Raw genomic sequence first — 57,671 nt, 5'->3', positions numbered from 1 at the left:
ATAGAGTTTATTTCATGATCGATAAAAAGCTTATTCCCTTTTTTATCCCGAGTAAATCCTCGCACTCTGTAATCCATGGTCATAATGTCTGTATCAAAGGAATGAATTAAATAGTGCAATGCTTTTAACGGTGATATTTCACCACAAGTGGACACATCAATATCCGCCCTAAAGGTACTAATCCCTTCATATGGATGATATTCTGGGTACGTATGAACCGTAATATGACTTTTATCAAGTTGTGTAACAACAGAATTGGGTAAAGGACCTGGGGTTTCTTCAAAGGACTCTGTCGGGACTTCTACTACTGGGCCTTCTGAAACCAATAACGTCACACTAGCACCTTGAGGTACATAATCCTGTTTTGCGATATTAAGCACATGTGCACCAATAAGATCGGATACATTATTTAATATTTCTGTTAAGCGATCTGCATTATATTGTTCGTCAATATATTCTATGTATGCCTCCCGCTCCTCTTTTGTTTTCGTATAACAAATATCATACATATTAAAGCTCAAGGTTTTGGTAAGATTATTGAAGTTGTGTAATTCAATCCGTTCTTTATTCGAAAGGTTCATTACGATGCCCCCCAAAAGTTTAAGTCAAACTTATGTATTCTCATTGATATTAACTTAACCGACCAGCCTTCATTTTATTACTTTTACTATTTTCAGAAAATTTTGGTATAATTTACTAAAAGCTAATGTAGAAGTAAGGGGGTAATGATGGATAAAAAATTAAACGTAACGTTTTATACCATTGCAAGCTTAGCTCTAGTCGTATTTGTCTTTTTTATTTTTGAAGGAGTAAATCAGTATGATGAGCGCACTAAAGGAGACTTAAAGGAAGAAAAACCGAATGTGGAAGAGGCAGCGTCAGAAACGCATTTACCCAAACTTGAGTCATTTGAAGCTACTTCAGTTCCACCAGGTTCGAACGGCATATATGAAATAACCTATGAATTAAACGCGGAAGATTGGTTTACTGTTCATGCCTCTATTGATGTTGAAAACCTCTCCGAAGATGAATGGGATAACATTGCTTTCTATTTAGTTCCAAATGCTTTCACGGAAGAAAACAAACCGAAAAAGATGCTTTTAGAATCATTAAAATTAGAGATAAACGATATCACTGTGAATGGAGAAAAAGCGGAATACGATTTAGAAAATAATAATCTTTTCGTCCAATTAGAAGAAAAACTTGCACCTCAAAAATCTGTCAATGTCGACATTTCCTATAAGATGAAAATCCCGGCTAGTAGCGTTCGGTTAAGAAAGAACGGTGGCGGCTATTATTTAGTATACAGCTATCCAATGCTTGCCACATATCAAGATAATGACTGGAATATTGAGCATTTCAACCCGAATGGAGAGTCCTATCATACAGGTTATGGAGATTTCACCGTACACTATAAATTACCCGAGGATTATTATGTTGTAAGCTCAGGAATTGATGGCAAACCTGTACCTCACTCTTCTGGGACAATAACCATAAAAGCGATTAAAGATTTTTACATTGCCTTTTTAGACCCTGCAAATTGGGAAGTAGAAACGGAAGAATCGGATAGCAATGTGACATTTAGATCTTTTGTAAGACATACCGATACGCAACTATTACATCCTAGTTTAGGATATATGAAAGAAGCTCTTCACTTCTATGAACAAAATATAGGAGCATTTCCTGGTAAAGAGCTCGATTTGATTTCAAATGAAGGAGCAATGGAATATCCTTTTGTTATCGAAGGTTATAGTGGTAGGTTTGATCAACAGTCGATAGAAAATGTAATTGCACATGAAATGGCACACCAATATTTTTATCATTCTGTTTCAAACGATCCTTTTAAAGAGGCGTGGTTAGATGAGGGATTGACTGAATTTGTAGTTACTCTTTACTTATATGAACGCTACAAATCCGAGACCTTGGCCATGTATCGTCCAAATGCTTTCACGAAAAACTTTGATTCTATTCTTGTGAACCACTCTATTGAAGAATATGACAATAACAACTATGGCGCAGGTGTTTATGGCATGCCTGCTTATCGATTATGGCATTACTTTCATAAGGAACAAACGATTGAGGATGCATTGGATTTCTTATCCGCTTATTATGAAACGTATTTTCATAAACAAGTAACTACAGAAGAATTTATTCGCTTTTTTGAAGCTTATCATGGTAAGCATGAGCACGAATTCTTTAATAAGTGGATAGATATTGATTGGTCAACAGTTCATTAATTTATTTTGTTTGTAAAGCCATCCTAATTCTCCTTATGAGTAAACCCTTTCATTACTCTTTAAATTAAGTAGAAATATAAAGACTGCTATAAACTATTTACAGCAGTCTTTATATTTATCCAATGTTTTTTCCGTTAATTTATTTAGTTCATCCACACTTTGTCCTCTTACTTTCTCATCTGTTACTCGATATTTATCTTTTACTTGAAGGATTCTCTCTACACTTTCATTAATGCTCTCTTCTGATATTTCACCTTTGTGCACTGCTTTTTCTATAGCATTCATTACCGCGACTACCTTTTGATCATCATGAGCAACCATAATAATATCGCTTCCTGCTTTGACAGATTCTACCGCTGCCTGATCAATTAAATAATTATCTGTAATTGCCTCCATCGTCATATCGTCCGTAATGACTACTCCATTAAAATCAAGCTCTTTACGCAACATTTGTGTAATCACTTTTTTCGACATCGATGAGGGATACGTATCATCAATTTTTGGTAATAAAATATGCGCAATCATCACCATATCTGCACCTTCATTTATTGCAGCTTCAAAGGGAATCAATTCTAATTCCTTTAGCTCTTTAAGGCTTTTATTTACAGTTGGTAGCTCTAAATGCGAATCAACGGACGTATCCCCATGACCTGGAAAATGCTTGATCACTGGAATAATCTTTTCTGCTTCTATGCCTTTCATTGTTTCGATCCCAAGCTCTTGTACAATTTCTACTTTATCCCCAAACGCTCTATCGCCGATAATCGGATTGTTGGGATTACTATTCACATCTAGTACAGGGGCAAAATTGACATTAAAGCCAAAAGCCTTTACCTGTTTACCTAAAAGCGTTCCAACCTCATAAGCATATTCTATACTATTCATCTCCCCTATTGCTTGATTGCTAGGTAAAGGAACAAGATTACCTGGTAACCTCGTTATCCGCCCACCCTCTTGATCCACCCCAATAAAAAGAGGGGCTTTGTTATCTTGATTAAGTTCCTTGATTTCATTAATAAGCTGAATTGCTTGCTCTGGACTCGTTAAATTTTCCTTGAATAAAATAACTCCTCCAACATGATTGTTTCTTATTAAAGTTTTTTCTGCTTCTGTTAAGGATTTCCCAGATACTCCAACAAAAAGCATTTGACCAATTTTTTCATGTAAATGCATTTCTTCTACACTGATTTGACTTGGAGGTTCTTCCTGTTCCGTTGCAATAGGATTATTGACTTCAACTGCCTCGTCTTTTTTAGATTGCTCGTTTTCGAATATGAAAAAAGTAGTACTTATAAGGATACTAACAAATACGAATAAATAGGATAGCTTTCTAAACATACATACACCCCAGTCTAATTGTGTTCGACTACCCCTCTAAATTTCCACTATTTCTAAATAATATGCTTCATACCTCATCGAATTGGACGTTCATCATGGCATTTTGCTACATGTTTCTCGATAAAAATTAAGGAAATACTAAATAAGGAAAAGCTTTGGTCGTTACATGTCAAGCCTCACCTCTGCAAGATTATAGGATTTGGCGTAAAATAAAAAGTAGATAGAATATACTTATCGGAGATGAAAATGGTGTTTAAAGATATATCTTTAGAAGAATTATTTACGAAGCAAAAAAATGGAGTAACTGTGGTCGATGTACGTTCTCCTTCTGAACATAAGGATGCAAAAATACCTTGGAGTATAAATATTCCTGTGTTTGACGATAGGGAAAGAGCTGAGGTTGGAACACTTTATAAACAGGCTGGACCTGAAGCTGCAAAGGAACGTGGGATTGAAATTATCTCTAGAAAACTACCAAGCTTTGTAAAGCAATGTGAAGCCATAAAAGGAGAAAAGGTTGTTTACTGCTGGCGTGGTGGTATGCGTAGTAAGATTGCAGCTACTATGATTGACCTTGCTGGAACAACAGCACACCGACTGTCTGGTGGATTTCGCACCTATCGAAATTGGGTAGTGGACACTCTTAACAATATGGATTTCAAACCTACATTTTATGTATTAAATGGATTTACTGGCATCGGAAAAACAAAGATATTGCAGCAGCTAAAGGATGAGGATTATCCTGTTATCGATTTAGAAAAAATGGCCCAACACCGAGGGTCCATCTTTGGACAAATTGGGTTGGAGCCAAATAATCAAAAAACCTTTGATTCTCTTTTAGTCCATGAACTAATTCGTTACCAGGATGCTCCTTTTGTTCTAATAGAGGGAGAAAGCAAACGAATCGGTAAAGTCCTTCTTCCTGATTTTCTACTACAGAAAAAGAATGAAGGGATACAGTTATATATTGAGCTCCCGATTGAAGAGCGAGTGAAGCAAATATTAGAGGATTACAGCCCAGATGAACACCGGGAAGAATGTTTAAGTGCATTTCAGCGGATCAAAAAAAGAATACACACACCAATAGCAAAGGAAATAGAAGAAGACCTGCTTAATGGCTCTTTCGATGTCGCAGTTCGCCTTCTTTTGGAATATTACTACGACCCACGCTATAAACATTCCATAAGCCAATACGCCGACGAAAAAACCATCATCATCAAAGCCAGAAACAAACATGAAGCTGTCGAAAAAGTTAAGAGTGCCTGTCACTCCCCGAGTTTTGGCGAATAATGTCGAAAATCGAAGGAATACATGATTCCTTCGATTTTTCTATTTGAACGGAAGGAACGTATTAAGAATAACCGTGACACCCTATACATATTGTGGTAGTATTTTACTCTTACATAACGAAAATTTAGGAACGGAGTTTTAGGATGGGTGCAAAGAAAAGGGTTGTCGGTTTAGCGTTATTAACTGCATTAGCCATTATGGGGGATTCCATGCTTCTTATTGTACTACCAATTCAGTGGGAGGAATTTGGTTTAACAGCTGTTTGGCAAATTGGGGTTATCTTTTCCATTAATCGGTTTATTCGACTTCCAATTAATCCTCTAATCGGCCTTTTTTATAAAAAGTTTCAACTGCGTACGGGATTACTTATCGCGATCGCTCTTGCTGCTATATCTACTTTTTCTTATGGAATGAGTCAAACATTCTGGTTTCTCGTTATCATGAGGGCTGTTTGGGGAATAGCCTGGTCACTCCTTAGATTAGGTGGTTATTTAACCGTAATTGATGTTTCCACTAAAGCGACACGCGGAAAATACATGGGTCTGTACAATGGATTGTGGGGTCTAGGTGGATTAGTAGGGATGCTTGGCGGAGGTATATTAGCGGATCAAACTTCTATTGTGTTTGTAACGAGCCTATTTGCAATGTTTGCTCTCTTTGGCTTCCCTATGATTCTTGCATTTGTTCCTAGTAAACCGAAAGAAGAAGTAGAAACAACATCACCGCAATCACCAACTAGCAAAACGTTTACACCTTACATTTGGAGGGTGTTATTTACAGGCTTCACATTAGGCTTTATTGTTTTTGGGTTATTCGCTACTACGTTAAGCCCACTAGTAGAAAGAAGCTATACAGAAGCGTGGTCACTATTTGGTTTATCTATCGGAGCCGCAACTCTAGCAGGAATTATCCAGGCAATTAAATGGGGTACAGATCCCCTTATTGCTTCCTATACAGGTAAACGACTGGATGCGTCAACCAATCAAATTAAGATATTAGTTCTTACCGTGATAGCAGGTGGCATTTTGTTACTTATACTTGGCTTCTTACCAATGATGAGTCTATTAATCGTATTTATTTTCGTCTTCCAAATCATTTTGACTATGTTTTTAACTGCTACGGATACACTAGCTACCAACGCGGCAGCACAGACAGGCAACTCGATTAAAGTCATTACTGCACATACCATCGTTGTGGATGTGGGAGCAGCAATGGGACCGTTTCTCTCGTATCTTGTCATTGAATTTTTCAATATTACCGCTGTGTATGTCATTTCTAGTATTTTTATGTTTGGATTGGCAGCTATGTGGTACGTATTTGAAAAAGGCCTTAAGGTAAATCGTAAACAGGTAGGTTCAACACCATCTATATAAGCAAAAAAAGTTGATGAATTGGAATAAAAGTATTATTATTTTTATGTAGTTTTAGTAAAGACACTTTTATTCGATGCTGGTGTAGCACAGCTGGTAGTGCACTTCACTCGTAATGAAGGGGTCGCAGGTTCGAATCCTGTCACCAGCATTACCTAGAGGCATAATAATTATTTAGATTCTTAAAGGCAGAAGCAATCGTCCCACCTCCAACAAAGATTTTTACAAAGTTTCGCAATACAATGCTCCTTTCTTTTATTAAAAAAGACCCCTGAACGGAGTCTAATTTCAAATGTTCTACTAAACTATCAATTTAAAAGGTAATACATAAATAAATCGATTAACCCGTACTTGTATTGGGCATAAAATAAGTAGGCTAAATATAATAGGAAGCCTATACTCCAAATAATAGTCCTTGATTTCCTGTCGTTGAAATATCCACTCAAAAAACTTAGTACTGTTGTAACCGTTATGCTTATGATGACTAGTTGTAGCATGTCCTTTCTCCTCTCTTTCACCTATTTAATTATCGGCAAAGGTCTCACTCTCGTTTAGGAAAAGGTAGCAAAGAAGTCGGTATATATAGAGGATGTCTTGTGGGAGATGATTGATGGTTAATAGAAAAACCCCTACCAATTATGGTTAGGGGTTCAGTTTTTCAATAAAAATTTTATTATCCAAGTATTAGTCAATTAAATTTTTGATTTAGCTATTGCGCCCATCCCCTCAAGTATTGACACTGCATCCTTATTTAAAAAAGAAAAAATATCCTTTTTAAAAAATAATTTTGGATTATCTTTCAAGGTATACTTGATACCACTTAAATTAAATGAGGATGCATAGGAGTTAATAGCTTTAACAGTTGCCATTTCCTCTCTAGTAAGGTTAACTTCACCAAATTTTATTCTTTCTTGTACAAAATTCAGTATTTGTCTTGCATTACTATTCAAGAGATTCTTGTGCCTTTCTAAAATATCAATATTTTGTTCAATAAATGTTCTAGAGGAAACAAAATCAAGTTCCTCAGCACTACTATTAATTTTATTTATTAGTTCTTCTATATTCATACCCTGATCCTCTCCTATTTTTTTAAATATACGCTAATTTTATTTATCGGATACTTTTAAAAAAATTAAAGAGCAGGTGATAAACATAATGTATTAAAACAAAGATAACCATACAAAAAGCAATAAGCCACAAAATGTGTTTATTGCCTTTTATCGTAACCCCTATTTTACATTTGTAAAACCACCATCAATACGAATCACTTCACCGTTAATGTATTCTGCCTTGGAGGTTAATAGGAATGTAACGAGTTCTGCTACCTCTTCTGGTGTACCTAAGCGTTTTTGCGGTATTCCACCAGTTGCATTTGCTTTCATTTCTGGATTTGCTTCATAAAACGCTTTTACCATTGGTGTTTCTGTTGGACCTGGGGCGATTGCATTTACACGCAAGCCATCTTTTGCATATTCTGCGACCATACTCTTTGTGATTCCTACAATTCCATGCTTTGTTGCAGAATACGTCACAACGGAGTCCTGTCCGATAACTCCTGCACTGGAAGCCGTATTCACGATTGCCCCTCCACCATTCTTCAACATAACCTCTGCTACATAGCGAACACCATATAGAGCGCCTAAGAGGTTAATCCCTACAATCTGCTCAATTTCTTCAATTGTAGTTTCTAAATAAAATTTACCACTACCAGATATTCCAGCGTTGTTAAAGAAATAATCGATGGTTCCGAACTGCTCAACGGTTTTATCCACATAGTTCTTAACTTGTTCTGATTTAGATACATCTGCCTTAATGAAAACGGCATCAGCACCTGCATTCTTTACCATTTCAACCGTTTCATTTCCACCTTTTTCATTCACATCCACAACCGCAATATTAACTCCTTCTTGTGCCAATCGAACAGCAGTAGCTTGTCCTAAGCCACTGCCTGCACCAGTTATAATTGCTACTTTGCTCATATGTAAAACCTCCATTTTCTTGACAAATATTGGGGTAGGACAAAATCCTTCATTTAAGAAAATTGTCACTACAACTTATATTGTGTAGCACGATAAAAAAGATGTATTGAGTATTCTCTAGATACATCCTTAGATCAAATTTTTGGTGCAGGCACTTGTTTTTAGGAGCCAGGCACTTGTCGAATTTTCTTATGATTTCGCAAGTGCCTGATACCCATTTTTTCACAACCTTAGTTTCTATTTCTTTGTTCCCGTAAATACATAAATCGCATCTCTCAAAAACGCCGCAGTTCCTGGCTTCAATTTATTATCGTAATAAGCTGTAAAACGCTCATCATCTACATACATTTGCGCAAGCCCTGCGTGTGCTTCTTTACTATATTCCGACCAGTAGAACATTAGCCATTTCTTGTGTAATTCCGCAGCCTTTTGAGCTAATTCACTTGCAGGATCACTTACTTTCATGGCTTCCTCTAATGTTGCGAAAATTTCTGCTGATATTCTTTCTGCTTCAGCATGCTCTTCTTGTGTCATATTCACGAACTTGTTATTCGATTGTTCAACTACATCTTCTCCATAATTTTCACGGATTTCCTTTCCATATTTTTGTTCATTTTCCGCTAGTGCTTTCTTTTTAAAGCCTTCAAATTTTTCTTTATCACTCATATTAATTTTCCCTTCCCTTTCCAAAATCGTTTTTTCCACATTTTCAATCAGTAACTCAAGCTGCTTTCTTTTCTCAAGGAGCTTCTCTTTGTGTTTTCTTAGTGCATGAGCTTCGTCAAATGACGGATCCATCATGATTTTCTGTATATCACTTAAATTAACTCCAAGCTCACGATAAAATAGTATTTGCTGCAGACGATTTACCTCTTGTTGGCCGTAAATGCGATATCCGGAAGAATTGACCCTTGCCGGCTTTAGAAGGTCAATCTCATCATAATATCGAAGTGTCCTTGAACTAACTCCGGCCAACTTAGCTAATTTTTGAACGGTGTATTCCACAGGTTCCCCTCCTCGATAATTTAAACTTACACCTTTACGTTACGTTAATGTCAATAGGAATTTTATTACTTTTTTATCCTATCAATTGTAAGCATTCTATCCGCTAAAAACCCTTTATTTAACCCACTTTCCTGCAGATCTAAACCTACAAATCTGTTACAAAACCAACGAAATGTCACAATATCTTTGAATTGTTATGAACAATTTGTGAAAACTGTCACATTCTATTGAACTTACCCATAATGGTTATTAATATAAACACTATATTGATAGTGATAAATTCTTACTACCAAGATGAATTAGTTACATTATCCAACAGTATTGTGACTAGACAAAAGTATGATTAGAAAGGGGAGCCTACATGAAAAAGAAATGGGCTTTACTCAGTATGATGTTTTTCACAATTTCCGTCCTGGCAGGTTGTGATTTATTAGTCTTAGATCCAAAAGGGCCTCAAGCAGAACGACAGGCTAGTGATATATTTTTATCAATGGGCATCATGTCCTTTATTGTTCTTGTAGTTTTCGGGATTTTAATATATATGTTGGTCAAATATCGTGCTTCTAAACAAAGCGAGGATTATAACCCACCACATGTAGAAGGGAATAAATATGTCGAGGCTATCATCGTCATTATTCCTGTGATAATCGTTACTTTTCTTTCCTTTGTTTCGGTTAAAAGTAACTACATTGTGGAATCCACACCAGCTGGTTATGAGGACCGAGAGCCTTTAGTGATTTACGCATCTTCCTCAGACTGGAAATGGCACTTTAGCTATCCTGAAGAAGATATTGAGACAGTAAACTATTTATATATACCTACAAATCGTCCATTAGAATTTAAACTTTATTCTCACGGACCAATTACAAGCTTCTGGATTCCACAGCTTGGTGGACAAAAATACGCCATGTCGGACATGGTTACAACATTGCACTTAGCTGCAGATGAACCTGGTGAGTTAATGGGTAGAAATGCAAACTTTAGTGGTAAAGGCTTTGCAGAAAATACATTTAACGTAAATGTTGTAACACCAATGGATTTTGAAGAATGGGTTGATGAAGTAAAACAAACTGCTGAACCTCTTACAGAAGAGAAATTTGCAGAACTATTAGAACCAGGACATCTTGGTCAATTAACGTTCAGTAGCACGCATTTAGAATTCGCTCCGCCTCCTGAGGGAGAAAATGGAGGACACCATCACGGCTCTTCTTCAGAGGAAGAGGCTGAAATGGAACACGAGGACGAAACAAAAAATGAACATACAGATAGTTCGGAACATCATCATTAAGCGATTATAATACGGCTGGTTAATCTACCAGTCGATGTTCGCTTTTTAAAGAATACTATTTTAATAGAAGGCTTCGCATTATCTTGTAAACTTCTTGAAAGGAGTCAAAAACAATGGAATTTTTCGAACGATTTGCTATTCCCCATCCTAGTCCATTAATTTATGCTTCGATGGTTGCAATTGGACTTACTGTTATCGCCATAATTGCTGGCTTAACATACTTTAAAAAATGGGGTTATTTATGGCGAGAATGGTTGACTACCGTTGATCATAAACGAATTGGTATTATGTATTTATTTTCTGCACTATTAATGTTATTCCGCGGTGGTGTTGATGCCATCATGATGCGTGCACAGCTTGCCGTACCTGAGAATACATTTCTAGATGCACAGCATTATAATGAGGTTTTTACAACGCACGGGGTTGTAATGATTATATTTATGGCAATGCCTTTCATCATGGCGTTGATGAACTTTGTAGTTCCTTTACAAATTGGCGCTCGTGACGTAGCATTCCCACGTTTAAACGCGCTTAGTTTCTGGTTATTCTTTATGGGGGCAATGTTGTTTAACGTTTCCTTTGTTATTGGAGGATCACCTGATGCTGGATGGACTTCCTACTTCCCATTAGCGGGGAACGACTTAAGTACATCCGTTGGAACCAACTATTACATGATTGCTATTCAGATAGCTGGACTCGGGACATTAATGACAGGTATTAACTTTATTGCAACAATCTTCAAAATGAGAGCTCCTGGTATGACACTCATGAAGATGCCAATGTTTACTTGGGCTTCCTTAATTACAAATGTCATTATTGTTTTCGCATTCCCAGTTTTAACAGTTGCGCTTGCAATGGGTACGTTTGACCGTTTATTTGGTACTCATTTCTTTGCAACTACGAATGGCGGTATGGATATGCTTTGGGCAAACCTATTCTGGATTTGGGGACACCCAGAGGTTTATATACTAATATTACCGGCATTCGGAATATATAGCGAAATTATCCCAACCTTCGCAGGACGTAATCTATATGGTTATAAATCTATGGTATTCTCCATGGTGATTATTAGTTTACTATCCTTCTTAGTGTGGGCTCACCACTTCTTTACAATGGGGCAAGGGGCTTTCGCGAATAGTATTTTCTCGATTACGACAATGGCCATTGCTGTGCCTACAGGAATAAAAATATTTAACTGGCTATTTACCCTTTGGAAAGGGAAAATACGAATCACGACGCCAATGCTATATTCCATGTTATTTATCCCTATTTTTACAATTGGTGGTGTAACAGGGGTCATGCTTGGTATGTCAGCAGCTGACTATCAATATCACAATACAATGTTCCTAGTGGCACACTTCCACTTAGTAATCATTCCTGGTGTTGTATTCGCAATGCTAGCTGGACTCACTTACTGGTGGCCAAAAATGTTTGGATTCATGCTTAATGAACGTTTAGGAAAATGGGCAGCTTGGTTAGTTGCAAGTGGTACGATTGTTGCTTTCTTCCCAATGTTTATTTCTGGGCTAGATGGTCAAGCAAGACGTATGTACACTTATTCAGAGTCTACTGGATTCGGTATATGGAATATGCTTTCCTTTGTCGGTGCTGGTATTCTAGCAATCGGTTTTGTCTTAATCGTATACAACATTTATTACAGTACACGTTATGCTTCAAGAGATATACCTGCAGACCCATGGAATGCTCGTTCTCTTGAGTGGGCTACACCAAGCCCTACACCGGCATATAACTTTGCCATTACTCCAGAAGTAGATTCAAGAGATGCTTTCTGGAATGCTAAGCGATCTAAAAAGTCCCTATTTAAGGGTGGCTATAAGGATATCCATATGCCAAATAACAGTGGCGGTCCAATCATTATGAGTGCAATCTTCTTTGTGCTCGGATTTGCGCTAATCTTTAGCCTATGGACAGTTGCCATAATAGCTGCAGTCGGTATTGCTGGATGCTTGATTTATCGATCCTTCGAGCAAGACCATGGATATCATATTACTGCAGATGAGCTAAAAGAAATGGAAGACAATAATGGAGGTGCTAAATAATGAAGGTAAATCATACAGGGCCTCTTGAATATAGTACCGAACAAAATAATTTAAATATATTAGGCTTTTGGATTTTCATCGGGGCAGAAATTATGTTATTTGCAACACTTTTTGCTTCCTATTTCACACTAGTGGACCGTACTGCTGGCGGTCCAACTGGTGCGGAAATATTTGAAATTACTCCAGTTTTAATTGAAACGATTTTATTGTTAACAAGTAGCTTTACCATCGGGCTTGCGGTTCACGCCATGCGACTTGCAAATAAAAAGGCGATGTTGACTTTCTTTGCCATCACACTTCTATTAGGGCTTGCCTTTTTAGGAGTAGAGATATATGAATTTGTTCATTATGTTCATGTCGGGGCTGGATTAGGTACGAGTGCATTTACAGCGATTTTGCTTACTACACTCGGAACACACGGAGCTCACGTAACATTCGGTTTATTCTGGGGAATTTTCATTATGATGCAAATAAAAAAACGTGGGCTTACTCCACAAACAGCGAATAAATCATTCATTTTCTCCCTATATTGGCATTTCCTAGACGTTGTATGGATCTTTATTTTCAGCTTCGTCTATTTGAAAGGAATGATGTAGGATGAAAGAACTTTTTCCAAAAAAACAAGTAGTAGGCTTTCTATTTTCCCTAATATTAACCGCAGTTGCCTTGTTAGTGTACTTTTTAGAAATGCCGTTTGGAGTTGGAATGATCGTTCTCCTTCTAACTGCATTCACACAAGCAGGTTTGCAGCTAGTAGTATTCATGCATGCTGGTGAAACGAAGGATAAAGGGGCAATCTATGCAAGTATTTATTACGGAATGATTATTGCCATTTTATCCATCCTTGGTACACTGTTAGTCATGATATGGGGTTATGTATAAAAGCGAGTACCTCAGCTTGGGGCATGCGCTAGATGGATTTAACTGATAACATTACTAAAGGGAACATCACTTTTACGTGACGTTCCCTTTTTTTTGCTATTGCTTTGCTATTTTATGAGGCTTCCGTTTCATTTCCATATCCTCGACAACTACTAAAAATAATCCGATCAAAAAGATAAATACTGCTCCCATTATCGTACCAAGACCTATAGCAGCAAACGCTGTGAAACCGCTTTTATACATTCCCATTAAAAAAATTATAAGACCAATTGTAAGCACTGTTACGCCGATAAATCTTGAAACATTTAAAATTCTCGCTTTATTATCCATTCCGCTCAACCTCCTTATACTATATATTATGTCTCTTGTTCACAAATTCGTCAAACTTTTTTCTTATTTTGGACACATTTTCATTTTTGTGTATAAAGCTCCCTATATTGTTGAATAAATTTGCTTTACTGTATAATTCCTAGGATATACTGTAGAATTATTATAGGTAGTTGAAGGATTCAGACAAATTGTTGTATGAATCCATCCATTTTATATGGAATAATGAAATGGGTGTTATTGAATTCGACAAAAAGCGACAAATATCGGGTGGTGCCAGGCACCTTGCACGCCTGCACACCTGGCACGCCTGGCACGCCTCGAACGCCTGGCACCTCGCATGACTGGCACGGAAGGAAGGACTCATATGAGTATTTTAAATGTGGAAAACATAACGAAAACCTATGGAGATAAGATCTTATTTGATCATATTTCGTTTACCATAAATGAAAAAGACCGAATTGGATTAATAGGCGTAAACGGTACTGGAAAATCATCCTTACTAAAGGTTATTGCTGGCCTTGATTCCGCAGATGAAGGAAAGATAGAGCACGCCAAACAGTTTCGGATGGAGTACTTGCCACAAAATCCTACTTTTGAAGAAGACATAACGGTTCTTGACCACATTTATCATGGGGATTCTGATATTATGAAGGCAATGCGGCTGTATGAACAAACATTAGCCGACCTCGAAGCAGACCCGATGAATGAGAAGATTCAACAAAAACTATTCAAGTCACAACAAACGATGGATGAACTTAAAGCATGGGATGCAAATGCTACAGCAAAAACAGTTCTAACCCGTTTAGGAATTACGGCATTTCGCGAAAAGATATCTTCTTTATCAGGAGGTCAGAAAAAACGAGTAGCAATCGCAAAAGCATTAATACAACCTGCAGATATATTAATTATGGATGAACCTACAAACCATCTTGATAATGAAACAATAGAGTGGCTAGAAACATTTTTAACTCAATACAATGGGGCATTAATCCTCGTCACCCATGATCGCTATTTCTTAAATCGGGTTACGACGAAAATTTTCGAATTAGACCAGGGTCAATTATACAGCTATGACGGAAACTATGAATTATTTTTAGAGAAAAAAGCAGAACGAGAAGAACTAGCTATTTCCAATGAACAAAAGCGACAAAACACATTGCGACGTGAGCTCGCTTGGCTACGCCGAGGCGCAAAAGCTCGTACGACCAAACAAAAAGCAAGAATTCAACGTGTAGAAGAACTAAAAGGTAAAAAAGGATCTCAAGCAAATGGTCAGGTGGATATTGCAATAGGTTCCACACGTCTTGGTAAAAAGGTAATGGAGCTTGATTCCATTACAAAAGGCTATAACGGACAAAACCTCATTAAAGACTTTAGCTATCTTGTTACACCAGGTGATCGCCTTGGTATTATCGGGCCTAATGGTAGTGGGAAAACAACACTCCTTCATATGTTGGCTGGAAAAATTAAACCCGATGCAGGTACGATTGATATTGGAGAAACCGTAAAAATTGGATACTACACACAAGAAAATGTGGAGATGGATGAAAACTTACGTGTTGTTGAATATATTAAAAAAGACGCAGAGGTAATTAAAACAGCCGATGGAGATTTTATTACAGCGGAGCAAATGTTAGAGCGTTTCTTATTCCCAAGAAGCGAACAGTGGACATATATCCGCAGACTTTCAGGTGGGGAGCGGCGACGACTCTATTTGTTAAGTGTGTTAATGAGCGAACCTAATGTACTATTTTTGGATGAGCCTACAAACGATTTGGACATTCAAACGTTATCAATTTTGGAGGATTATTTAGATTTATTCCCTGGGGTCGTCATTACTGTGTCACACGACAGGTATTTTTTAGATCGTGTTGTGGACCAGTTAATTTCCTTTGAAGATGGAGAAATAAATACCTTTTATGGTAGTTACTCCGAATATATGGATATCCGAGCAAAAGAGAAAGAACAAGAAGCAAAAGAAAAGCGTGTAAGAGAAAAGCAAGCGCTAGAAAAGCATAAGGAACAAACAAAGACCAAACCAAAAAAGCTATCCTACCGCGAGCAACAGGAATGGGATACCATAGAGGATCGGATTTCGAATTTAGAAGAAAAACTCGTTGGGATCCAATCTGAAATTGAAACGACGGGCAGTGATGCTGAAAAGGCACAACAACTGTTTGATGAACAACAACAAGTGGAAGCAGAATTAGAAAAGGCGATGGAACGTTGGGAAGAATTATCTTTATTAGTTGAAGAAATAAACAGTGCTAAAGGCTAAGGGACTGCGGATTAAGATACAAGCCGGAATAGGAAAATAAATTCCATTTTCGGCTTGTAAAAATTTTACGATCTGAAATCTTTTCCCCTCTCAGACAAGGTTTATAGACGCTCCAGGTAAACTTTCATGGACCAGAATTTTTGTAATCCGAATCCATTTCTCTCTACCCTGTTAAAATTTGTTCATATCCCACATCCCAATATCCACAAAGCCGATTCGTTTATAAATAGTACCTGCAGCAGGATTATCATAAAAGAGACAAAGAAATTTCCCTTCCCTTAATAAATCCTGGCAAAGTCGTGTCATGATTGCACTAGCATAGCCTCTTTTTTCATAACCTGGTAGGGTTCCAACAGCCACTACCATTGCAGATACACTATTTTCAGCAGATGTCATTGCAGATGACACAATACGATCACCATCCGCAATAAAATAACCACGTTCTGCACCTATCTCCATATTTCGCTTTATACTTTCAGCTCTCTCAGCTCTTGTATCAAATATTTGTTTTTGATGCTCCACTAGTCGAGGAATATCATCTAGCTGAACCAATTCAATTTCTATATTAGGAACATCCAGTTGTCGTAATTCTTCGCATTTAGCATAAAACAAGTTTCTCGTTTCCACTGGTTTTCGACTTAGTTTTTCGACAACTTGCTCTACAATCGAGGATATTCCAGAAAGCATTTTATTCGGTCTACTATCCGCATCAATTATTTCCGCAATGGAATCAATATCAAATTCTTTCGGAGCATATACAATATAGTTATCCTGATAACGTAATAGCACTGCCCTTAATTGACCATCGTCACTAAAATCTCCCCAAAGTTCTTGCACATCGGAGTCGAATCCAAAGGCTTCAATATCTCCAATTAGGAAAAGATTTTCAGCTGGTTTTGTCTTTACAAATTTTAAACATTCTTCCCGATTCGATTCCGTTAATTTCTTAATCAAAAAGGTCCCCTCCCTTTTATGTAAATTGTTACTATATTAACAAAATTCCAAAATAATACAAGAGACAACATAAATTTGCGAATATTTAGTTTTTGGATTTGTTCAATTTTCGAAACTACTATACATTATGCAAATTAAAAACTGCCCCTCACCATTTGTGAAGGACAGCTTATTTCCCTAAACCTATTCGCTTAAAAATAGTAGACTATATCTATTTAATGTCGTTTACTTAACCATAAAACCCCTGACTTCGCAAGTCGCGGCAATAGTCCCGTAAATGGTTGATTAAACATATTGCCAAACCCATCTGATTTACCTAGAGAACCGAGTGTTCCTTTTAGCTTAATTTCCTTTGGTTTTTTAGGCTGTTGATTGCTTAATACAGCTGATAAAACATCAGCTATTCGTTCTCCTTGGTGTTGAGCTAATTGGGCACTTGGTGAATAATCAGACGATGCACAGTCTCCTACTACATATACATTCGAATGAGTAGGAACTTGGAAATATTCATTTAGTACTACTTTTCCTTGTTGATCCTTTTCAAACGGTAACGATTCAATGAGGTGATTTGGCTTTACTCCAGCAGTCCAAATCGTTACATCGCTATCAAAGCAAGCACCATTATTACAAACGGCACCTTCCTTAACATACTCGACATTGGCATGGTGAATAACCTCAACATCGTTTTTATGGAACCATTCTTCCACATAGCTCTGGATTTTTTCATCAAAGGCTTTTAATACAGAACTGCCCCGGTCCAATATACAAATCTTTAAATCTGGTCTACTTTCCCGAACCTCTGAAGCTACTTCAATCCCGCTCAAGCCAGCCCCAACAATTGTAACCTTACCCTCAGCACTCAAATTAGATACAGCTGCCCCTGCTCTTCTGGCTTTTGCAATCGTCTGTACACTTTCTGTAAATTCCGCTGCACCGTCAATACCATGAAAGTTGTCTTCACAGCCTAATCCAATGATTAAATAATCATAGGAAATGACCTCTTCTACTTCACGGACAAAAACTTGCTCCTCAACCGTATCAATTCTTTCAATTTCCCCAAAAACAAAATCTACCTTTTCGTGTTCCGGAAATCTCATGCGTACATCTTTATCCGCTGATGTGCCTGCTGCAATCGCATAAAATTCCGTTTTTAGTGAATGGTACGGATTTCTGTCAACTAATGTAATATATGTATCGGCCGGCAACCCACTGTCTAGTAATTTATGTAGTATTTTGACACCGCCGTATCCACCACCTAAAATTACAATTCGACTCATATACTAATCCCCTTATCCCTTTTTCTAGTTGTCTATTTAAATTTTAGTATAACAATTTGAAAACGTATACCTTTTTTTCAAAATTTCTGCAATAGTTTCGTAACACACAGATTTTTAGGTAGATTTTTACAGCTGACACTATCTGATAACGTTATTTTTAATCTATTTGTAAGTTTGTAATTGAATTAAATTACAAATAGAAAAAGCATGTAACAAGACTTGTTACATGCTTTTAAAGATTCCTTATTAGTCATCTTCATATTCAGAAGAGATGGAGAGGATATCACCAGTTACGGCATCAATTTCCATATCAAATTCTTGATTTTCACTTCTCATTTCTATTTCGTAATAGTAACGACCGTCCTCTTCATCTAACTCTATCTCCTCTATCACTACTTCACCACCAACTTCAGCCTTAGCAATTTCAATTGCCTTTTCTTGTAAAATAGGTAGGTTTACAGAAAGTTTTCCTTTATTATCGTCACGGTCATCTTCTACAGGTGTGGTATTTTGTTCATTTGTTGTATTATTTTGTTTCTGCTTATCGTCACTGTTATCATCGCTGTTATCATCATTTGCATTGCCCTTTGCACTAATTTTTACATTTTCTTCTGATTTATCATCTGCATTATCATCGTTTACTTCTGCTTTATTCTCGTTCCCTTCGGCTTGATCATCTGTATTGCTTTTAGCCTCGTTTTGATCATCTGTATTTTGCGTTTTACCATCATTAACCGTTACTTTCACTTGCTTACTAGAATCGTTCCATTCTTTTTCCACAAGCTTTATCACTTCGCCTGTATCCCCATCAAGGAGGAGCTCATACTTCATTCCTTCTCCTTCGATTTCTATTTCATATACTGCTCGATTGCCTTCTTTTTCAAATTCGATTTCTGTTACAGTCCCAGGAAATTGCGATGTAGCGATATTTTTTGCTTCCTCTACAGATAAACTTGCGGCCTGAGATTTGGTAGAAAATTGATACACTCCAAAACCAATTGCTAATACAATTACAAACCCAATTCCAATTGCCATTAATTTGTTTTTCATTTTGTACTTCCTCCTTTTACTTGTTGACTCTATCTTAAGCAACCAACATGAAAGGATACTGTGAGAAACATTAGAATTTGATGAGAAAAAGAAAATATTTTTTCATGTTTATCTTATAAAGGCAGATTCACCGTAAAGATTGAACCTTCTCCTTCTTTACTCTGAACGGTAATTTCTCCACCATGGGCATGAACAATAAACTGTGCAATGGATAATCCCAATCCTGTACCACCTGTTTCTCTACTTCTTGCCTTATCCACTCGATAGAACCGATCAAAAATTCGATTCACTTCTGAGTCAGACATGCCATCTCCAAAATCTTGCACGGAAATTTTTGCAACTGTATGTGATTGAGATAAAGAAACCCTTATCTCTTGATCACTGTACTTACAAGCATTGTCCAACAAAATATATAGTACTTGATTAATTTTTTCCTTGTCGCAGCTTAATGTAGTATGCATTAAATCATTTCGTAATGTTATTTCTCTTTTATAGGTTACCGTAAAGGTGCGAATAACATCTTGTACTAAATGAACCAGATTAATTGTCTCAAAACGCAAATCCTCTTCCCTTTGATTTTTAGCAAGCGCTAGCATCTGTCTTGTCATGCTTTCCATTCTTTCCGCTTCTTGCCGAATTGCAGCTGTTGCTTCTTCAAACACCTCTGGTTTATCCTTTCCCCATCTTTCTAGAAGCTGTGTATAACTTTTTATGACCGAGATAGGTGTCTTGAATTCATGAGAGGCGTCGGAAACAAATTGCTCTTGCTTTTTAAAGCTTTCCTCCAAGCGATCAATCATTGAATTATACGTACTACCCATTTGATATATTTCGTCCTTGGATTTACCCTTTAAACGAATTTTCTTCCATTTGCCTTTCCTTTGATTTTCCGTCATTGCCGTTGTTAATTCCTTGATCGGTTTCACAAGGAAATTCCCTAGCACCATTCCACCTAATGCAGCTGGAATTATCATAATAAGCGATGCAAAAAGTAATACAAGGAATAGAGTAGACATGGCTTCTTGATGAGCAGTTAATTTTTCAGAAACTTGCAAGGTGACAACTTCTCCATTTTCCCATATAAACGGGATGGAGATCATGACAAACGGGACACCATCTTGACCTTCGATTATTTCTCTTTTTTCTGTAGTTACATAGGTTAGAGGTAAACTATAATAATCTGCCTTCTTCGTAATGGCTTCTAAGGCCATTTCTTCTTTGTTTATAATCCGAATCATTCCATTACTAGGAATGTATGCTTTAAGTAAAGTGTTCGAGGTCACGTTGGCATTCTCATTGGAGGCTAATGCTTCCATAATAACATTTGTTTCTGCTCGCGCACGCTCGACTTCAGCATCTAAGGAAATCTTCATAAATAAATAAAATATTGCTGTATTTATAAGTAAAATAACAATTAACACAGTAAAACTTGCATAGATTTGTATTTTCGTTCGTAGCTTCATGAGGTTTTACCGTCCCTAATGGTATATCCAACTCCACGTATCGTTTGTATGTACGCATGCGAAAATGGTTTATCAATTTTTTGCCTTAAATAACGTATATACACATCCACCACATTTGTTTCGCCAAGATAATCATAGCCCCATACTTGCGTAATGATTTGCTCTCTCGTTAGAACTTGATTTTCATTTGTTAATAAGTACACTAATAAATCAAATTCTCTTGGGGTTAGTTCTATATGCTGTTCCGCACGTATTACCTCTCTTGTTTGAAGGTTAACCGACAGTTCCCCAATTTGCATCACTTCAGCCGATTTAACTGCAGACTGAATCGTTCGAAGGTGCACTCTAATTCTTGCTAGTAATTCCTCAATTTGAAAAGGTTTTGTTATATAGTCATTTGCCCCCAAATCAAGTCCACTTACTTTATCATGAACCTCGTCTCGGGCTGTTAATAGTAATATTGGTATTGCAATTCCTTCTCTTCTCACTCTTCGTAACACTTCAAAACCACTTAGTTCTGGTAATTGAATATCTAGCAGTACAAGATCAAACTTACCTTGTTTTATTTCCTGAACCGCATCCTTTCCATTGTAGGCGGTTACAGTTTCATAACCCTCGTACTCTAGTTCAAGTTGCAAAACACGAGCTAGTTTTTTTTCATCTTCTACAATTAATATCCTCGACAATAGATAGGACCTCCTTTGAAAGCAATGATTTCCTGTTTTGCTAGATGGGTATGAAAAACGTTATATACGGATTCATTGGGAAGAAACCTCGTTGTTTACTTATATTATGTAATTATTCGTAACTATGTATAGTAAGTAGCTTAGACAATCCTTAAGATTTACCATTACCTTACCACAAAACGAATCTCTCGTTTATTAAAAGATATTTACAAATAGAAGAAGGGCTCCTATGGATTTTTAAAATCGGCACTTGACATTGCATATTTTTTAGGTATTATGGTTATATACTTAAGTGTATAACCATATAACTGTAATAACATAAAAGGTGGTGATTGTGTTTGAGTAATTTGTTTCAAAATAACAAGCCAATTTTTATACAAGTTCGAGAAAAAATCGAAGACGACATCGTAAATAAAGCATTAAAAGAGGGGGACCAAGCCCCGTCCACAACACAGCTCGTTAATTTTTATAAAATCAATCACGCTACTGTTTCAAAAGGAATTAACCAATTAGTGGAGGATGGCATTCTTTTTAAGAAAAGGGGGATTGGTATGTTCGTTGCTGCTGGTGCAAGGGAAAAGTTAGTGTCCAAAAGAAAAGAAGCGTTTGTTCATGACCATGTACTCGGTCTTGTTGAAGAAGCGAAGAAGCTAGGTATTAGCGAGAACGAAATCATTCAATTAATAAAAAAAACGATGGGAAGTGCGTAATATGATGAATCAAATCGATTTTCAGAATGTTTCTCTTAAAATCAATAAAACCGACATATTAAATGATATTTCCTTTCATTTAGATGGTCCGAAAATTTACGGTCTTCTTGGTAAAAATGGTGCCGGAAAAACTACTTTGCTCTCTTTATTAGCATCTTTTCGCGAGCCAACAAGTGGAGCCCTTCGTATTAACGGTGAGGAGCCCTTTGAAAATGCAGCTATCATGAACAGTGTAGCGTTTATTTACGAAAAAGACCGTAAAGAAGAAACAGAGAAAATACCAGGGTTACTAGAATTGGTAGAACGATATCGCCCTAATTACGATAAAGAATACGCGAATTATCTAATTGATAAATTCAACCTACCTTTAAATAAGGCAGTAAAAAGCTTTTCCAAAGGGATGCTATCTGCACTGAATGTTGTCATTGGTCTTGCTGGCAGAACGCCCATTACTATTTTTGATGAGGCATATCAAGGGATGGATGCACCAACTAGGGAAATTTTCTATAAGGAAGTTTTGGCTGAGCAAGCGAAACATCCAAGAATTTTCATATTATCTACGCATTTAGTGTCTGAGATGGATTATTTATTTGATGAGATATTGATAATTAATAATGGGAGCCTCTTACTTCATGAAGATTATGAGTCTTTAGTTTCCCGTGGAGCATCCATTACAGGGAGTCAATCGACAGTGGATCATTTCGTGCGGGGGAAATCCATATTAAATGAACAACAATTAGGAAATACAAAATCGGTAATGATCTATGACGAGTTAAGTGAATCAGAGCGTAACGAAGCAATGGCACTAGGCTTAGAAATAGGTACGATATCCCTGCAGGATCTATTTATTCATTTAACAAGAGAGGAGCGATAAAATGAAACAAAACAATATACCCTTGAAGGTAGCATTTGATATCACTTCTGTACAAAGTGGCTGGTCCATCATCTTTTTCTTAATTTTAATTTTCAACAACATCATTAAATATATCTCTTCTTTGTTTCATGAAGGAGGAGAAATTGGGAACTTCTTTAATATAACGTTCAGTGGAAGCACTGTATTTATGTTAATAATCGGAATTATTGCAGCCTATACGTTTTTGCCGCTTTATGTAAACCACGGCATTACAAGAAAGGATTATTTTGTAGGTAACACACTAGCCATTTTCTTTATTTCGCTTGTACTACTTGCTGTTTCGCTTATCATTACAGGAGTGGAATATACGATTGTAAATCTAACGAACATGGATATTACATTTATTAATGAGGGAGCGATTGAAAACGAAGAGAACATCATCGCGAATTTTGTACTATCCATCGTCCTTTCGTCCTTTGGAGACATGAATAATGTACCATGGTTATTATCCATTGGGGTTTTCTTAATCCGTGCCATGTTCTTTTATGCAATTGGTTGGTTTATTGGTGCATCCTTCTATCGAGCTGGTGTAATTGCTGGTTTCGGATCCATCGCGTTTTCTATTATCTTGGTTAGTTTGTTTGATTTGTTCTGGGAAGCAACAGAAGGAAATATTTTGGCGCAATATTTATCGTTGGATTTTGGTACTCCATCCTTATTCATTTCCTTCATTGGTTCATGTTTCCTTATTGCTTTTCTTTTCGTTATCATACGAACGATTACGAAACGGGTGTCAGTTCGGTTATAGGAGGTGATAAGTGTGAATTTCGTAGCTTGGATGATTGTGGCAAGTGAAATTGGATTTTGGATTGTAATTAGTTTAGGACTTGTGACAAGATACATGCTTAAAAAAGAGGGGCTGGGACTGTTTTTCCTAGCATTAACCCCTCTTATAGACCTTGTTCTGCTAATTACAACAAGTATTGACTTATACAACGGCGCTACCGCTACATTGACACATGCTATTGCGGCGGTTTACATCGGAGTATCTATTGCTTTCGGTAAAAGTATGATTCGGTGGGCAGACGAACGTTTTACGTATTACGTTACAAAGACGGGGTCAAAACCTTCGAAAAAATTTGGCATAGAGCATGCAAAGCATTATTTCAAGGGTTGGCTGAGACACCTAGTTGCATATGCTATTGGCGCAGGAATGCTTCTCATTTTAACAATTGTCATTGACGACCATTCTAGAACAGAAGCTTTATTGAATGCAGCTAGATTGTGGTCCCTTGTGTTAGGAATTGACCTTCTTATTTCCATTTCCCATTTTATTTGGCCAACGAAAGAACGAGGTGTCCGGTAAGCTACCGGACACCTCGTTCTATAATTCGACAAATTTCGGGGAGTGACAGGCACCTATTCCCCTTCTCTCATTAGCATTTTGAGTTCTTCCGCTGAGCTGGAGATGGTTATTGCGGACTGCTCCATTTCATGGATGGATTTTCCGAATGCTTCTAGGTCATCTTCTATCTTTCGATTACTTTCTTTTGTGGTTTTCATCATTTGATGTACCATTTGGAATGATTCTTCTGTTTGCCCCATTTGCTCTTTTAATTTCACCAGGATATTTCTCGTTTGTTGTAGTGAGGCTGAACTATTATGAATTTGATCATTTGTCTGATTTACAAGTCTTGTTACGTCTGATACGGAGGCGCCTGTTTGTTCCGCTAATTTGCGAACCTCATCCGCAACAACCGCAAAGCCTCGACCGTGTTCACCAGCACGAGCTGCTTCAATTGATGCATTTAAAGCAAGTAAATTCGTTTGCTCTGCTATCGACTTCACGATTTCTACTATTGCTTTAATTTCTGTTGATGTTGTTTCTAGACTCCCCATATCTTCGCTTACTTGTTCCGTACTATCCTGCATGTTTTCTAAGGATTCGCTCATTCTTTTTAATTGTGCTTCTCCTTGCTCTGCAGTACCCATTGCCTCTTCTGTTAGTTGTGTACCTGATTTCGAATAGGAAATAATCCCATCCATTTGCTTCGTCATTTCCTCAATGGATACCGTATTTTCTTCCACTACCGCTGCAAGTTCAGAAGAGGTAGATTCTAAGGATTTTCTTATTTCTAATTTGTTCTGTAGCTCTTGGTCCTTTAGTCTACTGATTTCATCATCATACGCTTCCAATACTACTTGTTGTTCTAAATTTAACAGCTTATTCACAACTCTTATAGCAAGAATACGGTCATTTGCATCCGTAAAATGCTCTAAAATTAAACCTACTAATCCATCAAATAACTTTTGAAAGGACGCAATGTACCACTTTTGAGTAAGTCCAATCATTACATGTACAAATGCAATCTTTTTTCTTCTTTCCATAAATGCTTCATTCATTACTCCAGAAAACATTTCAACAATGTGTCTCATCAAGGTTTTCTTTAATTTTTCAAAGGAACTATTTTTTTCAATAATGGTAATAAGGTCTTTATTATGCCTTAGATTATCATAAAAGCCATCAATAATTGGCTTACTGTATTGCTCTACCATTGGCTTTAATGCTTGTGCAATCGCAAAGTCCTCGACAGTTAAATCTAGCATTTTCAATTGCATCGCCAAATCTGAATCAGGATTTACTTGCACAACTGGCTTCGTATTAGCGGCTAAATCTTGTAAGGACTGCTTGGTAGTTGCTTTTACTTTCTTTTTAAAAATACTCATATAACGGTAACCTCCATGGTGTTGATATAGTTAATATCGGTTCATTTCCTGGATAATCAAGAAACTTTACTAATTTAGCAAAATAAAAAAACTAGAACACCAAAGGTTCTAGTTTTTTGTTCGACATAATATGACAAAACTCGGGGAGTGACAGGCACCCAAAAAACACCCCTACCTACGGGCGCTGCTTTCGCGGTAGACGATGGAGTGGGGTATAATAATTCGTTTTTCTGGTTCTGCTTTATTTGTTGTTTTTTCGATGAGTGCTTTGGCTGAGTATGCGCCGAGGTCATAGATTTGAATGTCTACAGTTGTTAAGGATGGCTTCGTTATTTCGGATAAGTATACATTATTGAAGCTAACTAAAGAGATATCCTTTGGTACCGAAACACCAAATTCCTCTAATCGACTTAACACACCCAAACTCATAATATCATCACTTACCACTAATCCAGTAGGTGGCGTTTCTAAAGATAACAAAAATTCAACCGCTTCTCTTCCGCCCGATTTCAAAAACTCGGTATGGATTTTATAAGAACTAGGACATGGAAGTCCTGCTTCCTTCATCGCTGCTTCATAGCCTTCCACACGATCTCTCGTTACAAATAGGTCAAGAAAACCTCCTATAAATGCAATTCGCTCATGACCTAGGTCAATTAAATGCTTTGTGATTTGATGACCCGCTGCTACATTATCATTATCCACATGAGTTACTTCATTAATTTGTTTATGTGGTTTCCCGACTACGACAAAGGGAAAATTCTGTTCATATAAAAACATCATGACAGGGTCATCTACCTTTGAGTACAGTAAGATGACTCCATCAACATAACTACCATATACCATCCGCTTTACTTCATTAAGAATCTCACTTTCTGTAATACCCGTAGATAATGTTATCGAGTATTCCATCTCATGGGCTACAGAACCAATTCCTCTCAAAATTTCTGGGAAAAAGGGATTTTGCAAAGCCTTATCCGCTGAGGATGGCATGATAACACCGATAGCTTTTGTTTTTTTAGCAACTAGATTTCTAGCGTTGATATTGGGATGATATCCTAGAGCAGACATTGCTTTTCTTACTTTTTTCTTCGTGTCCTGACTAATTCTAGAACTGTCCGCAATTACTCTAGAAACAGTGGACGGTGAAACACCTGCTTTTTTCGCTACATCTTTAATTGTTACCATATTTTTCATCCTCAATTATTGAAAGTTATTATAATGTTAAAACTGCACGGCCATTTATTTCTTCTCCATTCATTATAACAGTTTGATGCTTACTTAAGTGATGGATAACGATTGGGATTTCCACATAATCTGGTTTGTAATCGCCATTATGCTCTAATGTTGTTATGGTTATCGTTTCAGTTGAGTGTACGACCTTCAGCTTCAACTCCAAGTACTCTCCATTTTCATATGCAAATGTTTCCCCATCATCATCATAGTAGGTAGCTTCATACCAATGTTCTTCTGGGCTTGCAAAAATATGCATCTCCACCTGTTTCGGAGATTTATTTTGGCGGGACTGTATTTCCCCTTGAAAAATAGCCGTTCCCCTTTTGACAAATATCGGCATATAATCCAATTCCGCATGTACCAAGTGTACTTGTTCGCCTGCGTATACGTTACCGGTTTCCATTTCAATCCAATCTCCCTCAGGGAAGTAAACCGCCCGATCCGTTACTGAAGGAGCTAATATAGGGGCAATTAGCACATTATCTCCAATCATAAATTGATCGTTGATGTTATATGTTTTTTCATCTTTTGGAAATTCCATAAATAAAGGTCGCATAACTGGTAAGCCTTTTTTCGTAGCTTCTTGAAATACCTTGTATAAATGAGGCATCCATTTATAACGCATCTGAATATACTTTCGCATAATCGATTCATTCTCTTCACCAAAACGCCATGGCTCCTGATATAAAGTTCCAATAGCAGAATGATTTCGAAAGTATGGTGTAAAAGCTCCAACTTGTGTCCAGCGAACTAATAGCTCTCCATTTGTATCATGTGCAAATCCGCCTACATCAGGACCAACTAAAGGTACACCTGATAGACCTAGATTCATTACCATAGGCAACGTCATTTGCAAATGTTCCCAGAAGCTACGATTGTCACCAGTCCAGACGGCAGCATAACGTTGTACTCCAGAAAATGCTGCTCTTGTTAATAAAAATGGTCGTTTCCCATTTAACTGGTGTTTTAATCCCTCATACGTTGCTTTACCCATTAAAAAGCCATAAACATTATGCAATTCTCGATGTGTAGTTGGCTCTCCATCATTTCGGTGCATCACTTCAACATCCATTGTTTTTGTTTCATTAAAAACAGCAGGCTCATTCATATCATTCCATATACCTTCAATACCTAAATCTGTATAAAACTGATGTTTGTCGCCCCACCACTTTCTTGCCTTCTCATCCGTAAAGTCAGGGAATGCACTAATACCAGGCCAGACTTCACCATGGTAAATGTTTCCTTCAATATATTTACAGAACTGATCTTGATTAATTCCTTCCTGATAAACGTAGTACTCCGGATCCTTCTTCACGCCTGGGTCTACGATCGGAACAATTCGAATACCCATTTGTTTTAAGTCTTGGATTAATTTTTTCGGATCGGGAAAACGCTCTTCATCAAATGTAAATACTCGGTAACCATTCATATAATGAATATCCAAATAAAGAACATCCAATGGAATATCACGATCGATGAAATTTTGCGCAATCTCACGTACTTCCGCTTCCGTTTCATAGCTATAACGAGATTGGTGATAGCCAAGAGACCATTTTGGTGGCAATGGCATTCGACCAGTTAAATACGTATATTGTTCCAATACTTGCTTTGGTTCAGGACCAGCCATCACATAGTAATCTAACTGTCCGCCTTCCGCTTCAAAGGAATAATAATCAAGCTCCGACTTCATGTCAAAGATTGTTCGAAAGGTATTATCAAAAAACACACCATGGCTACGCCCATTTCGAAGTGTCATAAAGTACGGAATGGATACATAAAGCGGATCTGTTTCCGGATTATGTGGAATATAAACATCTGAATTCCACATTTCGTATCTTTCTCCTCGTTTATCTAGAAATCCAGTCTTTTCCCCAAAACCATAAAAATGATCATCTTTATCCATTTTTTTATATGTAATCACTTCACCTGTTGGCTTAAAGCCCATTCCCCTATTGCCTTCGTCTAACAAAACATGACCCTTATCATCTTGTATCAATATAGAAAAAGTCTCTTTCTCAATTGTTACGATTAAATGCTTTGATAATAAGCTTACGGCTTGGTCTTGATCTTTGACCTTAACTTCCACAGAGTTCCCTTCAGCAACAACAGCCTTTGAAGCATCTAGCTTTGGTTGTGAAAATGGGTTCATCACAATACGAACGATTGAATCGGTATAAAATTTGATTGCTACATGACCTTTCGTACATTCAAATAAGTACGTATCTTTTGCCTCTTTGTATGCTTGTAATGTTCCAATCCTCTTGTAAGGGGTTGTATTTGTATCCTTTTCCTTACCAGGGTGTATGGCAAAACTTGTATCTTCTAACATAATCGACGCTCCTTCTACTGGTGAGGGGAATACTATTATTAACCTTTAATTCCACCTGCAGTTAAACCAGAAATGAAATATTTTTGTAAGGAAATAAACAAGATCGCAATTGGGATAGCTATTAAAATACTTCCTGCGGCAAATAAAGTAAATTCACTGCCGTATTGGCGGGAAACCATCTCGTATAACCCAACAGCAAGCGTATACTGTTCCGGCTGGCGTAGTAAAACCTTAGCTAAAATAAAATCTGTAAAAGGGGTAATAAATGTAAATACCGCAACTACTGCAATCATCGGTTTCGATAACGGCATAATGATTTGCCAAAAAATCCGGAAATGTCCTGCGCCGTCCATTCTGGCACTCTCATCCAATTCTTTTGGAATAGAGTCCAAATACCCTTTCATTAACCAAGTATTCATGGGGATACTACCGCCAATGTAAATTAATATTAGGCCTAAATGTGTGTTAACTAGCCCTGTTACATTTGCTAAAACAAAAATGGCAATTAACGCCGCAAAGTTCGGGATCATTTGTAATATCAAAAAGGAAACTAAACCATTTTTGCGGCCAACAAAACGATATCTTGAAAAAGCATACGCCATTAGACTAACGGTAATAACGGAAGCCACCATTGTAATGACACAAATTTTTATTGTATTCCAATACCAGGTCAAATAAAGACTCTCATCTGAATTAAACAATTGCTTATAATGTTCAAATGTAGGGTTCTTCGGAATAATATTAAAAGACGACAAGCTTGTACCTGGAGTTAATGACGCTCCAAATATCCATACAAGTGGATAGATAATAAATAGCGCCATTAACGAAATCACGAAATAGGTTCCAGTTAGTCTCCATATTTTTGTTCTTTTCATATTCATCTACATCATATCCTCTTCTTGGAATGATTTTGTACGCCTAAACTGCCAGATTGCGACAGCAATGACGACAATGGACATAATCATCGTAATAGCAGCTGCCATTCCGTACTTCTGAGTGGTCATGGTTAGACTGTAAATCCAGGAAATCAAAATATCCGTTCCACCCGCGTTTTGCCCTGGCACAGCAGGCCCTCCACTATTAAACAAGAAAATGACATTAAAGTTGTTAAAGTTAAACGTGTATTGCGTAATTATTATTGGCGCAATGGAATACATAATGAGTGGAAACGTAATTTTGCGAAACTTTTGTAATGCACTAGCTCCATCAACTGTTGCTGCTTCATATAATTCACTAGGAATAGACTGTAGAACACCAGTAACCATTACAAAAATAAACGGGAATCCTAGCCACGTTTGAATCATTATTAGCGCTAACCGTGTCCATACCGCCTCTGTCATCCACGGAATCGCATCAATACCTAGGGCATCCAGAATAACCCGGTTTATCGCACCAAAGGATTCATTAAACATCCCCGAGAATATTAAGATGGATACAAATGCCGGTACCGCCCAAGGAAGAATTAATAGAGTTCTAATTACCGCTTTCCCCTTTAAATCCTTCTGGTTTACTAATACAGCCAAAAATATCCCTAATGCAATTTGTAATGTCGTCGCACCAAACGTCCATATCAACGTCCACGCAAATACGCCAAAGAATGTATCTCGCCAAGCTTCCAACTTAAATAGATCGGAGAAATTTTGGAATCCAACCCAATCTACTAAACTTGCAGGCCAATTGTGATATAAATCGTAGTTTGTGAACGCTAATAAAACTACAAAAATAATTGGTAAAACGATAACAAACAATAATAAAAAGAAACCTGGAGACAACATTAAGTAAGGGAATCCATTGTCTATTAAGTTATGGTATTGTTCCCGAATGGAATGCAGTGGCTTCCCTATATCACGTCTTTTGCCATTTTTATATGCATCACGCATGTTTATGAACATAAAAATAGCAGCAAGTATTAGTAGAATAATAGAAATAATGCCATAAACCATTAAGAAAATGGAATTGTCTCGTGGCAGCTTCTCACCTAACGTTACAATCCCCCATAAACCTATATCTAGAAAATCCCAAAATGTATAGATAAACGAAACACCTAAAAGGAAAAAAAACGCTCCTTTTAGAAACTGGCGATTATAAAATTGTCCAAACCCCGGAATAATCGATAACAGGGTTGCGACTTTTCTGTGATTTGTTTGGTATTGATTATCCATTTACAAGAGACTCCTCTCTTATTAAAAAGCCCTAAGCTACCGATAAGGTCCAATGTCACTTCATTAAACGATTCGATAGCTTAAAAGTATAAAGCTAACCTTTTACATATGTAATAATGGGGCAGTATCTATACAGATACCACCCTATCATTCCATTAGTTTCCACTATGGTTCATTTCAATGTTTTGTTGAATGGTTTCTACCGCTTGATTTAATGCATCCTTTGGTTCCGCATCACCAGTTGCTACCGTTTGAACGGCCTTTTTCATTGGATCCCATACCTCTGCCATTTCTGGTACAGATGGCATCGCAACAGCAAACTGAGATTGCGCCATTACAGCAGCAGCGCCTTGGTTTTCGCTTACCCAAGCTTGATCTTCAATTAACGATACTAATGGTGGGATTTCACCTGTTAGTTCATAGCGAGTCTTCGCATTTTCTTCATTGGATACAAACTCAACAAATTTCTGAGCCCATTCTTTATTCTCACTAAAGTTCGTTACAAACCAGCCTTTAACACCCATGAATGTACCAATATTTTCACCATTTGGTAGCTTAGGCATTGGTGCAAACCCTACATTAATTCCTGCATCTTGATAGTCTTTAAAAGCCCAAGGTCCATTTTGTACCGCAAATGCCTTCCCATCTTTAAATAATGCATTTAATTGATCATTAGAGGTTTCCCCGATAATACCACTTGGGAATAATCCTTCCTCATACCAATTACCGATGTATTCCATTGCTTCTACTGCATTATCGTTGTTCAAGCCAATATCTGAAACATCGTCACCAAAAACATAGGCACCATGTCCATGGAAAATACCATGTGCGTGATAGAAGTCATCCCATATTGCTAAGAAACCATAGTTATCCCCACTAGTAGCCTCTTGAGATAATGTATAAATCTCTTCCATTGTTTCCGGAACCTCTGGAAGTAAATCCTTGTTATAAATAAACACTGGCGTTTCCGTTGCTTTTGGCAAACCATAAAGCTTTCCTTCATACATCAATGCTTCAACAGATGATTCTGTATATTGGCTTTGCACATCGTCGCTTACTTCAATAGGTGCAATATACCCCTTTACTACGGAAGGACCTACACCATCATGAGACATCGTAACAACATCTGGAGCATTTTCTGTATTTCCGTCTAAAGCCATGTTCTCCTGCATTTTGGTAATGTTGTACTCCACAAACTCAATTTTTATTCCATGCTCTTCTTCAAACTTTTTAGCAGCATCCTCTAACGCTACACCTTTATCCTGGTCTTCCCACACAATCAGTTTTTTTGGTTTTTCTGCTTCTGTATTTGTTTCACCATTGTCTTCTGTGGTGTCATTATTTTCTGTTGTAGCTTCGTCTGTTGTTGCCTCATCCTCATCATCTGGACCACAAGCAACAAAAACAGAAAGCATAAGTACGAATACAAACAACAATCCAATTTTCTTTTTCAAATTAGACCACCCCTTTTTAAATTTGCGAAAACGTTTGCACAAACTACAATTCATATTATACACGCACCTTAAAATAATGCAAGCGTTTTCAAATATTAATAGGTTATTAAATTAAAGATATACTTATATTATTTCAAAAAACGATATGATAGTTTTCACTCGTACAATCAATATAAATTAGTGCAAACGTTTGTATAAATGTGCAAGCAGTAAAAAATCAATAATGCAATTGGATTACTCTAAGCATTTTTAAAAAAGGAATGATAGCTCGAAGCTATCATTCCTTTTTTCTTCCTAACCTTCTACATCACGTTTTCGATAACCGATAAAACCAACAATGCATAACACAAATGCAATAACTAGCATAATGGATATATGAGTATAGTTTATATCCTCCATTGGCATTTGCGGAATGTGATGGAAAGGAGACATATTACTTACCCAGTCCGGAAACTTCAACAACTCCCCTAAATAAACAACAAAAAAGGTAAATGTTAAATAAATCCAAGTGAAACCGGTCCATTTAGGTAAAACACCTAAAAATAAGACTCCTAGACCTATCATCATGGCCATCGCAGGAAAATAGATAATCCCTGCTTGATAGGTGTCCCAAAAGGATAAACCACCTTCTACTGCTGCATCACCAGCAGCCCACAATCCAATTGCTGTAAGTGAAAGCATCAAAAAACCAGCAATTACAGATACTACTACATAGCTTCCTAGTAGTTTATAACGGGAAACCACTCTACTTAATAGATGCTCAGTGCGATTTCTTTTTTCTTCTCCCTTCAGCTTATATAAAAACACAATCGGAGGAACAGTAGCTAACATCGACATAATACTCATAATCATCGCAATAAATTGATCCGTGATGGAAACGCCAGTCATAGCCGATAGCATCTGCTTGATGATCTCTACTTCTTCCATAAACATTTCCATTTCTCCAAGAATCGACCCGTAAGATGCACCTAATAGAAACATCCCAATTGCCCACGAAATGATTGCTGTTCGCTGAATTCGTAGTGCTAACCCTAAAGGACTTAGCAATAGTCGAGAAGCATGACTTTTCCCAGACTTTGCTGGTAATAGACCAACACCAAGGTCTCGAATACTATTTAAATAGAAAGCTAGGAAAATGAATAGAACGGAGACTCCAATGGATAACCATACTGGCCACCAATAATTAGCAACATAAACCTCTGTTCTTAATATCCAACCTAGTGGGGATAGTAAGGATAAGGTTTCATTACTTATGTCACCGATTGCCCGAACAAGATAGGTAATAATGAGCGTTGCAAAAGAAAAACTCATTGCTCCACGAGAACTATTCGTAATTTGCGCAAAGATGGCAGTAAGAGCTGTAAACATGATACCCGCACAACCAATTGTCAGTCCATATAAAAGGGACCCTTGAAAATCCATACTTTCAATCTGAAATGCATACAATCCAAAGCCTATTACTAACGCTAAAAGGAGGTTGACTCCAATTAGTACGATGATTGTCGATGTTAAATTGGATAACCGACCCGCTGGAAGAGCACGAATCATTTCTGTTCGTCCTTCCTCCTCATCCAATCTCGTATGACGAATAACGAGCAAAATGCTCATAATCCCAACCGCTACAGCTGTAAATAGCAACATTTCGTGAGCCATCATGGAGCCAATTGTTAAATTGTCTATTCCATATGCTGGTCCAAGCATCGCTTCCATCGCAGGATTTTTCATGGTCATTGCAATAGCTTCTCGTTCACCCTCTGTTTGATATAAATCACCAAATGCGAAGGCAGTAGCAAATGTTACAAGCGCAATGGAAAGTATCCAAACAAGGATGCGAATACGATCTCGCCTTAGTATAAATCTGACGAGCCTCCCTGTACTTTCGTAGGAATCCTTCGCCATTAGTCTCTACCCCCTACTCCCGATTGACTAGATTCGTAGTGTCTCATAAACAAATCCTCTAAAGTAGGTGGTGCACTTTCTAACTTCACTACCTCAAATTGACTCACATGCTGAATGACACGATCTAAGCTTTCTGTATCCACTTGAAAGGATAGACCATTGTCTTTTTCTTCTATATTATGAACCCCGTTTAGCTCTGCCACTCGCGTAATAGGCTGTCTTGTTTCCACAAAAAGATTCATACGAGTTAAATGACGCAATTCATTTAACGTTCCGGATTCAATAATTTCACCTTGCCGAATAATTCCTACCCGATCACATAGCTTCTCTACCTCGGAAAGAATATGACTGGAAAGTAAAATGCTTTTCCCTTCCTGTTTCGCTTCCGTTACACATTGTTGAAAAACGTTTTCCATTAGAGGATCTAAACCTGATGTCGGTTCATCTAAAATATATAAATCTGCATCAGAAGCAAATGCGGACACTAAAGCTACCTTTTGTCTATTTCCCTTCGAGTACGTACCACACTTTTTCGTTGGATCTAAATCAAACTTTTCAATTAGCTCTTCTCGTTTATTTTTATTATTTCCACCCCGTAATTTAACAAATAAATCGATAACTTCACCACCTGTTAGGTTAGGCCATAGATTCACATCGCCTGGAACATAGGCAAGTCGTTTATGAATTTCAACTGCATCCTTCCAAACGTCTAACCCGAAGATTTTTGCATCCCCACTTGTTGCTTTTAAAATACCAAGAAGAATGCGAATTGTAGTGGATTTCCCTGCTCCATTGGGTCCAATAAAACCGTATATTTCACCTTGATTCACTTCCAAGTCTACACCGTTTAATGCAACAAAATCACCAAATCTTTTTGTTACATTCGTAGCCTTAAGCACTGACATACTCCAATCCCTCCCTAAAACCATTAAGTTTTGAAATATTTTAATCTATACAGTTCATAATATACAACATGTAAATTATAAGCAATAGTTTTTGAACTAATTTAATTGTTTTATTTCATAAATTTTATTAAAATGAGGTTGAGGTGGAAAAAATGGATGGTTTTGAACGTCGAAGAGAACAAAAGAAAATGAGCATATTAGAAGCTGCACTTTCATTATTTATGGATTTTGGAACACAAAAGGTATCTGTTGCCGAAATCGCAAAGAAAGCCAATGTGTCTCAAGTTACGATTTATAATTATTTTGAAAGTAAGGACTCCCTAGTTAAGGAAGTATTCAAATATTATGTAGATCAAATATGGGAGGAACAAAGAAAGATTTTAGATAGTGACCTTCCATTTCATGAAAAAATAAAAAAAACAGCCTTCACCAAAAGTGAAGCAACACAAGAAATGACGAATAAGTTTTATGAGGATTTTATGAGAGACTATAGCGCTGGTCAAAGTTATGTAGAGAAACTATATGTTAATGAAGCTCTACCAAAATTAATGACTTTATTTAATGAAGGGCGTGATAATGGCTATATCGATAAAAACATCTCAAATGAAGCGATTCTTCTATATTTACAAATGTTTAAAGAGTACATGCAAAGAGAAGATGTTTCCAAAAAAATATTTCCTTTAACAAATGAACTTACCCATTTATTTTTCTATGGGATCGCTGGAAAAAAGTAAGACGAAAGAATGAAGGGATGGTTTACGAATTTTTTATTTAAGCCATCCCTTTTCTTTTATCCTAGAGATTGCCTCTATTCGATTGCTCACACCTAGCTTATCTAAAATAATCGATACATAATTCCTGACCGTTCCATTTGTTAAGTGTAATTCACCAGCAATTTCTTTCGTTGTTTTACCGTCTGCAATAAGCTGAATTACTTGCTCTTCCCGCTCAGTCAATGGACTTTCATTTTCTCCACTATATGCCATATCAATAAGTTCTGGCGCATATACTCGACGGCCATCCATAATAACTCGAATCGAATTTGCCAATTCCTCACTAGGACTATCCTTTAGTAAATAACCACTCACCTCTGCATTTCTCGCTCGTTGAAAGTAACCACTTCTCGCAAAGGTAGTTAAAATAATGACTTTACATGGATCATCCTTTAATTGTTCAGCAGCATCTAGTCCATTTTTCACCGGCATTTCGATGTCCATAATACAAACATCTGGCTTCTTTTCCTTCACAAGCTCGAGCACTTCTTCCCCGTTGCTTGCTTTGCCAACAACCTCCATATCGTCTTCCAAATCTAATAGAGAGCCTAAAGCACCTAACAACATCCGTTGATCCTCTGCAATAACAATTCGAATCAAATCCATTCCTCCTGATTAATTTGTTCCCGCAACTTTCGGGACTCGTAATACAATCGTCGTTCCGTTATTTGAGATAATTTCGATGTGCCCATTAACAAATTCCAAACGCTCCTTCATTCCCTCCAAGCCATGACCACCAACTATTTCCGATTGGGCTTTAAACCCAACGCCATTGTCCTTTACTTTAAGTAAGACTTCGTTGGAAGATTCCGTGATAAAGATATGGCATTTCGTTGCTTGACTATGTTTAATTACATTCGTAACAGATTCTTTCAGGCACATACTTAACACATTTTCTACAAGCAACGTGGTGTCCGTTAAAACAGGGTCTCCTTCAATCGTATAATCCATTTCCGCCGCTTCTAAAATTTGTTGAATATGTAGTATCTCTTCTTTCAATTTTACCCCACGCATATCAGAAACTAACTCTCGAACCTCCTTTAGTGCCGTCCTTGCCGTCTGGTGGATGTCTTGAATTTCCTTCTTCGCTAGATTGGGGCTTTTTTCTAATAATTTACCTGCTAAATCACTTTTTAGTCCGATTAAAGAAAGCTTATGACCAAGCGTATCATGTAAGTCTCGGGCAATTCGTTGACGCTCCTCCACAATCATAAGTCTAGAGATTCTTTTATTGGCAGACTCCAGCTGACCTTCTAATATTTCCCTTTTCATACGATTATACATTGTAAATGGCAATAAAATGACACCAATTACACAAACAATGACAAAAGGGAATTGGGATAGTATTAATTCTGGATGGATAAATACAACGGTACTGATGGCTGCAATCGTACTTGTAAGGTGTACAACATACAAACTTATAAACGCTGCTTTGCTTTGGATATTCCCAATAAAAAACGCCAAAAAGAGGGCAAAGTAAACATAACCAATCAATAAGGTCATCGCAATACTAATCCCCATTTGAATCGCAATCCAAAGATACAACGTCCAGCCTTTAGATAGAAAGGAAAGTCGATACGAAATAAAAAACACCAAGACCATACAAATACCGTATATTAGTGCAGATGTAGAGGATGAACGGAAAATAAAGTAAAACGGCAAAATACAAAAAATAATCCACACATAAATACTAAGTACCGTACTCTTCGGTATAATTTGATACCAATTTTTCATGAAAACCTCCAAGATTACTGTCTTTTTCATAAAGTATACCAGATAAAGTGTAGTTTCTTTATACCTGATGATAAGGTAATCCAGTTCATTCTAACTCCCATTTCCATAACAAAGAAAATCCAAACCTACACAAATACTGCTGGAAGAGGTTTGGATTTTCTTTAATTTGTTTCCGTCTTTTCTACAATTACTTCTCCTGTAATTGGGGATGCTTATGGCTTAATGTCATTTTTTCCTTTTTCGAATCCGCTAGTATCTTTTTCGCCTCTTTAAACGTTACAAATGTTTTATGTTCCTCATCGTAAAGCCGGAATCGGATGGACTCTAAACTAGTTAACAGCGTAATGGTTGTTGCTTTTTGTAATGGTGGTGTTGATTCGTGTGCCCTTTCCAAATTATAATTTGGTACCATCGGACTTAAGTGATGCACATGGTGATAACCAATATTCCCAGTGAGCCATTGGAAAAGCTTTGGAAGCTGATAATAGGAACTACCATCTACAGCTGCTTTCACATAGTCCCATTCGTCTTCATTTTCAAAATAGGAATCTTCAAATTGGTGCTGTACATAAAACAACCAAATTCCTAGGGCGCCTGCAACAAATAGTATTGGCAATTGCACAATAAGAAACGCCTGCCAGCCGATCGCCCAAATTAATAATGCGTATATTGCTACAATGGATACATTAATAAAATACGTATTCCATCTTTCTTTTCGTTTTGCACCTTTACGATTAAAGCGATTTGAAATTAGAAATAAATAAAGTGGTCCAAAACCAAACATAATTATTGGATTACGATATAGTCGGTATCCTAAACGTCCCCAAAAGCTCGCTTCTTTATATTCTTCCAAGGTCATTACCCATACATCACCTGTGCCACGCTTATCTAAGTTTCCACTTGTAGCATGGTGAATCGCATGACTTCTTTTCCATTTTGCAAACGCAAAGTGTGTAAGTATTCCAGTAAATGTTCCTAAAATTCGATTTGCTTTGTTATTTTTAAAAAAGGATTGATGTGTACAGTCATGGAAGATGATAAAAACTCTTACTAAAAACAGGGCAGCTATTACCGATAATGCTAAGGATAACCAAATACTTATAGATAGGCTTTCGTATGCTAAATACCAAATTAAAAAGAATGGTGGTATTGTATTTACAAGTTGCATAATGCTGGCTTTTAGATCAGACTTTTCATACGGCTTTACATTTTTTCTCAATTCCGCTTGTTTTTTTCTACTCATAATGTCCTCCTCGATAAATCCTTCTAATTTTATAATAGAAAAAAACAGATTATTTTATAAGTCATAAACGTCACAAATTTTTCATGACAAATGTCATGTTACCAAACCACATTGATTATCTTAGGGGTTACGCGATGAAGCTTGGCCACAGCTTCTCATGACAACAATATTGTTCGGGGGGATCAAATTTCCCGAACAAAAAAATCGTCAATCTATAACAGAATGACGACTTCCTAAGCTTCTTTAATTAGGATAGATTTTTAACACTTCATATTGAAATCCTAAATAAGAATAATTTTGTTTCTGATACATGTCGCGTGGGGTATCTTCACCATCCGCAACTAGGATAACCGTTTTATCCTTAAATTGCTCCATGACAAATTGTTGCAATCTACTAGCAATCCCCTTATTTCGGTATAATTCTATTGTAAACAACCCGTCTATTTCAACTGTATCATCGTTTACAATCGAATCGACTGCTCCAGCCGGTTCTCCCTTATAGAATGCTAGAATCTGTATGACTTTGTCTTTTGAGTAGTTCTCTTTATGAATATCTACTTTTCGATTTGCAAATGCTTCCCCATAAGCAAGGTCTTGATCATACTGGAGTGCAAGATATTGATTAAAGTTCGCTTTTGTAACTCTTTGAACACGGATATCCTCGTTATGCTCGATACGAGGAAACTCATGTGGTCTTATCCCATACAACTCAAGAAAGCCCGAATCATATTCCGCTTTCTGAAAGTATTCTACCAACTCACTAGACGGCGCTACATTTTCTGGCAAATAAAACTTCACATGGTTCTGCCCATTACGAAGGTGATAGTCACGCAAGTATGCTGCTACCTTTTGGAACTCCTCTACGGAAGGAATTGTTTTAAATTCTATGAAGTTCCCGTCATAGAGTAATAGAAAATCGGAAAAATGTACATGACGGTACCGTTCATTCTCAGCAACGACTTTCCCTTGTTTATAAATGTTACGAAATGTAATGCCGTTCATTGTTTTCCCCTCAATTTACATAATATGATTTTTCATCCAGTTTACTAAGTCATGGAGATTTTGTAAAGAAACGGTATGTCCTACAGGATAATGTTGAAATGTGACAGATGCACCCTGTTCCTGTAAAAAGCTCGCATTCTCTTTTCCCCATTCAAAAGGCAAGACATGATCTGTCTCCCCGTGCGAAATAAAGAAGGATACATTTTGTACATCTTGAATGGTATATTCTCTTTTTACGAAATCCGGTATATATCCACTGAGTGCAGCAACTCCTTTAACGCGACTTCCTAGCGATAATCCAAGCGTCATGGAAAGGATTGCTCCTTGGCTAAAACCGAGCAAAAACATATTATCTTGATCAACAGGGTATGCCTCACAGGCTTCGTCTATAAAATCTGTGAGCTCATTAATGATTCCATCGAAAACTGTTCGATGTGGCCATCTTGTCCACTACCGAATTAAACAGTTTACTTTCCTATTTCCTTGTCTCTTTGCGTAATATTGGCGCAACCTTAACAGCAAGGAGCTCAATTGTTTTTGCGATTTTTGTAAATGGCATTGCCCCAATATCCGTTTGGAGCATAAAACGAGTATGACCAAATAATTCATGTTGATAAAGAATGTCTTTTATCGTGTAACTAAAGCTGTGTCCATACGAATGTAATGGATTGGATTCTATTTGATTACCATATGAATCGCATTTTTGGATGGGTCTTCAACCACATATTTGTCTTGTTTTTTTATTACCTCATAGCCCTTTGATTGTAGTTGTTTGACAACTTCCATTCTTTTCGCCTCATCCGGATAAACCAATGTATACCAATTCAGACCAACACTGTTTTTACTTGGCGCTTTTGCTCCAACACCATTCCAAACGTTTAAACCAATATGGTGGTGGTATCCATTTGTAGAGGTAAATAGTGCACCAGGATAAGTAGTAACAATATCAAATCCTAAACCACCCATGTAAAAATCCTCTGTTGTTTTTAAGTCGGATACATGCAAATGAATATGACCCATAACCGTTTCTTCTGGTAAGCCATTCCATTCTTTTTGACTTTCCGCAAGAAGCCCGTTTCCATCAAGTGGATCGGTTACCATATGAACTTGATTATTGTTCCATATCCATTCAGATGCTGGACGGTCACGATATACTTCGATTCCATTTCCATCTGGGTCAGAGAAATAAAGTGCTTCACTAACATGGTGATCTGACGCGCCCAATTGGACACCTGATCGGATTACATGCTTCAGAAAAGCAGATAAATCAGCGCGTGAAGGTAATAATATAGCAAAATGATATAACCCTGTTGTTTTACTCTCTTTCGGCACCACATCACTTGGTTGTTCAATCGTCAGCAACGCATTCTTACCGTCAGCCGTTAATACTGCTTTATTATTTGTCTTTTCTAATACGTTAAAACCTACAATCTCTTGATAAAACTGTAGGGATTTATCAAGATCTGTAACATTTATACTCAGGCCGCCTACATATACAGTTGGCTTTTCAAAAAATTGTTTTTCCATTTTTATCATCCTCTTCTCAAACCATTTTTAGGGAAGTCTTAAATCCATTCCTTTATAGTATCTATCGTACTTGAAGTATTATAAAAGGGGGTTAAAAAAATGAAGGGCCTCCATCTATACACAAGGAAGCCTTAATTCATTATCGAATTTGCTTAAACGCTCTCGCCCAAGCTATTACTTGGTCAAGCATTTGGTTTGCATTGTCTGCATGATAGTCTGCTGGTGTAAAAGTACTCATATTTTCAAAGTCGGTCATTAATGAGAAGGTTACTGCTGTGCGTACATCGGCTACTTGAAGTTCTCCCAAGATTAATCGCATGTTTTCGTGAGCACGAGCACCACCTAAACTTCCATAGCCAACTAATCCAGCTACTTTGTTGTTTACTTCTGGATTTAAATAGTCGAGTGCATTTTTTAATGCCCCGCCAATAGCATGGTTATATTCAGGAGTAATAAAAATGTAACCATCAAATGAAGCTATTTTATCTGACCAATCTTTAGCAGCCATTTCGGCTTTATGCTTTTCATTATCTGCTACATTTGCACCTAACAATGCTAGAGGATATTCTTTTAGATCAACGATTTCATACTCGACCCTATCATTTCGTTTTGTCGCAAAATCATAAACCCATTTTGCTACCACTTCCCCATTTCTTCCTTCACGAACACTTCCAATAACGATTCCAATCTTAAGGTTCTCTTCTACGACTGTTTCCTTTTGCTTTGTTGATTTACCGAATAATTTTCCTAAAAAACCCATTGCTGTTAGCTCCTTTTTTGTCATTTATTACGAATTCGAGATATATGGTTAAATTTTTTGGGGCTTCCTTAATGGAAGCCCGTTGTTATTACTTATCGAACTGTTTTTAAAGCAGTGCTCCAAGCAATAACTTGATCTAGCATTTGGTTTGCGTTGTCAGCATGGTAATCTGCTGGTTTGAATACGCTCATGTTTTCGAAATCTGTCATAAGTGAGAATGTTACAGCTGTACGAACATCCGCAACTTGTAGTTCGCCTAGGATTAGACGAAGGTTTTCGTGTGCACGAACTCCGCCAAGACTTCCGTATCCTACAAACCCTGCAGCTTTGTTGTTTACCTCAGGGTTTAAGTAGTCTAGAGCATTCTTAAGAGCTCCACCTACAGCGTGGTTATATTCAGGAGCAACAAAGATGTAGCCATCGAATGAAGCCATTTTTTCAGACCAAGCTTTAATTGCTGCTTGTGCTTCTTCCTGTTGCGCTTCTGGTAAAGCAGCACCTAAAAATGGAAGATTGTAGTTTGCTAGGTCTACAATTTCATATTCCACATCGTCGTTACGTTTTGTTGCAAAATCATAAGTCCAGTTAGCAACTGCTTCTGCATTACGTCCTTGACGTACACTACCTAAAACAATACCAATTCTTAGCATGATGATTCCTCCAATTATGATAAAATTTTTGCTCTATTGTAAGCAATTATATATTAAATTCATTTATTATGAATTCGAAATAAATTATAAATGAAAAAGACTCCAAAAGTCAATCCCTTTGTTTCGAATTCATTTATTTCTAATTCGAGTGTTTAGTGCAAAAAAAGTTAAAGTGCTTGCGCATGGTATCCAAGCTTCTTTAACAATTCAATCATCGTCTGCTTTTCATCAATTGAAAGACCACCCATAATCATTCTCATCGCCTCTTGATGCTTTGGGAAAATATCTTCCATAAACTGTTGACCTTTCTCCGTAAGCCCTGCATACGTGACCCGGCGATCACTAGGACAAGCTCGACGTCTAATAAAGCTTTTCTCTTCAAGTTTATCCACAACATACGTAATACTACTGCTTGCTAACAATACCTTTTCTCCAATTTTCTGTATTGGTTGCTCACCTTTGTGGAATAACAATTCAAGCACGGAAAACTCCGTTAAATTTACACCATGACTCTTAATATCTTTAACGGATTGTTTTTCAACAGCCTGTAATGCACGCGTTAGCACTACAAATAGCTTTAAGGACAATTCACTATCCTTTACCTGGTTATCCATATTATCCATCCTTTTATTCATATCTCGGATTCGAAATAATTATAAGCTAAATCCCTTTATATGTCAATCACACATCATGTAAAGGGCCATATATAAGCTATTTTCGACACTATTTATATGAGATATACAAATAAAGAACGATATTGTCTCAGACAATATCGTTCTACTTCATGAAAGCTTTCTTATTTTGCAAAGAAGGCACGTGCCATTTCTAAGTATGGTTTGTCTTCTTCCAATAAATCTTCCTCATGATAGATTGCCTCTACTGGACATACCGCTTCACAAGCCCCACAGTCAATACAAATATCAGGATCTATATAAAACTGATCTTTTCCTGGTTCTATACAATCTACTGGACATACATCTACACATTCCCCTGCTTTTTCATCTTTACAGGGAGCAGTTATAATAAAAGCCATCTAGTATCCCTCCGTTGTTCGTAATAATACTATATGTAGTCTATAAATATAAATCTATCAATAATGAAACGATTATACAATTTTAACGCTTTCTCTATGTTTCGTAAATTCATTTTTAAAATTGTCTATAATTTGTAACATAGATCCAAACGTATTTTCTAAATTTGTGTGCTTTAATAATAGCTCTTTCTCCTTTCCGCCATTATTAGATAGAAAAAGCATCCCCTTTAGGAATGCTTTTCTCATATTAGGATTGTTCTTGCTCTTTATCGTCAGTCGATTCTACAATCTCTGCCTTTACTTTTGTTACACGTCGGTTTATTACTTCTTCCACACTAATCTTTAAATTCTTATAGAGGAAGAAGTCATCCTTTGACGGTATGATACCAAAGTTCTCAATTACCCAACCACCGAGTGTATGGTAAGAGCTTTCTGGTTCTTTCACACCCATCATATAAGCAAAATCGTCTAAAGGATATTGAGCATCAAATTTATATACATGATCATTTATTTGTTTCATGGATGTTATCTTTTCATCCTGCTCATCCCAAATTTCACCTACAAGCTCCTCAAGCACGTCTTCTAAAGTTATCAATCCAGCAGTTCCACCATATTCATCTAAAACAATCGCCATATGAACCTTTTCTTTTTGTAACTGTGGTAAGAGATCTGAAATCTTCATTGATTCGACTACAAACATCGGCTCTCTTAACAGCTCTCGAATGTTCGCATTATTATATTTAATCAAGTGCACGAAAAATTCCTTTTCCGATAATATACCAATTATGTTATCAATACTATCCTCATAAACCGGTATTCTCGAAAAACGTTCATCAAAGAACACTTTTTTCACGCTATCTAACGTATCATTCACATCTATAGCCACCATGTCAATTCTCGGCGTCAATACTTCTCCAGTAATGGTATCATCGAAATTCATGGATCGGTGAATCAATCTCCACTCATCTTTATCAATAACACCTTCTTGTTCACTTATATTAATCATCACTTTAATTTCATCTTCTGTTACAGATGGTAAATCATCGCCCTTAGCAAAATATTTATTCACTAAAGCTTTTAGCTTAATAAAAAAGTAATTAAATGGTGTAAACAATTTTATTAAGTAAAATAAAATTCCGGAAATAGCTAATGAATAAGATTCTGCATTTTCCTTTGCTAACGATTTTGGAAGAATTTCTCCAAAGATAAGGATTAAAATGGTAACCAAAACCGTACTGATTACTAAAGCCAAATTCCCACCAAACAATTGGGTAGCAAGTGCCGCAGAGATACTGGCTGTTGCGGTATTTACAATATTATTCCCTATTAGAATTGTTGTTAAGGTTTTATCAAAGTTCTCAGCAATATAAAGTGCTCTTTTGCTGCCTTTTCTACCTTCCTCCACAAAGTTCTGCAAGCGAATTTTATTTACACTTGAAAATGCTGTTTCTGCAGATGAAAAGAATGCGGATAATAATATTAATGAAACTAATAAAATAATGGTATTCAGAGGTATTTCGTCCAAAAAATGTCACTCTCCTAAAGATGGTTTCTTTTAATTTGTATTTTTTAAACAGCTGTTCACCGTTTTATTTCCTAATCGTATAAATTTCCCTTAGTTCTTTCCGAAAATGGGCGATATTATTTTGTAAGATTTAAGGGATATCGTATACAACATAATATTAAGTTAATTACGTTTTACTGTACAGTTAAATGTTCCATACATCCTACACCGAAACGTTATAGTGAAATTATTTTTTCTATACAGAGTAGGTGAACTTCTATAAAATAAATATATTGCACATATTAAAAGCATCGGCTCTACATAGGAGGAAATACATGAATAAACGTGTCTATTTTTTAATGATCGTATCGTTTGTAATTGGAATGGTTGAATTAATTATTAGCGGCATTCTTGATTTAATAGCCGATGATTTACATATAACCTTAGGACAAGCCGGATTTCTCATCACTATTTTTTCGTTAATTTTTGCAATTGGCGGTCCTATTCTCTTAGTTACAACTGCTAAAGTGGAACGAAAAAAGCTAACACTTATGAACTTGTTTATTTTTTTAATCGGTAATATTGTAACGGTATTGAGCACGAATTATGCGATGGCACTGGCGGGTAGGATCATTTCAGGTTTAAGTGGGGCTCTACTCGTTATTTTATGTCTCGTAATGGCTCCAAGTATGGTAGAGCCGAAATACCGTGGACGAGCTATCGGCACTATTTCCATGGGAGTTAGCGGTTCTTTAGTGTTAGGTGTTCCGATTGGTCTTATGCTCGGAAATGCTTTTGGGTGGCGAGCACCATTTATTCTAATCTCTTGTTTAACCGTATTGTCCATCATTGGTGTTTACTTCCTTATGGAAAAAGTAGAACCAAAAGCCTATGCACCTTTAAGTAAAATGATGGCATCATTAAAAGGACAGAAGATTTTTTTTGCACAAGCAACTACCTTTTTATACATGACAGGACATACAGTTCTATACGCTTACTTTAAGCCCTTTATCCAAACAACTACTGGACTAGAGGGTACATGGATAAGTATTATTTATTTCTTATTTGGTATCGCAGCTGTAAGTGGGGGTGGAATTGGCGGGACATTAGCGGATCTATTTGGAACGAAACGAACCATTTTAACCTCAATTTTTATCTTTAGCATCGTGTTTTTTGTATTACCATTTATGACCGGTATATTACCGCTATTTTTCGTTGGAATTGTTATTTGGGGATGTTTAAGCTGGGCGATATCCCCAGCAATGCAAAGCTATTTAATTGATAATGCACCGGATACCGCCGATGTTCAACAAAGCTTAAATAACTCCTCTTTACATTTGGGAGTTGCCGTTGGATCTTTAATAGGTGGATATGTAATTGAGACATTTTCTGTGGAGCAAAATGCGTTGGTAGGAGGTATACTCATTACCCTGTCTCTTATTACTGCTATTTTATCCACGCGCAGTAAGCCGTTAGGCAAGACCAATGCCGTCAAGGTTTAAAATTTAATGAAAAGACTCCGATTCGAATGGGATTAGCAACATTCGAATCGGAGTTTTTTAATGATTACTTTGCGTTACCTTTTGCCTACCTGGCAACCGGAGGGATAGTCCTACATTTAGCAAGCAGAAGATGAAGCAAACCACTATTACAGTATGAAGATGTTCTGTATCCACATATTGATTAAACAAAATACCTAATAAACTCCCTGATAATATTGCCCCTGTATAGCGACTTGTTTGAAATAAGCCGGATGCCGTCCCAGTATCCTCCCTAGGGACATGTTCATAAAGAGCCGTTTGAGCTGAAATATTATTGAAGCCATTACTTATTCCAAGTATGGACATAATGATAAGCAACCACCAAAGAGGGGAGGCTTCATTGTAGGATAATAATAGACCTGTTCCCACTAAAAGGAAGCTTGCTCCAGTTAGCATAGGTATTTTTGAGCCGTACCAATCAATCATTCTGCCAACAATCGGTGCTACGATAACACTAAAACCAGCAAGAGCTAGCATAATGAAGCCGGTATGCTCCGCACTATATCCCCTTGCTTGCTGCAAAAAAGTTGGCAGACCAAAAAAATAACAATAATAGACAAGATTAATCGTCATAAATTGCAAATATACAAGCGTAACATTCCCATTTTTCTTTAAGGCTGTAATATCAATAAATGGCGCGTGATAGCGAATCTCATAAAAATAAAATAGGATTCCAAATAACAGAAAAATACCAAAAGCAATCCAATTTATATGTTGTTCTAAAGACAACAGGAACAAAATTAATCCAATCACAGATACGATAAATAAAAAAATACCGATTATGTCCATTCGTTTGAAATTAAATTTTCCTTGTCCTGTATTTGGCAAAATAAAAATAGCCAAAAGAAATGATATGATGATAAAAGGAAAATTAATGATAAAAATAGATGGCCAATCCCATACACCAATTACGACCCCACCAATAGATGGACCAAAAGCAGAGGATATATTGGCAAAAACCGATAAAGTAGCTAAAGCTTGGGCTTGCTTGTCCGTTATGCTTGTTCGCACCATACTCATGCCACTAGGAAAAAGCGTAGAGCTCCCGATAGCTTGTAAAGCTCTACAACCGAGCAGGAAATAGTAATTAGGTGAAAATGGTGCAAGTAAGCAAGAAGCTGCTACCAGCACAAGACCTACCATAAACATTCGTTTCGCACCAAACATATCACTCAATTTCCCCATGACCGGTTGTCCCACCGCACTAGCTAAATAAAAGATAGAAATCAACCATGTTGCATCCGCAAAGGTCAACTCAAATTCCATCTGCAAACGGGTTAACGCAACGGAAATCATCGAAGAATTTAATGGATTTAGCATAGTACCCAAGCCGATTGTAAGCACGAATATCCAAGATGAATTTCTCCACTTTTCTAACATTTCATCACCTAACTAAATTGTATGTCTAATCTAAAGCATATTGTTAAGGTTACCCTTCCAATACTTTCACATACACCGTTCTTCTCCTCGGACCATCAAACTCACAAAAATATACACTTTGCCATGTACCAAGAATAAGTTTGCCATCCGATATAATCAATGTTTCATTTGCACCGATAACCGATGATTTCATGTGGCCATCTGAGTTCCCTTCCATATGTACATATTCCCTTTTGTTCGGAAAGGTTTGATTTAGACCAACACTTAAATCTCGTTTCACATCTGGGTCAGCATTTTCATTGATCGTTATGGCTGCTGTGGTATGAGGACAATATACAACCATGAGACCATCTTTCACTCCACTTTTCATTAGGGCATCCTCTAAGTATGGGTCTAACTCGGTGAAACTTTGCTTTTCATAGGTTGAAATTTGATATTGAAATAAAGTTTGGCTCACGTATATCAACTCCTAACCTTAATCCTTTTTGTTCCAATTATAAAGAAAGAAGCTACTTTTTCCTAACGAAAAAGCAACCTCTTTCTTAAACACGTTTTCGAAATCGATCTGGAATCGATTCTTTCCATCTATCCTTCAACCAATCTTTACGTATAGTTGTCCAGTCTTTGTAACTGTTTAAGCTGTGAATTCTCCAATACATTGGCGGATGGGGAAGAAATTGAAATTCTAAGAAGCGCCATCCCCAAGTGTCTCTTTCAACGCCACTCTTCTTTGCAGTTGGCATTTGTTGATTAGAAAATTGATATTCCATTGATTTATCTACATCTTTTTCCTGATTTATCGTCAAATCAATTAATCCTTGCGCTAACTGCCTACGTCCATTCGGCAGCAAGCCCGCACCTAAATAATCCGCACGTACTTCAGTCCATTGTGACACAAAGGATAGGAGCAAAGGAAAGGCAAACATGATACCATACACAATGACAAATAATAGGACACCATGATTTTCTGCAAGCCACTTTAATTCATCAAACAAAAAATATACAACAGTTGCTAGCATCCCAATGTAAAGTAATCTTGTTAACTGTATAGTTAAAACATCTCGTTTCTTAACATGGACTGCTTCATGAGCTAATATCGCATCCACCGAATCAGATGGTAGCTGCAAAGTAGCAGATGTTAAAATAACGGTTCCACTTCCAATATTCATTCCTGTAGCCAGACCATTATAAATGGGAGACTCCGAGATATATAGTTTGGCATTTGGAATTCCTGCTTTTGCAAAGATTTTTTTTGCTCTTTCGTATAAATCACCATCTAATACAGGAATGGCATCTGAACCTGCTCGTAATACCTTATCCGATACATAAAGATTCAACAGCCACCAACCTACAATAGTTATAATCATAGCTACTATTGGAACATCTAGCCATATAAGAAGTAATAGTAAGCCTGTATAGCCTGAGATACCCTTTATGGTTATCGCAAAATACCCTTTCCAAAATAGACGTTTCAAATTAGAGGAATGCCATAACGGAAGAACCTTTTTCTCCTCTTCCAAATTCGCTGTTGGTAAAAAGGCTCGTAATTGGTGACTCCACTTTTCTACCTCTATTGGTGTTAAATAAAGAATTTCTCCAGGAAAAGTAAGTTTAAGTACTTTTTGAAAGGATTGTGTAAAATCTAAGTTAGAAGACAAAAAAGAAAACATCGGATGCAATTTAAGAAGGTCTACAGAAGTCTCGACCGTCACATCCTTTACGTCATGCAATGGATAATCTCTTGATTGAAACCGAGAAACGATAACGATACGCTCGTCTTTTGGAATAAAATAAATGCTCGTTGTTCCAAAATTCCCCAATCGTATGATCGATTGAACAACAATCGAAATAAGCATAAATCCAATAAAAAGTTTTATTACTGCATATGTTTCGGGTCCAAACAGTAAAAAGGAAATGGCTCCAAATGAGACAAACAAAGTAATAGTATAATCCATAAGGAGCCGCTTCATTTCACGCTTTTGTTTTATTTCAACATATTCTACAGTAGCTAAAAATCCCATTATCTCTTGGCGCTTGATACGTTTCCCTCGTTCAAATAGTTGTGCAAACTCTGCATAGCTTGCAGCCCCTAGTGAAATTAGTAACATCGCTTCGCCAAAAGAATAGGAAACAAATAAATAAATAGTTACACCAATAACAATAGCTACTTCCACTATAAGATTGATCTTTTTTGGTAGGATGCCCGATAGGATACCTAATGAGATACCGAGAAAAAGGATTGTTCCTATTACTAAGAAGTTAGGTACCACTCGGACCACCACGAATTTCTAGTACATTACTCATTTATTTTACTAGCCTCCACCATGCTTTCAGCTAAATGCTGAAAACGCTCAAGAGATAGCTCTGTGTCTGAAAACACAACGGAATAATTTAGACCTTCCTCCTGCCAAGTTAAGGATCGGAAATCATTCATTTCCATGTACAGCGCTTGTTGACCTCGGATTGTTATGTCTTCCTCATCCGCAAAAGTAGCTTCGATCTTTTCATCTGATGGAAATACGGTTATGAAAAAGTATGGGAATCCATCCTTTTCATATTCGATATTTATTTCCGTTCGATTTAGCTCCCCTTTGAGCTCTAATTGCTCTATTCTAGCAATAGTTAGTCCTTCTATCTCTGGAAGAACAAAAAAGGACTTCCCAATACTCTTTACCGCTTCCTCCAACGTAACCTCCGTTGCTTGTTGCAAGTCATCCATACTTTCTATCGTTACATCTGATGGTAGCTCTATCGTAAACGTCTCCGATGTAAACTTCGGATTGAATTCCAACTTCGTATATTCGTAATCTGTTTTTATATCACCTGAGGTCGAAATCATCTTTAAGACCATCCAATTTTCTTTATCAATCCATACCTCTATATCCCCTAACAGGTTTGCTTTGTCTTTGGCCTTTGCAATAAGATGATAGGTCTTCCTACCAGCTACTTCCTGATCTTCACCTTCAGTAAGGTCATGAGTATCACGAATAACCTTAAGTAATGACTCCGCCTGTTCTTTCGGGGACATTTGATTCATTGAAAGTAATTCTGCATCTTCTATTGTAAATGCGGTATTTGTCTTAGGCGTATAGGTGGTAAGCTTTTTTCCATCGTTTAACGCAATGCTTTTGTCCTCTCCTTCACTTGTTTCCGCTTTACGATGACCTTGTTCATTAACCCATTCTTTCAGCTGAATTGTATCGATAACTTCGTCCTTTTCATACATTTTAATAGTTGCTTCACCGTAATACTCTAATGTCGCTTGAGGCTCTTCTAGTGCATTTGTTAAAACTTGTTCGGGCATAAATTGATTCTCACCCGCAGTAGAACCACAGCCGTATAGACTTAAAGAAACAATACTAGCAGCAACATATCCAAACCATTTATTTTTCATCATCCATAACCTCCTTTTTAGGTAACTTGCAAACGACACATGTACCAATATTTATTTCTGAAAGGAAATTCACTTCGCCTCCGTGTTTTTCCACGATTTGCTTCGTAATGCTCAAGCCCAATCCAGTACCTCTTGCATCTTTTTTACTTCTCGCCTGATCGGCTTGATACAATGGATCAAAAATATGATTCCATTTCTCTCTTTCAATACCCACACCTTCGTTTTGAACGATGAGATACACACAATCCTTATGCGTGAAGTCGCAATATTTTTGCACAAAAGGAAACAACCAACTAGGCAATTCTTGATCATTGGAAACTGCACCTATTGAAATATGGCCGTCCAGTTTTGTATGTTGAATCGCATTGCTCATTAAGTTGTCCGCCACTCGAATCATTTGTTTTGGATTCACCTGGTACTTGCCATCCACATTCGAATAGGTCCGAAGCTTAATGTTTTTCTCCTGGCAAATTGGCTCATAACCAGAAACCAGCATCTCAAAAAACTCATTCCCATCCACTTCTACACGTTTCATTTCGTAGGTAGGAGATTGTAGAAGAGTGTACATTAATAAATCATCTAACATTTGCTTCATAAAATTTGCCTTTTCCACAATTGTATTTCGATAATCTTCTCTTTCTATAGGTGACATCTTCTCTTCCGTCGCCAATGCTTCTGCATAGGCACGAATGGATGTAAGTGGTGTTTTTAGATCATGGGAAATTGCTGCAATCATATAAGCTTTTTCCTCTTGTTCTTTCGCTATTTTTTCTCTTGCTGCTTTAATTTGTTGTTGCATTCGGTAAAAATGGCTAGTCAGTTCCCCAATTTCATCTTTTTTCAGCGGAATTTCTTCTACAAATGCATCATTCGCAAATGCTGTCATTTGATCTCTTAGATAATCCAGCCTTTTGTTTAATTTCCGATTCACAAAATAAACAACAACACTATAAATGGAAATAAACAATACACCAAATAAACCGATGGTAATCCAGCTTCTACTCGAAACTTCCTCTACCCATTTATCTCTAGCAATTTCAACTTTAAAGAACCCGACAATTTCATTCTTATTCCATACTGGTTGCTTATAGGTATAAGAACGATAGCCTCGGTTTAGTTTGTATAAATCCTCATATAACTGCTCTTTATTAGGCACATACTGCTGAATTGGGCTAGAGGAAAATAACGTAATACCATCATCGTTGTATAGAAAGATAGAAACCTGTGCGTCCATTAAATCTTCTAAGTGAGACCGGTCCTCCCTTGCTTGGTAAAGACTAGGGTCATCTAAAATCGAAATGATTGGTTGTACCTTTGTCCAGGTTTGCAAATGCTCCGACACATTTTGGTCATTATGATACGAATTAATCCATGCAAAAAGTAAATAAGCTGCAGCTAAAGGAAGAATCATGACAATAAAGTAAGAAAGCAACAACCATGTTTTCAATTTCATCGTATTTCACCAACAAACTGGTACCCTTTCCCCCAAACCGTCTGGATATAATAAGGCTGTTTTACAGGATCCTTTAATTTTTCCCGAATGGATTTTATATGGACGGTAACCGTATGTAAACCCTCCGCATCCGCTTGCTTCCAAACATGTTGATACAGATCACTCTTTGTAAAAACTTGATTTGGATTTTGAGCCAATACTTTTAAGAGATCAAATTCTTTTGTTGTAAGATATACTTCCGTTCCATCGATAAGTGCTTTATTTTGGTCCCAGTTGATGGTTAAACCATTCGTATAGTTTGTCATTTGGTTCAGTTCCGGTACACCTTTGTACCTTCGCCATCTTCTGAGAAGGGATTCAACCCTTGCTTTTAGCTCTACTAAACTAAAGGGCTTAGCAAGATAGTCATCTGCACCTAAATTAAGACCGGCAACTTTATCTTCATCCTCTTTTTTAGCACTGATAATCATGATTGGAACATCACTTTTCCAGCGAATATTTTTACATAGAGTGAAACCATCCATTTCAGGAAGCATTAAATCGACCAAGACAAGGTCGTAGGATTGAGATTGAAAATCCTCTAAACCTTCTAAACCAGTTGTTGCCCATGTAACTAAGTAACCATCACGGATGAATGTATCCTGAATAACCCGGGCAATTTCAGGATCATCCTCTACGAGTAATAATTGCATATCCATCTGCTTCGATTCCTCCTAAATTGAATGTATCATAGCAAAATCCCACATTTACGTACTTTATCCTTTTTTTATAATTATACAGGATGGCTTCTATAGGTAGGGCTACAGAACCGAAATTCCCCTCTTAATCAACTATTGCATTTTTTCGAATAGACTACTATATGGACTAAAAGTTAAAGAGCATACACAACCAAACTGTTAATTTGCAAAATTATCTGAAAAGTGTCTTAATATTACTATAGGGATAATGGAGAACATGAATTGCATAACGTTAAAGGAGTAGGTTCTGATGGATGATCTATTATTTCGAAAGACCATGGGGAAGTTTGCAACTGGGATTACAGTCGTTACGAGTACGCATAACAATGAGGTACGAGGAATGACTGTCAATGCCTTTATGTCCGTTTCGTTACATCCTAGGTTAATAGTTGTTTCGATCGATGAAAAAGCTTCGATGTATGAACGATTACAAAGCACAAAACAATTTGGTGTGAGCATATTAAATGAAAAACAGAAGGATATGTCGATGATTTTTGCTAAGCAAAAAAATACGGATAGAGAAATAGATTTTGATTATTTAGATGGTGTTCCTGTTTTAAAGAATTCTCTAGCTACACTTGCCTGTCGAGTTTATGATCAGGTGAAGGCTGGTGATCATATGCTGCTAATTGGGCAAGTAACAGACCTTCAGGTGAATGAGCATGAGGAGGAACCAATTATTTACTACAGTAGTAAATATCGAGAGCTGAAGTAGTGCTAGTCTAATTTTTTGTATATTCCTCTCGCTCATTTGATTAATGATGAGTGCTTGTATGTGCTGCGGCAAAATACTTCGCTTTCCTGGGGCACGGTCAAAGCCTCCTCGCGGAAAAGCACCGCTGCGGGGTCGCTGGTCCCCTAGGAGGCTTTGGTTGATTCGTTCCTCAATTACTCTATAATTCATTTGAGATTCGTAAATACACAACTGTAGGTGAATGAAGAGACATAGATCAGACACTAATACAAAACTACCCTGGAAGGCTCAGTACTCTATCCACGGCGTTGTATTTCCTCACAACTCCAGGTTTTTATTCATCAACAATTAAATGAGCGAGAGCAACATTAGAATTGGGTACGAAACTTCTTTTTATAGTATCGATTACGCTCCACAACCTTACACCCGTTGTTTTCAAAGGTTTTGAGCATTGGTATGTTTTTCCTGCTGGTGCTACCGATATAATAGGTGGCTTTAAATGTGTTTTTTAGCAGTTGCAATGCATCCTGGTGCAGTTGTTTACTCTTTCCTTTACCTCTTTCCGTCTGGAGAATTCCAAAGTAAAACAGTCTTCCTTCCTCAATTGTTCCTGGCTCGATATGAGGCAGTATAACGCCAATCGGATTATCCTTTTCAAATGCAACAAGGCAGGATCTCTTATAATGTTGCCCTAGCTCTACCTCTACACTTTTCATTTGACCCTCCACATTCAAGGATGAAGAAGCGTTCCATGATTGATACATACAATTCTCCCACATTGTTACAAACATATCCCGTTTCAGTTCATAAAGGGACTTATATTGAAAATGCAATGGATCGTTTGACAGATGTTCTAAGTCTTTATAGACCATGACGGTTTCATCATGTAAGACAAACGCTTGACTAAGAAGCTCCTGATCCACTTGATTTGAAAACTTGTCATCGATAAGTATATGGACATTATTATACTTTCTCATGCTTGTATCCTCTCTTAAGCACTTTAAAAAGAGAAGTACTTCTTCCTCACTAAGTTCTTTCGTATTTTCAATCGTAATAAAATCATAGCCTTTTATCCATTTTACTTTTTCGTATAAATAGTCCCGTTTATGTTGTTCTACCATTATTACTCCCTACTTTAAGCAATCATTTAATATATTGGTAAGCTTTTCTTTTACATCATCATCCGTCACAAACACACGAACGGGAAAGCCTCGAGTCTCCACATATAATTCAAACTTATCATTCACTTCTTGAGAATAGCCATAAAACTTATTATGTATATCGACTTTTTTCCATTTAAGAGACTTTACGTTTTTCCACTTTATAAATCTACTTCCACTAATGATTCCATCATGAGTAACAGCAAATAAATTTAAGTATTCAGACGCGTTTACAGTTGGCACGAGTAAAGGAAGAAAGTAATACCATTCCATCTTAAAAACAAACAACCCGAGTAAATAGATTAGAATTAAAGCCGTCCATAGAACTATATTAATTATTATTCCTGCCTTTTGCTCCCTATACGTTGGTGCTTTTATTATTTTTTCGGGATACTTTCTTATCGAAGCATTCTCTTCCTCACTAGACGGTAGAAGGGCCGGTTTCTTAAGCTTCCCCATCGTTAGGAGGAATTGATAGCCTTTAAAAAGAAGGAAGAAAAAAAGTAGAACACTCATAACTAGATTTAGCAAAATTCTATTCCCTCCTCGTAACCATTTATCTACTGCCATTTTAACAAAGTACAGTGGGTTATACTATTAGAAGATTAAATAGATTAATACTCCGACTTCATTAAAAGCGAAAACCTAGATTTATAACAGGACGTTCGTACTATTTTATAAATCCACTTATCCAGTTAGAGGATTTATGATCCGTTTACCGAATAAACATGAAACATAACGGTTTACGATATTGATTTTAAAATGAGGTGGTATACGTATGGATATAACAAATGTAGTAAAAGAAGGAATGGCAAATATATTTAAAGGAAAAGAAGGGGTAGGGGGAAAACTTTATTTAACGACGGATAAGGTGATTCATAAAGCCCATAAAATGAATGTTCAGCGGGGAACAGTCGAAATTAACTTAGAAGATATTGAATCTATTGATGTGTACAATAATAAGGTATTAGGGCTTCCTATTAAAAATGGGTTGCAGATTAAAGACAAATCTGGAAGTGTTTATAAATTTGTCGTGTACAAAAGGGAAGAATGGGTCCAAGCTATTGAGGAGCAGTTACGCATGTAATATCTCCTTAATTAAAAGGAACATAGTACTTGGCAAAAAAAAGAAGAGACTGGGCATAACGAAACAGTTTGAATAAAAGGCGAATAATGAACTGAAATAGCGAAGTGTATGGGTCTGCGTAAAATCTTGTGTAAGTAATATTCGACAATCTTCTCAAGGCAAGAAATAATAGGTATGAAAAAATACAATCTGGCAACAATATAATTGCCTTTTACCATAAAACAGGATAGGGCAATG

The 57,671-nt window shown here is 37.0% G+C and carries 54 protein-coding genes and 1 tRNA gene (1 of these 55 running past the window's edge); 17 read left to right on the top strand and 38 right to left on the bottom strand.

Translation table 11 applies throughout. The features are described from left to right. Positions 1–581: the 5' portion of an adenosylmethionine decarboxylase gene (gene speD, locus C1A05_RS16020; protein ID WP_102029252.1), read on the bottom strand. Its footprint begins 235 nt before the window's first position; only the first 581 of its 816 coding nucleotides appear in the window; its start codon is at positions 579–581; its stop codon lies beyond the left edge, outside the window. A 147-nt stretch (positions 582–728) separates the two neighbouring features. Between speD and C1A05_RS16015 the strand changes: the two genes are divergently transcribed. Further along, positions 729–2,237, top strand: a complete 1,509-nt coding sequence (locus C1A05_RS16015; protein WP_159462100.1) for a M1 family metallopeptidase — start codon at positions 729–731, stop codon at positions 2,235–2,237. Between the two features lie 93 nt (positions 2,238–2,330). Here the strand turns inward: C1A05_RS16015 and nagZ are convergent, their stop codons facing one another. Beyond that, complete coding sequence (nagZ, locus tag C1A05_RS16010) at positions 2,331–3,575, bottom strand: beta-N-acetylhexosaminidase (protein ID WP_102029250.1); 1,245 nt, start codon at positions 3,573–3,575, stop codon at positions 2,331–2,333. Between the two features lie 249 nt (positions 3,576–3,824). Here nagZ and mnmH point away from each other — a divergent pair, with 249 nt between their 5' ends. The 3 genes from mnmH (at position 3,825) to C1A05_RS15995 (ending at position 6,386) form a co-directional block, all read left to right on the top strand. After that, positions 3,825–4,865 carry a tRNA 2-selenouridine(34) synthase MnmH gene (gene mnmH / locus C1A05_RS16005; RefSeq protein WP_102029370.1) on the top strand — a complete coding sequence of 347 codons (1,041 nt, stop codon included), beginning with the start codon at positions 3,825–3,827 and terminating at the stop codon, positions 4,863–4,865. 143 nt (positions 4,866–5,008) lie between these two features. Further along, complete coding sequence (locus C1A05_RS16000; RefSeq protein WP_102029249.1) at positions 5,009–6,238, top strand: MFS transporter; 1,230 nt, start codon at positions 5,009–5,011, stop codon at positions 6,236–6,238. Between the two features lie 75 nt (positions 6,239–6,313). Next, positions 6,314–6,386, top strand: a tRNA-Thr gene (locus tag C1A05_RS15995). A gap of 541 nt (positions 6,387–6,927) precedes the next feature. On the opposite strand, the gene C1A05_RS15990 is transcribed toward C1A05_RS15995, so the two are convergent. The 3 genes from C1A05_RS15990 to C1A05_RS15980 all read right to left on the bottom strand — a co-directional run bounded on the left by C1A05_RS15990 (position 6,928) and on the right by C1A05_RS15980 (position 9,219). Further along, positions 6,928–7,302, bottom strand: a complete 375-nt coding sequence (locus tag C1A05_RS15990) for a hypothetical protein (protein WP_102029248.1) — start codon at positions 7,300–7,302, stop codon at positions 6,928–6,930. A gap of 162 nt (positions 7,303–7,464) precedes the next feature. Then, entirely contained in the window at positions 7,465–8,214 is a 750-nt protein-coding gene (locus tag C1A05_RS15985; RefSeq protein WP_102029247.1) for an SDR family NAD(P)-dependent oxidoreductase, read from the bottom strand. A gap of 237 nt (positions 8,215–8,451) precedes the next feature. Next, positions 8,452–9,219, bottom strand: a complete 768-nt coding sequence (locus C1A05_RS15980) for a MerR family transcriptional regulator (RefSeq protein WP_102029246.1) — start codon at positions 9,217–9,219, stop codon at positions 8,452–8,454. 361 nt (positions 9,220–9,580) lie between these two features. Between C1A05_RS15980 and qoxA the strand changes: the two genes are divergently transcribed. From qoxA to qoxD, 4 genes are all read left to right on the top strand, one after another. Then, on the top strand, positions 9,581–10,507 hold the full coding sequence (gene qoxA / locus C1A05_RS15975; protein ID WP_102029245.1) for a cytochrome aa3 quinol oxidase subunit II: 927 nt from the start codon (positions 9,581–9,583) through the stop codon (positions 10,505–10,507). Between the two features lie 113 nt (positions 10,508–10,620). After that, complete coding sequence (qoxB, locus tag C1A05_RS15970; RefSeq protein ID WP_102029244.1) at positions 10,621–12,567, top strand: cytochrome aa3 quinol oxidase subunit I; 1,947 nt, start codon at positions 10,621–10,623, stop codon at positions 12,565–12,567. Further along, positions 12,567–13,163 carry a cytochrome aa3 quinol oxidase subunit III gene (qoxC, locus tag C1A05_RS15965; RefSeq protein ID WP_102029243.1) on the top strand — a complete coding sequence of 199 codons (597 nt, stop codon included), beginning with the start codon at positions 12,567–12,569 and terminating at the stop codon, positions 13,161–13,163. The genes qoxB and qoxC overlap by 1 nt, the downstream gene beginning before the upstream one ends. A 1-nt stretch (position 13,164) precedes the next feature. Further along, positions 13,165–13,449: a cytochrome aa3 quinol oxidase subunit IV gene (gene qoxD, locus C1A05_RS15960; RefSeq protein ID WP_102029242.1), complete on the top strand. Its 285-nt coding sequence runs from the start codon at positions 13,165–13,167 to the stop codon at positions 13,447–13,449. A 96-nt stretch (positions 13,450–13,545) separates the two neighbouring features. Here the strand turns inward: qoxD and C1A05_RS15955 are convergent, their stop codons facing one another. Further along, positions 13,546–13,779, bottom strand: a complete 234-nt coding sequence (locus C1A05_RS15955) for a hypothetical protein (protein WP_102029241.1) — start codon at positions 13,777–13,779, stop codon at positions 13,546–13,548. Between the two features lie 364 nt (positions 13,780–14,143). Between C1A05_RS15955 and C1A05_RS15950 the strand changes: the two genes are divergently transcribed. Further along, complete coding sequence (locus tag C1A05_RS15950; protein ID WP_102029240.1) at positions 14,144–16,057, top strand: ABC-F family ATP-binding cassette domain-containing protein; 1,914 nt, start codon at positions 14,144–14,146, stop codon at positions 16,055–16,057. A 171-nt stretch (positions 16,058–16,228) separates the two neighbouring features. Here C1A05_RS15950 and C1A05_RS15945 read toward each other — a convergent pair whose 3' ends face one another. The 5 genes from C1A05_RS15945 to C1A05_RS15925 form a co-directional block, all read right to left on the bottom strand. Continuing rightward, the gene (locus C1A05_RS15945) at positions 16,229–17,011 is read right to left on the bottom strand and encodes a GNAT family N-acetyltransferase (RefSeq protein WP_102029239.1); all 783 of its coding nucleotides are present in this window, start codon (positions 17,009–17,011) and stop codon (positions 16,229–16,231) included. A 215-nt stretch (positions 17,012–17,226) separates the two neighbouring features. Beyond that, positions 17,227–18,288, bottom strand: coding sequence for an NAD(P)/FAD-dependent oxidoreductase (locus C1A05_RS15940; RefSeq protein WP_102029238.1), 1,062 nt, complete (start codon positions 18,286–18,288; stop codon positions 17,227–17,229). 246 nt (positions 18,289–18,534) lie between these two features. After that, entirely contained in the window at positions 18,535–19,338 is an 804-nt protein-coding gene (locus C1A05_RS15935; RefSeq protein WP_102029237.1) for a PepSY domain-containing protein, read from the bottom strand. A gap of 113 nt (positions 19,339–19,451) precedes the next feature. Further along, a complete protein-coding gene (locus C1A05_RS15930; protein ID WP_102029236.1) occupies positions 19,452–20,801 on the bottom strand; it encodes a sensor histidine kinase in 1,350 nt (449 codons plus the stop codon). Beyond that, positions 20,798–21,487, bottom strand: coding sequence for a response regulator transcription factor (locus tag C1A05_RS15925; protein ID WP_102029235.1), 690 nt, complete (start codon positions 21,485–21,487; stop codon positions 20,798–20,800). The genes C1A05_RS15930 and C1A05_RS15925 overlap by 4 nt, the downstream gene beginning before the upstream one ends. A gap of 338 nt (positions 21,488–21,825) precedes the next feature. On the opposite strand from C1A05_RS15925, the gene C1A05_RS15920 reads away from it, so the two are divergent. From C1A05_RS15920 to C1A05_RS15905, 4 genes are read left to right on the top strand one after another with little or no spacing between them, the layout of a single operon-like run. Next, the gene (locus C1A05_RS15920; RefSeq protein WP_102029234.1) at positions 21,826–22,197 is read left to right on the top strand and encodes a GntR family transcriptional regulator; all 372 of its coding nucleotides are present in this window, start codon (positions 21,826–21,828) and stop codon (positions 22,195–22,197) included. Position 22,198: 1 nt separating this feature from the next. Then, positions 22,199–23,071 carry an ATP-binding cassette domain-containing protein gene (locus tag C1A05_RS15915; RefSeq protein ID WP_102029233.1) on the top strand — a complete coding sequence of 291 codons (873 nt, stop codon included), beginning with the start codon at positions 22,199–22,201 and terminating at the stop codon, positions 23,069–23,071. Position 23,072: 1 nt separating this feature from the next. Next, entirely contained in the window at positions 23,073–23,858 is a 786-nt protein-coding gene (locus C1A05_RS15910; RefSeq protein ID WP_102029232.1) for a hypothetical protein, read from the top strand. Positions 23,859–23,870: 12 nt separating this feature from the next. After that, on the top strand, positions 23,871–24,416 hold the full coding sequence (locus tag C1A05_RS15905; RefSeq protein ID WP_102029231.1) for a hypothetical protein: 546 nt from the start codon (positions 23,871–23,873) through the stop codon (positions 24,414–24,416). 53 nt (positions 24,417–24,469) lie between these two features. Here the strand turns inward: C1A05_RS15905 and C1A05_RS18490 are convergent, their stop codons facing one another. The 8 genes from C1A05_RS18490 to C1A05_RS15865 all read right to left on the bottom strand — a co-directional run bounded on the left by C1A05_RS18490 (position 24,470) and on the right by C1A05_RS15865 (position 35,762). Then, positions 24,470–25,777, bottom strand: a complete 1,308-nt coding sequence (locus tag C1A05_RS18490) for a globin-coupled sensor protein (RefSeq protein WP_102029230.1) — start codon at positions 25,775–25,777, stop codon at positions 24,470–24,472. 171 nt (positions 25,778–25,948) lie between these two features. Beyond that, positions 25,949–26,974 carry a LacI family DNA-binding transcriptional regulator gene (locus tag C1A05_RS15895; RefSeq protein WP_304528553.1) on the bottom strand — a complete coding sequence of 342 codons (1,026 nt, stop codon included), beginning with the start codon at positions 26,972–26,974 and terminating at the stop codon, positions 25,949–25,951. A 19-nt stretch (positions 26,975–26,993) separates the two neighbouring features. Continuing rightward, a complete protein-coding gene (locus C1A05_RS15890; RefSeq protein ID WP_102029228.1) occupies positions 26,994–29,342 on the bottom strand; it encodes a glycoside hydrolase family 31 protein in 2,349 nt (782 codons plus the stop codon). A 38-nt stretch (positions 29,343–29,380) separates the two neighbouring features. Continuing rightward, positions 29,381–30,223 carry a sugar ABC transporter permease gene (locus C1A05_RS15885; protein WP_102029227.1) on the bottom strand — a complete coding sequence of 281 codons (843 nt, stop codon included), beginning with the start codon at positions 30,221–30,223 and terminating at the stop codon, positions 29,381–29,383. Next, a complete protein-coding gene (locus tag C1A05_RS15880; RefSeq protein WP_102029226.1) occupies positions 30,224–31,504 on the bottom strand; it encodes a carbohydrate ABC transporter permease in 1,281 nt (426 codons plus the stop codon). It lies immediately after the preceding gene. Between the two features lie 155 nt (positions 31,505–31,659). Beyond that, the gene (locus C1A05_RS15875) at positions 31,660–32,958 is read right to left on the bottom strand and encodes an extracellular solute-binding protein (RefSeq protein WP_200816516.1); all 1,299 of its coding nucleotides are present in this window, start codon (positions 32,956–32,958) and stop codon (positions 31,660–31,662) included. 294 nt (positions 32,959–33,252) lie between these two features. Then, a complete protein-coding gene (locus C1A05_RS15870; protein WP_102029224.1) occupies positions 33,253–34,857 on the bottom strand; it encodes an ABC transporter permease in 1,605 nt (534 codons plus the stop codon). Continuing rightward, on the bottom strand, positions 34,857–35,762 hold the full coding sequence (locus C1A05_RS15865) for an ABC transporter ATP-binding protein (RefSeq protein ID WP_102029223.1): 906 nt from the start codon (positions 35,760–35,762) through the stop codon (positions 34,857–34,859). The genes C1A05_RS15870 and C1A05_RS15865 overlap by 1 nt, the downstream gene beginning before the upstream one ends. Before the next feature lie 152 nt (positions 35,763–35,914). Between C1A05_RS15865 and C1A05_RS15860 the strand changes: the two genes are divergently transcribed. Continuing rightward, on the top strand, positions 35,915–36,496 hold the full coding sequence (locus C1A05_RS15860; RefSeq protein ID WP_102029222.1) for a TetR/AcrR family transcriptional regulator: 582 nt from the start codon (positions 35,915–35,917) through the stop codon (positions 36,494–36,496). A gap of 33 nt (positions 36,497–36,529) precedes the next feature. On the opposite strand, the gene C1A05_RS15855 is transcribed toward C1A05_RS15860, so the two are convergent. From C1A05_RS15855 to C1A05_RS15805, 11 genes are all read right to left on the bottom strand, one after another. Continuing rightward, a complete protein-coding gene (locus C1A05_RS15855) occupies positions 36,530–37,135 on the bottom strand; it encodes a response regulator transcription factor (protein ID WP_102029221.1) in 606 nt (201 codons plus the stop codon). Between the two features lie 15 nt (positions 37,136–37,150). After that, entirely contained in the window at positions 37,151–38,269 is a 1,119-nt protein-coding gene (locus C1A05_RS15850) for a sensor histidine kinase (protein WP_102029220.1), read from the bottom strand. 187 nt (positions 38,270–38,456) lie between these two features. Continuing rightward, the gene (locus C1A05_RS15845) at positions 38,457–39,512 is read right to left on the bottom strand and encodes a fatty acid desaturase (protein ID WP_102029219.1); all 1,056 of its coding nucleotides are present in this window, start codon (positions 39,510–39,512) and stop codon (positions 38,457–38,459) included. Between the two features lie 243 nt (positions 39,513–39,755). Continuing rightward, positions 39,756–40,514: a GNAT family N-acetyltransferase gene (locus C1A05_RS15840; protein ID WP_102029218.1), complete on the bottom strand. Its 759-nt coding sequence runs from the start codon at positions 40,512–40,514 to the stop codon at positions 39,756–39,758. Between the two features lie 15 nt (positions 40,515–40,529). Then, entirely contained in the window at positions 40,530–40,925 is a 396-nt protein-coding gene (locus C1A05_RS15835) for an alpha/beta hydrolase (RefSeq protein ID WP_255398326.1), read from the bottom strand. A 264-nt stretch (positions 40,926–41,189) separates the two neighbouring features. Next, on the bottom strand, positions 41,190–42,041 hold the full coding sequence (locus C1A05_RS15830; RefSeq protein ID WP_102029216.1) for a VOC family protein: 852 nt from the start codon (positions 42,039–42,041) through the stop codon (positions 41,190–41,192). A gap of 139 nt (positions 42,042–42,180) precedes the next feature. Continuing rightward, the gene (locus C1A05_RS15825; RefSeq protein ID WP_102029215.1) at positions 42,181–42,801 is read right to left on the bottom strand and encodes an NADPH-dependent FMN reductase; all 621 of its coding nucleotides are present in this window, start codon (positions 42,799–42,801) and stop codon (positions 42,181–42,183) included. A gap of 92 nt (positions 42,802–42,893) precedes the next feature. After that, the gene (locus tag C1A05_RS15820) at positions 42,894–43,451 is read right to left on the bottom strand and encodes an NADPH-dependent FMN reductase (RefSeq protein ID WP_102029214.1); all 558 of its coding nucleotides are present in this window, start codon (positions 43,449–43,451) and stop codon (positions 42,894–42,896) included. Between the two features lie 167 nt (positions 43,452–43,618). Then, positions 43,619–44,065, bottom strand: coding sequence for a MarR family winged helix-turn-helix transcriptional regulator (locus C1A05_RS15815; RefSeq protein WP_102029213.1), 447 nt, complete (start codon positions 44,063–44,065; stop codon positions 43,619–43,621). Between the two features lie 182 nt (positions 44,066–44,247). Continuing rightward, a complete protein-coding gene (locus tag C1A05_RS15810) occupies positions 44,248–44,484 on the bottom strand; it encodes an indolepyruvate ferredoxin oxidoreductase subunit alpha (protein ID WP_102029212.1) in 237 nt (78 codons plus the stop codon). Between the two features lie 247 nt (positions 44,485–44,731). Then, positions 44,732–46,009, bottom strand: a complete 1,278-nt coding sequence (locus tag C1A05_RS15805) for a hemolysin family protein (RefSeq protein ID WP_102029211.1) — start codon at positions 46,007–46,009, stop codon at positions 44,732–44,734. A 314-nt stretch (positions 46,010–46,323) separates the two neighbouring features. Between C1A05_RS15805 and C1A05_RS15800 the strand changes: the two genes are divergently transcribed. After that, a complete protein-coding gene (locus C1A05_RS15800) occupies positions 46,324–47,490 on the top strand; it encodes an MFS transporter (RefSeq protein ID WP_102029210.1) in 1,167 nt (388 codons plus the stop codon). Positions 47,491–47,547: 57 nt separating this feature from the next. Here C1A05_RS15800 and C1A05_RS15795 read toward each other — a convergent pair whose 3' ends face one another. The 6 genes from C1A05_RS15795 to C1A05_RS15770 all read right to left on the bottom strand — a co-directional run bounded on the left by C1A05_RS15795 (position 47,548) and on the right by C1A05_RS15770 (position 54,454). Next, entirely contained in the window at positions 47,548–48,909 is a 1,362-nt protein-coding gene (locus C1A05_RS15795; protein ID WP_102029209.1) for an MFS transporter, read from the bottom strand. 49 nt (positions 48,910–48,958) lie between these two features. Beyond that, the gene (locus tag C1A05_RS15790) at positions 48,959–49,366 is read right to left on the bottom strand and encodes a secondary thiamine-phosphate synthase enzyme YjbQ (RefSeq protein ID WP_102029208.1); all 408 of its coding nucleotides are present in this window, start codon (positions 49,364–49,366) and stop codon (positions 48,959–48,961) included. Between the two features lie 85 nt (positions 49,367–49,451). After that, a complete protein-coding gene (locus C1A05_RS15785; RefSeq protein ID WP_234998604.1) occupies positions 49,452–51,179 on the bottom strand; it encodes a M56 family metallopeptidase in 1,728 nt (575 codons plus the stop codon). Positions 51,180–51,205: 26 nt separating this feature from the next. Then, entirely contained in the window at positions 51,206–52,303 is a 1,098-nt protein-coding gene (locus C1A05_RS15780) for a LolA family protein (protein WP_102029368.1), read from the bottom strand. Further along, the gene (locus tag C1A05_RS15775; protein ID WP_102029207.1) at positions 52,293–53,756 is read right to left on the bottom strand and encodes a sensor histidine kinase; all 1,464 of its coding nucleotides are present in this window, start codon (positions 53,754–53,756) and stop codon (positions 52,293–52,295) included. The genes C1A05_RS15780 and C1A05_RS15775 overlap by 11 nt, the downstream gene beginning before the upstream one ends. Continuing rightward, a complete protein-coding gene (locus C1A05_RS15770) occupies positions 53,753–54,454 on the bottom strand; it encodes a response regulator transcription factor (RefSeq protein ID WP_102029206.1) in 702 nt (233 codons plus the stop codon). Before C1A05_RS15770 ends, C1A05_RS15775 begins: the two co-directional genes overlap by 4 nt. 289 nt (positions 54,455–54,743) lie before the next feature. Here C1A05_RS15770 and C1A05_RS15765 point away from each other — a divergent pair, with 289 nt between their 5' ends. After that, positions 54,744–55,208 carry a flavin reductase family protein gene (locus C1A05_RS15765; protein WP_102029205.1) on the top strand — a complete coding sequence of 155 codons (465 nt, stop codon included), beginning with the start codon at positions 54,744–54,746 and terminating at the stop codon, positions 55,206–55,208. A 347-nt stretch (positions 55,209–55,555) separates the two neighbouring features. Here C1A05_RS15765 and C1A05_RS15760 read toward each other — a convergent pair whose 3' ends face one another. Both C1A05_RS15760 and C1A05_RS15755 read right to left on the bottom strand, forming a co-directional pair. Beyond that, positions 55,556–56,308, bottom strand: a complete 753-nt coding sequence (locus C1A05_RS15760; RefSeq protein WP_102029204.1) for a GNAT family N-acetyltransferase — start codon at positions 56,306–56,308, stop codon at positions 55,556–55,558. Between the two features lie 9 nt (positions 56,309–56,317). Then, on the bottom strand, positions 56,318–56,878 hold the full coding sequence (locus tag C1A05_RS15755) for a hypothetical protein (protein ID WP_102029203.1): 561 nt from the start codon (positions 56,876–56,878) through the stop codon (positions 56,318–56,320). Between the two features lie 247 nt (positions 56,879–57,125). Between C1A05_RS15755 and C1A05_RS15750 the strand changes: the two genes are divergently transcribed. Next, positions 57,126–57,434 carry a GRAM domain-containing protein gene (locus tag C1A05_RS15750; RefSeq protein ID WP_102029202.1) on the top strand — a complete coding sequence of 103 codons (309 nt, stop codon included), beginning with the start codon at positions 57,126–57,128 and terminating at the stop codon, positions 57,432–57,434. The last annotated feature ends 237 nt before the right edge of the window (positions 57,435–57,671 follow it).

This window comes from Salirhabdus sp. Marseille-P4669, assembly GCF_900240405.1.
GTDB lineage: Bacteria > Bacillota > Bacilli > Bacillales > Alkalibacillaceae > OEQK01.
Note: the sequence above shows the minus strand (reverse complement) of the source record. Positions and strands in the feature narration are given on the sequence as shown.

Excerpts from the sequence above, each read along its gene's own strand:
- C1A05_RS16015 (WP_159462100.1), top strand. The coding sequence starts at position 729 with ATGGATAAAAAATTAAACGTAACGTTTTATACCATTGCAAGCTTAGCT.
- nagZ (WP_102029250.1), bottom strand. The coding sequence starts at position 3,575 with ATGTTTAGAAAGCTATCCTATTTATTCGTATTTGTTAGTATCCTTATA.
- C1A05_RS16000 (WP_102029249.1), top strand. The coding sequence starts at position 5,009 with ATGGGTGCAAAGAAAAGGGTTGTCGGTTTAGCGTTATTAACTGCATTA.
- C1A05_RS15990 (WP_102029248.1), bottom strand. The coding sequence starts at position 7,302 with ATGAATATAGAAGAACTAATAAATAAAATTAATAGTAGTGCTGAGGAA.
- C1A05_RS15985 (WP_102029247.1), bottom strand. The coding sequence starts at position 8,214 with ATGAGCAAAGTAGCAATTATAACTGGTGCAGGCAGTGGCTTAGGACAA.
- qoxA (WP_102029245.1), top strand. The coding sequence starts at position 9,581 with ATGAAAAAGAAATGGGCTTTACTCAGTATGATGTTTTTCACAATTTCC.
- qoxB (WP_102029244.1), top strand. The coding sequence starts at position 10,621 with ATGGAATTTTTCGAACGATTTGCTATTCCCCATCCTAGTCCATTAATT.
- qoxC (WP_102029243.1), top strand. The coding sequence starts at position 12,567 with ATGAAGGTAAATCATACAGGGCCTCTTGAATATAGTACCGAACAAAAT.
- qoxD (WP_102029242.1), top strand. The coding sequence starts at position 13,165 with ATGAAAGAACTTTTTCCAAAAAAACAAGTAGTAGGCTTTCTATTTTCC.
- C1A05_RS15955 (WP_102029241.1), bottom strand. The coding sequence starts at position 13,779 with ATGGATAATAAAGCGAGAATTTTAAATGTTTCAAGATTTATCGGCGTA.
- C1A05_RS15950 (WP_102029240.1), top strand. The coding sequence starts at position 14,144 with ATGAGTATTTTAAATGTGGAAAACATAACGAAAACCTATGGAGATAAG.
- C1A05_RS15940 (WP_102029238.1), bottom strand. The coding sequence starts at position 18,288 with ATGAGTCGAATTGTAATTTTAGGTGGTGGATACGGCGGTGTCAAAATA.
- C1A05_RS15935 (WP_102029237.1), bottom strand. The coding sequence starts at position 19,338 with ATGAAAAACAAATTAATGGCAATTGGAATTGGGTTTGTAATTGTATTA.
- C1A05_RS15930 (WP_102029236.1), bottom strand. The coding sequence starts at position 20,801 with ATGAAGCTACGAACGAAAATACAAATCTATGCAAGTTTTACTGTGTTA.
- C1A05_RS15915 (WP_102029233.1), top strand. The coding sequence starts at position 22,199 with ATGATGAATCAAATCGATTTTCAGAATGTTTCTCTTAAAATCAATAAA.
- C1A05_RS15910 (WP_102029232.1), top strand. The coding sequence starts at position 23,073 with ATGAAACAAAACAATATACCCTTGAAGGTAGCATTTGATATCACTTCT.
- C1A05_RS18490 (WP_102029230.1), bottom strand. The coding sequence starts at position 25,777 with ATGAGTATTTTTAAAAAGAAAGTAAAAGCAACTACCAAGCAGTCCTTA.
- C1A05_RS15895 (WP_304528553.1), bottom strand. The coding sequence starts at position 26,974 with ATGAAAAATATGGTAACAATTAAAGATGTAGCGAAAAAAGCAGGTGTT.
- C1A05_RS15890 (WP_102029228.1), bottom strand. The coding sequence starts at position 29,342 with ATGTTAGAAGATACAAGTTTTGCCATACACCCTGGTAAGGAAAAGGAT.
- C1A05_RS15885 (WP_102029227.1), bottom strand. The coding sequence starts at position 30,223 with ATGAATATGAAAAGAACAAAAATATGGAGACTAACTGGAACCTATTTC.
- C1A05_RS15880 (WP_102029226.1), bottom strand. The coding sequence starts at position 31,504 with ATGGATAATCAATACCAAACAAATCACAGAAAAGTCGCAACCCTGTTA.
- C1A05_RS15870 (WP_102029224.1), bottom strand. The coding sequence starts at position 34,857 with ATGGCGAAGGATTCCTACGAAAGTACAGGGAGGCTCGTCAGATTTATA.
- C1A05_RS15865 (WP_102029223.1), bottom strand. The coding sequence starts at position 35,762 with ATGTCAGTGCTTAAGGCTACGAATGTAACAAAAAGATTTGGTGATTTT.
- C1A05_RS15860 (WP_102029222.1), top strand. The coding sequence starts at position 35,915 with ATGGATGGTTTTGAACGTCGAAGAGAACAAAAGAAAATGAGCATATTA.
- C1A05_RS15850 (WP_102029220.1), bottom strand. The coding sequence starts at position 38,269 with ATGAAAAATTGGTATCAAATTATACCGAAGAGTACGGTACTTAGTATT.
- C1A05_RS15845 (WP_102029219.1), bottom strand. The coding sequence starts at position 39,512 with ATGAGTAGAAAAAAACAAGCGGAATTGAGAAAAAATGTAAAGCCGTAT.
- C1A05_RS15840 (WP_102029218.1), bottom strand. The coding sequence starts at position 40,514 with ATGAACGGCATTACATTTCGTAACATTTATAAACAAGGGAAAGTCGTT.
- C1A05_RS15830 (WP_102029216.1), bottom strand. The coding sequence starts at position 42,041 with ATGGAAAAACAATTTTTTGAAAAGCCAACTGTATATGTAGGCGGCCTG.
- C1A05_RS15825 (WP_102029215.1), bottom strand. The coding sequence starts at position 42,801 with ATGGGTTTTTTAGGAAAATTATTCGGTAAATCAACAAAGCAAAAGGAA.
- C1A05_RS15820 (WP_102029214.1), bottom strand. The coding sequence starts at position 43,451 with ATGCTAAGAATTGGTATTGTTTTAGGTAGTGTACGTCAAGGACGTAAT.
- C1A05_RS15815 (WP_102029213.1), bottom strand. The coding sequence starts at position 44,065 with ATGGATAACCAGGTAAAGGATAGTGAATTGTCCTTAAAGCTATTTGTA.
- C1A05_RS15810 (WP_102029212.1), bottom strand. The coding sequence starts at position 44,484 with ATGGCTTTTATTATAACTGCTCCCTGTAAAGATGAAAAAGCAGGGGAA.
- C1A05_RS15800 (WP_102029210.1), top strand. The coding sequence starts at position 46,324 with ATGAATAAACGTGTCTATTTTTTAATGATCGTATCGTTTGTAATTGGA.
- C1A05_RS15795 (WP_102029209.1), bottom strand. The coding sequence starts at position 48,909 with ATGTTAGAAAAGTGGAGAAATTCATCTTGGATATTCGTGCTTACAATC.
- C1A05_RS15780 (WP_102029368.1), bottom strand. The coding sequence starts at position 52,303 with ATGAAAAATAAATGGTTTGGATATGTTGCTGCTAGTATTGTTTCTTTA.
- C1A05_RS15775 (WP_102029207.1), bottom strand. The coding sequence starts at position 53,756 with ATGAAATTGAAAACATGGTTGTTGCTTTCTTACTTTATTGTCATGATT.
- C1A05_RS15770 (WP_102029206.1), bottom strand. The coding sequence starts at position 54,454 with ATGGATATGCAATTATTACTCGTAGAGGATGATCCTGAAATTGCCCGG.
- C1A05_RS15765 (WP_102029205.1), top strand. The coding sequence starts at position 54,744 with ATGGATGATCTATTATTTCGAAAGACCATGGGGAAGTTTGCAACTGGG.
- C1A05_RS15760 (WP_102029204.1), bottom strand. The coding sequence starts at position 56,308 with ATGGTAGAACAACATAAACGGGACTATTTATACGAAAAAGTAAAATGG.
- C1A05_RS15750 (WP_102029202.1), top strand. The coding sequence starts at position 57,126 with ATGGATATAACAAATGTAGTAAAAGAAGGAATGGCAAATATATTTAAA.